30 protein-coding genes are annotated in these 44,359 nt (G+C 40.1%); 16 read left to right on the top strand and 14 right to left on the bottom strand.

The window, feature by feature from the left end:
• Positions 1 to 93: 93 nt before the first annotated feature.
• The 4 genes from FY557_RS18280 to FY557_RS18265 all read right to left on the bottom strand — a co-directional run bounded on the left by FY557_RS18280 (position 94) and on the right by FY557_RS18265 (position 8,197).
• On the bottom strand, positions 94 to 3,543 hold the full coding sequence (locus FY557_RS18280) for a hypothetical protein (protein WP_149248677.1): 3,450 nt from the start codon (positions 3,541 to 3,543) through the stop codon (positions 94 to 96).
• Positions 3,544 to 3,547: 4 nt separating this feature from the next.
• Complete coding sequence (locus FY557_RS18275) at positions 3,548 to 5,734, bottom strand: hypothetical protein (protein ID WP_149248676.1); 2,187 nt, start codon at positions 5,732 to 5,734, stop codon at positions 3,548 to 3,550.
• Between the two features lie 555 nt (positions 5,735 to 6,289).
• A complete protein-coding gene (locus FY557_RS18270) occupies positions 6,290 to 7,744 on the bottom strand; it encodes a hypothetical protein (protein ID WP_149248675.1) in 1,455 nt (484 codons plus the stop codon).
• A 153-nt stretch (positions 7,745 to 7,897) separates the two neighbouring features.
• Positions 7,898 to 8,197 (bottom strand): helix-turn-helix domain-containing protein, encoded by a 300-nt coding sequence (locus tag FY557_RS18265; RefSeq protein ID WP_149248674.1) that lies wholly within the window; start codon positions 8,195 to 8,197, stop codon positions 7,898 to 7,900.
• 184 nt (positions 8,198 to 8,381) lie between these two features.
• Here FY557_RS18265 and ccoN point away from each other — a divergent pair, with 184 nt between their 5' ends.
• The 5 genes from ccoN (at position 8,382) to FY557_RS18240 (ending at position 20,157) form a co-directional block, all read left to right on the top strand.
• Positions 8,382 to 10,661, top strand: coding sequence for a cytochrome-c oxidase, cbb3-type subunit I (gene ccoN / locus FY557_RS18260; protein ID WP_149248673.1), 2,280 nt, complete (start codon positions 8,382 to 8,384; stop codon positions 10,659 to 10,661).
• A 16-nt stretch (positions 10,662 to 10,677) separates the two neighbouring features.
• Complete coding sequence (locus tag FY557_RS18255; RefSeq protein WP_149248672.1) at positions 10,678 to 11,565, top strand: cytochrome c; 888 nt, start codon at positions 10,678 to 10,680, stop codon at positions 11,563 to 11,565.
• 277 nt (positions 11,566 to 11,842) lie between these two features.
• Complete coding sequence (locus FY557_RS18250; RefSeq protein WP_149248671.1) at positions 11,843 to 16,879, top strand: translocation/assembly module TamB; 5,037 nt, start codon at positions 11,843 to 11,845, stop codon at positions 16,877 to 16,879.
• Entirely contained in the window at positions 16,879 to 19,206 is a 2,328-nt protein-coding gene (locus FY557_RS18245; RefSeq protein ID WP_149248670.1) for an autotransporter assembly complex protein TamA, read from the top strand. The genes FY557_RS18250 and FY557_RS18245 overlap by 1 nt, the downstream gene beginning before the upstream one ends.
• A 15-nt stretch (positions 19,207 to 19,221) precedes the next feature.
• On the top strand, positions 19,222 to 20,157 hold the full coding sequence (locus FY557_RS18240; RefSeq protein ID WP_149248669.1) for a YihY/virulence factor BrkB family protein: 936 nt from the start codon (positions 19,222 to 19,224) through the stop codon (positions 20,155 to 20,157).
• A gap of 168 nt (positions 20,158 to 20,325) precedes the next feature.
• Here FY557_RS18240 and argS read toward each other — a convergent pair whose 3' ends face one another.
• The 3 genes from argS to FY557_RS18225 all read right to left on the bottom strand — a co-directional run bounded on the left by argS (position 20,326) and on the right by FY557_RS18225 (position 26,687).
• Positions 20,326 to 22,086, bottom strand: a complete 1,761-nt coding sequence (gene argS, locus FY557_RS18235; RefSeq protein ID WP_149248668.1) for an arginine--tRNA ligase — start codon at positions 22,084 to 22,086, stop codon at positions 20,326 to 20,328.
• Between the two features lie 108 nt (positions 22,087 to 22,194).
• A complete protein-coding gene (locus FY557_RS18230; protein ID WP_149248667.1) occupies positions 22,195 to 23,625 on the bottom strand; it encodes a SusD/RagB family nutrient-binding outer membrane lipoprotein in 1,431 nt (476 codons plus the stop codon).
• Positions 23,626 to 23,642: 17 nt separating this feature from the next.
• Positions 23,643 to 26,687, bottom strand: a complete 3,045-nt coding sequence (locus FY557_RS18225) for a SusC/RagA family TonB-linked outer membrane protein (protein WP_149248666.1) — start codon at positions 26,685 to 26,687, stop codon at positions 23,643 to 23,645.
• Between the two features lie 461 nt (positions 26,688 to 27,148).
• Here FY557_RS18225 and FY557_RS18220 point away from each other — a divergent pair, with 461 nt between their 5' ends.
• Complete coding sequence (locus tag FY557_RS18220) at positions 27,149 to 27,733, top strand: ribonuclease HII (protein ID WP_149248665.1); 585 nt, start codon at positions 27,149 to 27,151, stop codon at positions 27,731 to 27,733.
• A gap of 145 nt (positions 27,734 to 27,878) precedes the next feature.
• Here the strand turns inward: FY557_RS18220 and yidC are convergent, their stop codons facing one another.
• Positions 27,879 to 29,702, bottom strand: coding sequence for a membrane protein insertase YidC (gene yidC / locus FY557_RS18215; RefSeq protein ID WP_149248664.1), 1,824 nt, complete (start codon positions 29,700 to 29,702; stop codon positions 27,879 to 27,881).
• Between the two features lie 176 nt (positions 29,703 to 29,878).
• Positions 29,879 to 31,486 carry a CTP synthase gene (locus FY557_RS18210; RefSeq protein WP_149248663.1) on the bottom strand — a complete coding sequence of 536 codons (1,608 nt, stop codon included), beginning with the start codon at positions 31,484 to 31,486 and terminating at the stop codon, positions 29,879 to 29,881.
• Between the two features lie 357 nt (positions 31,487 to 31,843).
• Between FY557_RS18210 and FY557_RS18205 the strand changes: the two genes are divergently transcribed.
• Complete coding sequence (locus FY557_RS18205; protein WP_149248662.1) at positions 31,844 to 32,746, top strand: phosphatase PAP2 family protein; 903 nt, start codon at positions 31,844 to 31,846, stop codon at positions 32,744 to 32,746.
• Between the two features lie 70 nt (positions 32,747 to 32,816).
• Here the strand turns inward: FY557_RS18205 and FY557_RS18200 are convergent, their stop codons facing one another.
• Entirely contained in the window at positions 32,817 to 33,386 is a 570-nt protein-coding gene (locus tag FY557_RS18200) for a YceI family protein (RefSeq protein WP_149248661.1), read from the bottom strand.
• Between the two features lie 67 nt (positions 33,387 to 33,453).
• Positions 33,454 to 33,861 (bottom strand): hypothetical protein, encoded by a 408-nt coding sequence (locus tag FY557_RS18195; protein ID WP_149248660.1) that lies wholly within the window; start codon positions 33,859 to 33,861, stop codon positions 33,454 to 33,456.
• Positions 33,862 to 33,920: 59 nt separating this feature from the next.
• On the opposite strand from FY557_RS18195, the gene radA reads away from it, so the two are divergent.
• Genes radA through FY557_RS18180 form a run of 3 tightly spaced genes read left to right on the top strand, consistent with a single transcriptional unit; the run spans position 33,921 to position 36,519 of the window.
• Positions 33,921 to 35,273 (top strand): DNA repair protein RadA, encoded by a 1,353-nt coding sequence (radA, locus tag FY557_RS18190; RefSeq protein ID WP_149248659.1) that lies wholly within the window; start codon positions 33,921 to 33,923, stop codon positions 35,271 to 35,273.
• 51 nt (positions 35,274 to 35,324) lie between these two features.
• Positions 35,325 to 35,864 carry a hypothetical protein gene (locus FY557_RS18185; RefSeq protein WP_228451834.1) on the top strand — a complete coding sequence of 180 codons (540 nt, stop codon included), beginning with the start codon at positions 35,325 to 35,327 and terminating at the stop codon, positions 35,862 to 35,864.
• 13 nt (positions 35,865 to 35,877) lie between these two features.
• On the top strand, positions 35,878 to 36,519 hold the full coding sequence (locus FY557_RS18180) for an ACP phosphodiesterase (protein ID WP_228451833.1): 642 nt from the start codon (positions 35,878 to 35,880) through the stop codon (positions 36,517 to 36,519).
• Here FY557_RS18180 and FY557_RS18175 read toward each other — a convergent pair whose 3' ends face one another.
• From FY557_RS18175 to FY557_RS18165, 3 genes are read right to left on the bottom strand one after another with little or no spacing between them, the layout of a single operon-like run.
• Positions 36,520 to 37,017, bottom strand: a complete 498-nt coding sequence (locus FY557_RS18175) for a DUF6702 family protein (RefSeq protein WP_149248658.1) — start codon at positions 37,015 to 37,017, stop codon at positions 36,520 to 36,522. It lies immediately after the preceding gene.
• Positions 37,014 to 37,247, bottom strand: coding sequence for a hypothetical protein (locus FY557_RS18170; RefSeq protein WP_149248657.1), 234 nt, complete (start codon positions 37,245 to 37,247; stop codon positions 37,014 to 37,016). Before FY557_RS18170 ends, FY557_RS18175 begins: the two co-directional genes overlap by 4 nt.
• A gap of 43 nt (positions 37,248 to 37,290) precedes the next feature.
• On the bottom strand, positions 37,291 to 37,542 hold the full coding sequence (locus tag FY557_RS18165) for a hypothetical protein (RefSeq protein ID WP_149248656.1): 252 nt from the start codon (positions 37,540 to 37,542) through the stop codon (positions 37,291 to 37,293).
• Between the two features lie 67 nt (positions 37,543 to 37,609).
• Here FY557_RS18165 and FY557_RS18160 point away from each other — a divergent pair, with 67 nt between their 5' ends.
• The 6 genes from FY557_RS18160 (at position 37,610) to groL (ending at position 44,141) form a co-directional block, all read left to right on the top strand.
• Positions 37,610 to 38,188, top strand: a complete 579-nt coding sequence (locus FY557_RS18160) for a HupE/UreJ family protein (protein WP_149248655.1) — start codon at positions 37,610 to 37,612, stop codon at positions 38,186 to 38,188.
• Between the two features lie 68 nt (positions 38,189 to 38,256).
• Positions 38,257 to 40,644 carry a M1 family metallopeptidase gene (locus FY557_RS18155; protein ID WP_149248654.1) on the top strand — a complete coding sequence of 796 codons (2,388 nt, stop codon included), beginning with the start codon at positions 38,257 to 38,259 and terminating at the stop codon, positions 40,642 to 40,644.
• Between the two features lie 81 nt (positions 40,645 to 40,725).
• Positions 40,726 to 41,613, top strand: coding sequence for a hypothetical protein (locus FY557_RS18150; RefSeq protein WP_149248653.1), 888 nt, complete (start codon positions 40,726 to 40,728; stop codon positions 41,611 to 41,613).
• 150 nt (positions 41,614 to 41,763) lie between these two features.
• Positions 41,764 to 42,042, top strand: a complete 279-nt coding sequence (gene groES / locus FY557_RS18145) for a co-chaperone GroES (protein WP_080776869.1) — start codon at positions 41,764 to 41,766, stop codon at positions 42,040 to 42,042.
• A 144-nt stretch (positions 42,043 to 42,186) separates the two neighbouring features.
• Positions 42,187 to 42,441: a four helix bundle protein gene (locus FY557_RS18140; protein ID WP_228451832.1), complete on the top strand. Its 255-nt coding sequence runs from the start codon at positions 42,187 to 42,189 to the stop codon at positions 42,439 to 42,441.
• 74 nt (positions 42,442 to 42,515) lie between these two features.
• A complete protein-coding gene (gene groL / locus FY557_RS18135) occupies positions 42,516 to 44,141 on the top strand; it encodes a chaperonin GroEL (RefSeq protein ID WP_149248652.1) in 1,626 nt (541 codons plus the stop codon).
• The last annotated feature ends 218 nt before the right edge of the window (positions 44,142 to 44,359 follow it).

Below are 44,359 nucleotides of genomic sequence, written 5' to 3'. Positions count from 1 at the left end.
ATAATACACTTGCTGTATTTACTTTATTATTTGTAATATATTTATTCTGTAAAAATTCTTGTAGTATTTTATTAAACTGATCTTGCATTATAATTATTTTAATTTGTTAATTTCTATTAATTGGTTCACTATAAAATCTAAATTTGATAAGTCAGCATTCGGTAAGGCAGCATTCGTTATTTTCCCTAAATCATAATATTCATACTTATAAGACGCATTCATATTAATGCTTTCAAAATGAGCTCCAGTATCATATGAGAGCCTATGATCAGTATTTATAAAACTTCTAAAATTCATCCCTTTTTCCATAAGTCTAGATTCTATATACTCATGAGCTATCAACCATTTAAATTTTATAATTTCTACATCTGAAATATCTTTTAATGGATCATTAACAAATTTAAGCCATTCTTCACAATCAGCCGTTGATCTTTCAAATCGCCCAAGTTGTAAGCCCTCCTGAGGATTAAGAATAAAATGCTCATCAATGAAAAAGTGTTTTTTTGCTCTCTGAATTATATGCTCAGAAATATTTAATTTATTTGCAATTGTACCTACATCATCAGTACGATTTGCTATTGGAATGGCCATGTCTATTCCGGCATCAATATATGGAAGCTCAATGGGATCTAATAGGTCTATGACATATCTATATCCATTTCTTACATATGCATTTGTTATTGGCTTATTAAACAATATAGATATCTCATTATAACTTTTGTTTTTCAATAACGTTCTCAGTTCAAAATACTTCATCCATATATCTGCATTTTCACCTAACAACTTTTGAGATATAGGAGTATATCTGAAAAAAACTTCAATAGATTCTGGATAAAATTTAACTCTATTAAAAGTTATAGAATTTACATTTTTAAAGTTATTCAAAAAATTCCATCTTCTATCATATCCCGATATTTCAAGAATCTTTTTTAATGGAATTTCTTTATAAAACCTTTCCATCAAATCAGTTTTTGAAGTATTAGTAATGACAGCTATAATATTACGGTCAGATGAACCTACTGCTAATAATTTTTTCCAGTTCGATACAGCAATAACTTCTCCATTCACAACCTTTCCCATTTTAAGTAGATCTTCTTTTCCCAAATGGATAAAATCAAAATAAAAAGCAATCTTTCGTTCTTTTGTTAAAGCTTGAACTGCGTTTAGTAGGGGGGTGCCATCAATTCCCGTCGTTGGACGGAAAGTATCTTCAATCTTATCTATAATACTTTCCAAGTATTTCTCTGTTTGTGCAAGAGATATCAAAAACTTTTTAGCGTCTTCATTTAGTATAACAGTAACTTCAGATGAGCCTAACATCCCTAAAATGATATCCGCTTCTTTTACAGCCTTCCCTTGTGCTATTAATGATCCGAAACCTGTTCCTATCATCACCAAAAATGCTAAATTTCTCATTCTATCGTAAAACTCTTGGTCTTTGGGATTATTGGAGGTTTCACTCAGATAGGTTGCAAAATTTGCAAATGTAGATGCAATGAAAGATATCTGTTCAGATGTATTTACAATGTTCCATAATCTGACTACATTGGTTGCGTTTTTATAAAGATTTGGGTTTAAAAGAATTTTTCCTGATTCTGATAAATATTTAAGATATCTCACTTCTAATAATTCAGAAGCTCCTCCTGTCAAATACATCAATAAGAGATCAGAAGTGACCTGTACTCCCAGATTAATCAAGGCATTCGTATTTTTCTTTTCTTCAAGTTCTTTAAAGTAGAAGAACATAAACGCAGGAACTCTTGGAAATTCAGGTATACAGAATTTTTCTTTTTTGTCTGATTCCACATTTTGGTAACCCATGATAAATATCGGCTGATAAAGATGATACCATAAATCAGTAACTTTTTCCTGAGTACTATAAATTCTTTCTTCATATTTCTTAATACGAATTTTTTCCTCATGAAATTCTTTATCAACTTTATAATAATTAAATATGACATCTTGCCCTACTTCAATAGCTTCAAATTCCAGACTCTTATCTGTTGCAGGCTCTCCATTTTGTTTTTCGAAATAATATTTTCCCGGAGTCGTTAAAAAGAAACTATTTGGATTAAGTCCTTCTGAATTCGGTAGTACTCCAGCAGGAATATAGCTGGGATTATACTTAGAATAATTCCATATTGTAAATAGGGTATAAACCAGTACTTTTTTGCTTCTTTCCTTAGTTCCTATCGGAATGCCCAATACCGGGATTTCTATTTCAATGATATATTCAATAATTTTATAATAAAGATTTTGAAAATTCAGTACATTCCCATTATTTTTCTTTAAAAGATAATTTAAAAAACGATCTGCATCATCTGGATTTGCAAACGTTGAAATAACTTTTAAAATATTATTTTGGGTAAGCTCGCTTCCACTTTCTTTTGGTAATGAAGGTTTATTAAGAACATCAGCAACAAAGCCTAACCTTGTGTCATAATCTAATAAACCAATTCCCGCAGTTGTAAGATGTTTTAATAAAATATTTATTCTCCTTTCGTTATCTGCCTTATTTTTTTCCTGTTGAGTAGCCTGTCCAATAGCTCCTCCCGGTTGTATAATTCCATCGTTAGTTATAGGTCTCCCATTAAAATCTAAGGGATTATTGTGGCTATCATATCCAAAATACGTATTTTTATCAGCCCCTTTCAGTGAACTATAAAAACTTGACATCGAATTATAATAAGCTTCTGCAAACTCACAAGATTTACCCTCAAAAATATAAGTAGGTTCCACCTGATCTATGTATCCCCAATCTTTTAATAGTTCTCCAATGATCTGATCAATTTTCAAAAGGCTATTATATTGTAAGCTGTCACCTTGTTTATATTTTTTGAAAACAGCTTGTTTAATAATAGAAATATCTTCTTTTGAGAGAACTCCAAAAATATCTCTACAAATAAGATCCGCACGAAAGGCAATAAGTGTGATCGTTTTGGTATAACGTTGTTTTTTAATTGGTTCGCTGTCAATAGCAGGAATATTCTTTTGATAAAATCTTCCTGATGGTGTTGGTAATAAATTTTCAGATCGGTCTAATACAAAATCCGTATATTTCTTCGGCGAAAAAAAGTCCATGTCCGGTTCTGTAATCGTTAAAAAATATTTTTTTTGTTTATAATATTTAGATGGTTCATCAAACTCTAGCCTATCTATTATTATACTATCCGAATTCTGTGCATACTCAAAGTTATTATCAAACCAATTATCGCTCTGTAAAAATTTTTCCAGTGATAACTTAAAGTTTTTATATTGTTCATATACTGTATTCAAACAAAATCCACCAAACTGTCCGAATTTATATTTTTTTTTATCTGCTAATAATAGTTTATCTGTATCCAGAATAAGTTCATAACCAATGTAAATATAGGTAAGAAAAGTAGTTGGACTTTTTTGAATTTTAAATTCGAGTACTTGCCCCTCTGGAGTTAATACAAATGTATTGTTAATTCCGGTAGGCAAAAGATCATATGATACTCCATTTGGCGTTTTACCTTCTTTTCTTACAGCAATTCTGGTTGCTAAAAATAATGCTTCCATAATGTTATAAGATTTTTAAATTAATGGGTTCTGTATTAATATTGTTTATAATTGGTAGGCATATGGCATATTCCTCTGAACAGACCGCAAGGCCATCTATAGTCGTTACATATACAGGAGTATCAGGAAAAGCAATAGTGAGTTTTCCTTCTTGATTTTCTCCTAATACTGCCAGAAAATATTTTTTGTACTCTATTCCTTCGGAGGATTGATAAAAAGCACTTTCATCTTCAAGCTCATTCTTAAAATAAAATTTTGAATTATTCAGAAGTTTATCTGAAATTAAAGTTTTAATTCTATTATTTTCATCTTCAGTGATTCCCAAAATTTTTTTGCTTGGTAATGTGTCATTATCCATACGTAATAATACTCCGGTAAATTGTGCCCCATTCGCTCCTGAATATTTTTCTGTCTGCAAATAATATGGAAAAGCAAGTTGATAAAAATTATTTCTCTTATCACTGTATATGATTGTTCCGCCATTGGAATTATCCAGATATGCAGATCTACTTTCAAAAAAGCTTCCCGTACTCTGCCGGATGTTATGCAGTAATGTTTCATAAGTTACTCTTTCCAGACTTTCCGTATCATTTTTCATGATCAGATCTTCTACTTTCTTCGTAGTAATTGTTGCAATATCTTTCCTACCTGCTTTATTCTCGAAATCAATCAATAACAAGTTCTGGTCAATCACATAAGCCAGCTCTTCGGGCTTTCTGCTTTCAATTTGCGGACTTACATTGATCAATCCAAAAACATCATCAATATCCTTCAGATCGTAACTGGTGGTTACAACAGGATCCCCCGGATTGGCACCCGGTGTTTCAGAAGTAATCTGTAAGGTTTTCCCTTCATAAATCAGCTGTATAAACGAAGCAACCGCTTTATTTCCGCTGGTTCTGCTCAGGCTGAAAGTGATCGGTTTTGTGAAGTTGGTATCGATTCCGGTACCTGCCTCCTGCAGGAGGTTTTTCCCCCGGATAAAATAATCCTCATTATCGGTATCGGTATGCAAAACGCCCTGTTTTACATACATCGCTGCGGCATCGTTGTTGTCGGTTGTCAGCTGAATCACCAGCGACGGCTGCGCATTGAGCTCTTTTACCGGCCATCCCTGTTCAAACTGTTGCAGGGAAAGGTTATTGGCTGCCGTTCCGATCTTCATATTGTTCGTGCTTCCCTCGAAGCTGTGATTGCCGTAGAAATTATAGGACCTCTGTCTACTGCCCTGGATATACAGGTAGGTAGTCTGAGCGGTTGCAAAAGAGGCAATCTGACCGGCGATCTGATCCACTGTCTGCAAGACTGAATGATCACTCATGTGGATTTTCCCTTTTCCCTGGGTATGTAAGCCATAGAAAGCGGCAATATCAAGGAACTGGGTAGCCGTTTCGCGGATCAGTTTCTTTTGGAAATCATTCGCTCCCGAAGCCTGGTTTAAAACATGATCCGGATTACGGGCAAAATTAAGATTCAACTTAAATGGGTTGGGATCATTGGCAATGGTATAATCTCCTTCATTTAAAACGATATCGATACCCATACTTCCATTCACGGTTCCCAGGTGGGTTCCTCTCGGAATCATAGGCAGTTCGAATGCTTTTGCAGGTTCCGTTTCAGTTGTTGTGTTTCCGGTGGTCTGCGTTTTGGAGATTTTCAGGAAGTAATCATCAATAAGATCATCTGCTGACTGAGAAGTTCCTGTCGGAAATCCGATAAACTGCGCGGTAAATGTCGGTTCTGAAATTCCCAGCATATTGTAAAGGGCTGTAAATTCTTTCCTGATGACATCTACAAAGCCTGTTACTCCTAGTCCATTAATAACGTTATTGCTTCCACTAAAGAAATCTGATCTTTTCAGGCCTCTGTAAATGATATATTTAATAGCAAGACCCTTGATCGGCTGACTGAAAGGCTTCAGGATTACATTTACTTTAGTGGTGTCGGTTCCGCAAGGCTGTAAAAAAACCTGTCCCTGGCAAATCGTATAGATCTTGCCGTTATAGCTGTTTATTCTGGAAGTAGTCCTGAATACACTACCGCTGGATCCAAACTTATCTGCTGTACCCTGCAAGAATGAATTTCCCTTTTCCAGAAAGAAAAAAGACTCCGGCAGAAGGTCCGGCCGTACATTCAGACCTTTGCTGTCTGAAGAGGTGGGCATTGATGCCTGTGTCGTATTTTGTGGCATTTGGTGTTAATTTTTGGTGTTAAATAATTTTTGAATAGCTTTCCGGGAAAGCTTGCTTGTTGTAGAAATTCCGTGGTCGGAATTTGATGTCGATATCATCTATTTCATGGTTTATTAGTTTTGGTTAAACAATATCAATCGGCCAATTGACTATAAAAATTTTATCTGACAGGCATTTTAATTTTCGTTACTTAATGCTCTGTCATTTCTGAGACAAAAGTATTTGGGCCCAACGTCAAAACTCGTCGCATTAAAATTTATTTTTAAAAAATTTTATACCCTTCATTTTGCTACCTCTGTGTCATCTCCGAAACAAAAGTATTTGGATGCAGCGTCAAAACTCGACGCATTAAAATCTATTTTTAAAAAATTTCATACCCCTTCATTTTTTCCCATCCCTTTTTTCATTTCTGAAACAAAAGTATTTGGGCGCAGCGTCAAAACTCGTCGTATTAAAATTTATTTTTAAAAAATTTCTGTCATGGGCATAAAAAAAGGCGGGGCAATCAAATTCAAATTTGATTGCCCCGCCTTATGGTAAGCCTTTAATCCGCTTTATTTCTTACACTTGCTGTATTCGGTGATGATTCCGATCAGGTTTTCCTGGTTTTTGAGATCCAGGTTGTCGTTCTTTAAACTTTCAGAAACCGTTTTGCAGTCTTTCAGGTAATCGGCCAGTTTCAAGGATAGCTTTTCACTGGAACGGTTATCGATCATCTGCCCTTTCGGCTGAATGTCGGTTTTGATCACATATTTCTGAAGTTCCACCGGATCCTGAAGGAGCATGATTTTATTTTCTTTTGCCACCAAACGGTAGAAATAATAGTTGTTGCCGTGAAGCGCTCCGTAGTTCTGAAGCTTTTTCATCAGTTCGCCTTTTACATCCAGTCCGTAATAACAGTCTTCACCGCCGTTATACGGTACACAGAAACGGATCCCCGAATCCGCGTTGTACGTCTTTGTTCCCACTCCTCTTGGCAGGCTGGTTTTCAGCGTCATCCTTTGGCCAAACAGATCCGCGCCTTCCGCCGGCAGCTTTTGTCCGGTTCTTTCGGTATCCAGCTGCTCAAACCAAATGGTAATCAGGCCTTCGGTCTTTTTGCCGGACCGGTCCACCACATATCCCGGAACATCATACAGGTTGATGCTGCGGTCTACGGCATCTTTTATTTTGGCCTGCTGCAGTTCCTGGTTTTTCTGGTAAGCCTGATGTCCCAGCGTATAGCCTTCCGCGAAAAGATAAGTAACGAATTCGTTCATAAAAGCATAATCCGAAGGCGCATACGTCCTTGGGGAAGGATAAGTAAATTCATTGTTGTCGAACGTCTTTACGATGTAGGTTTTAATACCCCGGTTGCTCTGGTACAAAGTAGCTACGCGGATCCCGTCCAGGTCACGCACTTCCAGGCAGGGGTTTGCAGAACTGAAGCCACAGTTGAACATTGACGAATAGCCGATGATCTTCGCCGGATAGGATCCGTTATTTACCAGGATCTCCCCTTTCGAGCCGATTCTCGGATTATAGATCGAGCGGATGTTACTCAGCGTACTCTGGCGGTCGTTCTCCGCGGCAATGCTTCCGGCTTTGGCCTGAAGGTATTTATCGCCCAGGTTTTCACGCTTCACATCGAAGAAGCGGTTGATCTCTTCCGTATTTAATCCTTTATCGGTAAAGAAATTATATTTTACCCCCAGCTGATGGGCAATAATACGGTCTACCTTGAAAGAAGTAACCAATACTTCATAAGGAATCTGGGTAGTCCGTCCATCCGCGGATTTCATATCCAGGTAATATAAAATTTCCTGTCCGCTCAGTGCCACTCCTTTCAGGTCCAGATCAAAAGCTTTTTTATCATCGAGGGTATATACTTCGTAATGGTTCCGGTAAGGCGATTTTATCACGGCCACTTCCTTCTCGTTGTAAAGAACCCGGTCTTTTTTTATTCCGATTTTCTGGCATACAGCCAATATAGGAAGTGTAAAGCAAAATAGTAAAAGCAATCTTATCATATCGTATAAATTAATCGTCGGTGAAAATATGAATTTATATTTAATAAATTAATTCATTGAAAAATGAAAAATCAATGATACTGTTATGATAGGAAAGACCGGTAAAAGTTAAAGGATGTTAATGAAAATATCTGCGATATAAATTCTAACTGGTTACAAAAGCTCTTTCGGAACCTCAATTCCGCTTTTTTTCATATACGCAACAAGGTCATGGTATTTGTCTTCAAAATCGTTGCCGCATTTGTGGGAAATGCTACAGATATCGGAAGGTTTGATTTCTAAAATATCAGAAATTTTAGTCAGTATTTCCAGGTTGATCTTCACCTTGGAATTCTCAATATCCGAATAGGCCTTCTGGGAAATGCCCATCTCAAAAGCCATGTATTCCTGCGTGAGATCCCTGCTCCGCCGGATTTTCCTGATGTTCTGCCCGCATATATTCAGCTCTTTCATTTTAGTAGTTTTCGGTATATTTTAGAAGGATATCTATTAGACTTCCACAAAGTTAGTGAATACCTTTGTCAAAACATTACGACACTGCATGATATTTCTGTTTTCTGACGATTTGGGCTAAAAATTTATCATAAAATTTCTGCTTTCAGGGAAAAATATCACCTCAGTACAATACATAGGAATTATGGAGACGCAACAATTTAAGTATGACAATAATATTGTCAGAGCATTCCTCTATGCAACCATTGCATTCGGCCTGGTAGGCTTTTTACTCGGACTTACCGCCGCCCTGATGCTTTTTTATCCCGAACTTCCGGAGTTTCTGTTCGGAACCGATGACATCACCATTAAAAGTTTAACCTCAGGAAATATCCAGGGACTGATCAATACACAGGGCGCCATGGGCTTCGGAAGAATCAGGATGCTGCACACCAGCGCCGTGATCTTTGCTTTTGTCTGCAACTCCTTTTTCTGCGGTGCTTATTACAGCATGCAGCGGCTGCTGAAAACCAGAATGTACAGCGATACTCTATCCTGGATCCACTTCTGGACCTGGCAGATCATGATTGTTTCAGTAGTGATCACTTTTTTAATGGGAATCAATACCTCCAAAGAATATGCAGAACACGAATGGCCGATCGATATTTTAATTACCGTTTCATGGGTGATCTTCGGGATCAATATGTTCGGAACCATTGCGAAAAGAAGGGTGCGCCATTTATACGTAGCTATCTGGTTTTACATGGGAACCTGGCTGGCCGTAGCGATGCTTCATATCTTCAACAACCTGGAAGTCCCATTGTCTTTCACTACCTGGAAATCCTATTCCATTTATGCAGGAGCAAAAGATGCTTTGGTGCAGTGGTGGTACGGCCATAATGCCGTAGCTTTTGTACTGACGACTCCGGTTTTGGGTCTGATGTATTATTTCTTACCGAAAGCTGCCGACCGGCCTGTATTTTCCTATAAGCTGTCCATCATTCACTTCTGGTCGCTGATCTTCGTTTACCTTTGGGCAGGACCGCACCATTTACAATATACTGCGCTTCCGGCCTGGGCCCAGGCGGTGGGAACCGGATTTTCCATTATGCTGATCGCACCGTCATGGGGCGGGATGCTGAACGGGCTTCTTACCTTAAGGGGAGCCTGGGATAAAGTAAGGGAAAACCCGATCCTGAAATTCTTCGTCGTAGCCGTTACCTGTTACGGGATGGCGACTTTTGAAGGTCCTCTTTTAGCCACCAAATCTTTAAATAAAATCGGACATTACACCGACTGGGTCATCGGCCACGTGCATATCGGCGCTTTGGGATGGAACGGGTTTATGGCCTTCGGGATCGTTTATTACCTGATTCCGGTGATGTGGAGAACGGAAATCTGGTCTAAAAAATTAGCCAACTGGCATTTCTGGCTGGGAACCCTGGGAATCATTTTCTACGCCGTACCGATGTACATTTCAGGATTCACCCAGGGCCTGATGTGGAAGCAGTTCAACCCGGACGGAACCCTGGTCTGGAAAAACTGGCTGGATACCGTAACTGCGATTATTCCCTATTACAAACTGCGGTTTTTAGGAGGACTTTTCTATCTTTCAGGGGCGATCTTGATGACAGTGAATGTCTTTAAAACCGTTAAAGCAGGTTCGTTCCAGAAAGACGTACCGGCGGAAGCTCCGGCACTGGCCAAAATCGGTTCGGGAAGAAAAGAAGGCGAAGGACTTCACTTATGGATCGAAAGAACCCCGAGAATCATGGCCATCCTTGCATTCATTACCGTAGCCATCGGAGGGATGGTGGAAATTATCCCGACCCTGACCTTAAAACAGAGTGTTCCGATGATTACCGCCGTAAAACCGTATTCGCCGCTGGAACTGGAAGGAAGAGACCTGTATATCCGTGAAGGCTGCAATGCCTGCCACTCGCAGATGATCCGCCCGTTCCGTGATGAAATCGTACGGTTTGAAGGGAAAAACGGACAGTATTCCAAAGCAGGAGAGTTTGTTTACGACCGGCCTTTCCTTTGGGGTTCCAAAAGAACAGGTCCGGATCTGCAGCGGGAAGGCGGAAGAAACCCGGATTCCTGGCACTTCAAACACATGTACAACCCGAGAATTACCTCAGCAGGTTCCATCATGCCGCGTTTCCCCTGGCTGATCAGCAATACGCTGGACCGGACCCAGACGGTAAATAAAATGAAGCTGATGAAAAATTACTTCGACGTTCCTTACACCAAAGCTGAAATCGATTCCGCCAACCAATGGGCAGACAGCCAGGCCAGCGGTATCGTGAAAAGAATTTATTCCGAAGCAAAAGACGTCAAAGACCAGATCGAAAAAGATAAAACCGCAAAAGGAACCGCGTTTGTTCCGCTGGAGAAAAGAGAAATCGTAGCGATGATCGCTTATCTCCAAAGACTGGGGACCGACATCAAAACCACCCAGATCAAAACCGCCAGTGCTGAATAATTTTAAATGATTTAACATGAAAACAAGAACACCCATTTCCATCTATATCCTCGTTACGGTAGGTCTGGCGATCATGGCTTTTGAAATGTTCGCCCCCGATTCAGGATATTTTTCTTCACCTTTTTTCTGGGGACTGATGCTCGTAGCGATTATCCTTCTTCTTATTATGAATTCTATCGGGGATCTGATCGAAAATGAGAACTTTAAGAAACTTTCGGATAAAGAAAAAGCAGAATTTATAAAAAATAAAAACACGCCCTATTTTCAGAAACTGTGGAACTCGGCCTTTAGGAAACAGTCGGCGACGGAGGAAAAAGACATCCTTATCGATCATGGTTTCGACGGGATTACAGAGCTCGACAATTCGCTTCCCAAATGGTGGATCGGCTTATTTTACTTTGGCTGTATTTTCTGTGTGGTGTACCTGACGGCTTTTGCCTTCACCGATTATGCGCATCCGGACGCCGAGCTCAACAGCGATACCAAAATGATGCTGGCTTCCATCGCGGAATTTGAAAAGACTGCTCCCCAGGTAACTTTGGAAAATGCCAGATACAGTGCAGATAATATCGCAGAAGGCCAGGAATTATTCAAAACCAACTGTGTTACCTGCCATGGCGAAAACGGGAAAGGCGGGATCGGCCCGAACTTAACCGACACCCACTGGATCAACGTAAGACAGAAAAGCCTTTTTAAAAACGTGATCTGGATGCTGGAAAACGGTTCGCCAAACAATCCGGCCATGCGCCCCATGGTTAAAGAAGGGACCATTACCGGAAGGGATGCCGAAAAAATTGCCGCTTACATTTACCACATCAACCAGGAAAATCCGCCGATTACCCTAGCACAGGGCGGTGCCGCACCGCAGGGAGACGACGTGAAGTGGCAAAACGGAAACGATTAAAACATTTTTATCTCAACATATAAACCATGCCATGCCCTCTTTCTTAAATTAAACTTCATTTTATGCAACCTTTTCAACAGAAAAAATGATTAAAAAAGAGGGCTTTTAAGACCAAATCCATGCTTTGACTGCCTCCATCAACAGATTCACTTGACAATTAACTAAACTAAATTCCATTAGCAGGCAGTCAAGGCAGGATTTTTGTATTCCCAATGGGTACCATAACATTTAAACAGTACAGAAAGTATCATTATATTTGTTTAAACCCAATCACATTTTGAAACTGAAAATCAACACCCGAAAACTCTTAAAGCGTTTTTTAATTGCCATTATATCCATTCTGGTATTTTTAACGCTCCTTATCCTTAGTTTAAGACTTCCGGCCGTTCAGAATTTTGTAAAAGACAAGCTGGTCGTCTATCTCGAAAAGAAAATTAAAACCAAAGTCAGCCTGGAAAGGGTCTATATCGGATTTCCGAACAGCCTTATCATGGAAAACCTGTATTTAAAGGGCCAGAATATTGATACCCTTTTAGCGGTAAAAAAGCTGGACGTCGGCCTGAATATGATGAAGCTCATCAATTCTACGGCAGATATTACTTCGGTAGACCTTGAGGGTGCAAGGGCCAATGTGGTGAGAAAACCTGACGGCACCTTTAATTTCGATTATATTCTTGATGCATTTGCCACTACAGACAAACAGGAAAGCCCGTCAAAGCCTTTTATTATTTCTTTAGATAAAATTAAATTAAAAGATATCGGGATTACATTCAACGATCAGCAGTCGAGGAACGACATTCAGGTTTATTTCAAATCTTTCGATACCCGGGTACAGACTTTCGACCTTCAGAATAATAAATATGCCGTCAACGATATCAATCTGGACGGATTAAAGCTGAAGCTGAAACAGGACCTCATCGAGGAGGTTTCCGATAAGGTTGAAAAGAAAGTGGATTCCCTGAACAATAAAAAGCCGATGCAGCTTGGTCTCAGAGGGATTAAACTGACGAACTTTAATATCGATTACGGTGACGATAATACCAAAACATTTGCAAAGGTTTTGTTTAAAGAGCTCAGTACGAAAGTCAATAAACTCGATCTTCAGAATAATGCTTATGATGTCGGTAACGTATTCCTTTCCGGAGCAGACATCAATGCAAACTTATATCTTCCTGCTCAAGATGCTAACCCAAAAGATACCCAAGAGCCTGAAACTTCAAAAACTGCAGACCAGCAGAAAGCTTTGGCCGTACTGCTTGGAAAGCTGGTGCTGAACGATGTAAAAGTGGCCTACAACAATACCGCCATTGCCCCGACACGACAGGGAATGGATTTTAACCACCTGAATTTTTCAAAGCTGAATATCGAAGTGGAAGATTTCAAAATGCAGGACAATACCTTCGCCGGAAGTGTCAATTCAGCAGAAATCCAGGAAGCCAGAGGGTTAAATATTCAGAAATTCAATACGGACTTTGTTTACAATCAGAAAGAAGCTTACTTAAAAGACCTTTATCTGCAGACCCCGAAAACCGTTTTGCGTGATGAGGTTGTCTTAAATTACAATTCCATCGGACAACTGAGTTCCAACTTAGGTGCCGTACAGATTTCTGCCAATATCGAAGATTCCAGAATCGGATTCTCCGACATTCTTAACCTTGTGCCGACCTTGAGAAATACGGCTCCATTCAATAAATATCCGAATGCCATCGTGAATGTGGATGCCAATGTAAAAGGAAGTGTGAATGATCTGCTGATCAATAATCTTAAAGTCTCCGGACTGGATCAGCTAAGGGTTGCCGCTTCAGGAAGGGTAAAAAACGCAATGAATCCCAACAATCTGTACTATGATTTGAGAATTGCCGAATTGTCTTCCTCCGCCAGGACCATCTTTAACATTGTTCCTAAAAACACCATTCCATCCAATATTTCCCTGCCTTCCCAGATGAGCATTAAAGGAACTGCAAAAGGAAGCACCCAAGTAGTAAATGCCAATCTGAACCTTTATTCTACCCTTGGAAATGCCTCTGTAGATGCCAACCTGGATATGCGGAGAAAAAACAGGGAGCTGTATACCGTAAAGGCCAATCTTCAGGGATTGCAGATCGGAAAAATTATCCGGAATAAAGATATCGGGCCTATTTCTGCACAGATTTATGCCAAAGGAGAAAGTTTCGATTTCAAAAATGCCAACGCCGATCTGAAAGGAAACGTTGCCTCTGCCGTATATAAAGGATACCGTTACCGGAATATGAACCTGACCGGGAAAATAAGAAGAGGTGTATACAATGTCATTTTAAATTCCAAAGATCCGAACGCCAATTTATTTTTAACGGCTTCCGGGGTTTATAATGAAAAAAATCCCACCGTAAAAATCAACGGAAATATCAATAAGTTAGATTTAAACAGATTAGGGTTTTACAAAGACCCGATGATCCTTGCCGGGAAAATCGATGGGGACTTCAAAAATCTTGATCCGGATAATCTGAACGGCTATCTGAATTTAAAAGATTTTGCTTTTTCAGATACGAAAGAGATCTACCCGATCCAGGAAGTCAATCTGAAAGCTTCTTCCACCAAGGATTCTACCAATATTGTTCTTAATTCTCAGATTGCCGATGTAGAATTGAGAGGGAAATATAAGCTGACCCAGATTTTCGGAGCCTTATCAAATACCGTCAACCAGTATTATCAGTTCCAGAAACCGGGGAAAATGCAGAAAATCCAGGGCGGACAGTTCTTCACTTTTAATGCAAAAATCAAAAATGATGATCTGATCCGGAAGTTTGTACCGGAACTGAAAAGTTTTGAAACCATCAGCCTTAACGGAAACTACGATGCCGATTCACAGAAGATAGAGATCGACGGGCAGATCCCGCAGGTGCTCTACGGTGAAAATTCCATTGAAAATGCAACCATTAAAGTGACCAATCAGAATCAGGCTTTGCAGTACAGCCTGTATGTCGGCGGACTGAAAAGCTCAAGTTTTGCTTTGAACAGAATCGGTATTGTCGGAGATGTCGCCAACAACACCATCAATTACAATATTACGACGAAAGATGATAAAGATGTGACCCAGTTCCTGATTGCAGGAAATGCGAAATCGCTAAATGACATTACCGAAATCTCATTAAATCCTAATGGTTTAAAATTAAATTATACCGACTGGACCGTTGCCGAAAACAACAGGATACAGATCGGCAAAAACGGAATCCTGGCAGATAATTTCAGGCTCTCCAATGCAGGAAGTGAAATCTCGCTACAGTCGGAAAGCCAAACTGCGAATGCACCGCTGAATGTTTCATTAAAAGATTTTAAGATCGAAACCATTACGGAACTGATCAAAAAAGATACGGTATTGGCCAGAGGAACGATCAACGGAACCGCACAGCTGAGAAATTTAACCAGGAAAATGACATTTACTTCGGATTTAAATATTTCGGATCTTATCGTTTACGGAAATGCTGTCGGAAATCTTGCCGTAAAAGTGAATAATACTTCACCCAATCTCCTGAATGCCAATATAGCCCTTTCCGGAAACAACAACGATGTAAAAATTCTCGGCGATTATAATACGTCTACCAGCAGTTTTGATATGAATATGGCGATTAACCAGCTTCAGATGAAATCCGTACAGGGATTCTCGATGAATGCGATCACCAATACCGAAGGCTATATTTCCGGAAATTTAAAAATCACGGGAACAACTGCCCAACCGAATATTTTAGGTAAGGTTAAATTTAATGATGCGGGTCTTGAAATTGCCAAAACGGGAAGTGATTTCAGGAAACTGAACGATGAAATTGATTTTACCAGCCGCGGAATTGAATTCAACGATTTTAAAATCAATGACAAAGACGGAAATTCGCTGAATATCGACGGTCAGGTTTTAACGCAAACCTACAGGGATTTTGCTTTCAATCTGGACCTGAATGCGAAAGATTTCAAGGTGGTAAATTCCGAGAAATCGAATGAAGCCCTTATGTATGGTGTTCTGTCTATCGACGCCGGTTTAAGGATCAGAGGAAATCTGGATCTGCCAAAAGTGGACGGAAGACTGGCGGTGACAGACGATACGGATTTTACGTTTGTCCTTCCGCAATCTTCCCCTACCCTGCAGGAAAGAGAAGGAATCGTGGAATTCATTGATCAGGATCAGGTAGCTTTGAACAAAACCATCAAGGCAGACTCCCTCAGTTCACAAACCCGTATGAAAGGGATGGATGTGAGTGTGAATATTGAACTCAGCAAAGAAGCAAAATTATCTTTGCTGATCGATAAAGCCAACGGGGATTTTGTGAAACTTCAGGGAGAAGCGGAATTGACAGGCGGCGTGGATCCTTCAGGAAAGACCACTCTGGTCGGGGTGTATGAAGTAGAATCCGGAAGCTATGAAATGACGGTAAGTGTCCTTAAACGTAAATTCGATATCCAGAAAGGAAGTACAATTACCTGGACCGGAGAACCGACCACTGCAAATCTTGATATTACTGCCGTCTATAAAACAGAGACTGCGCCGATCGACCTGGTGGAACAGCAGATCAGCGGTGAATCTGCTTCTACTTTAAACCAGTTCAAACAAAGGATTCCTTTCAATACACTGCTGATCATGAAAGGGGAACTGCTGAAGCCTGTGATTACTTTCGATATTACCACTGATGAGAAAAACAATGCGGTTTCTTCCAATGTAACGGATATTGTCGACCAGAAACTGTCTCAGCTGAGAACCCAGGAATCTGAAATGAACAAACAGGTTTTTGCCTTATTGCTTCTGAACCGGTTTATCGGGGAAAACCCGTTCCAGTCCGGAGCAGGAACGTCCGGGGAAATGCTGGCCCGCCAGAGTGTGAGCAAGATCCTTTCACAGCAGCTGAATAATCTGGCCTCCGATCTGATCAAAGGCGTAGATCTTAATTTCGACCTTGAATCTTCCGAGGATTATTCCACAGGAAACAAAAATACAAGAACGGATCTGAATGTCGGGCTCAGCAAAAAACTGCTGAACGACCGTCTGAAAGTTTCGGTAGGAAGTAATTTTGCCCTTGAAGGGGAAGCCCGTCAGAACGAAAACATGACGAATATTGCGGGTGATGTAACAGTAGATTACAGCCTTTCCCGCGACGAAAGATATATGCTCCGTGCCTATCGTAAGAACGAATACCAGGTAGCTCTACAGGGACAGATCGTAGAAACCGGGTTAGGATTCATCATCACACTGGATTACGACAAATTCCGGGAAATCTTTCAAAGATCGAAAAACAACAGGCAGAAAGAACAGAAAAAAAATAAGCAAAACCAGGTTGTAGAATTTAAATAATGGAAAAAAATTATCAGACCTATTTCAGACATTTACTTACTTTCGGAATGGCTTCGGCTGCACTTTCCTGCAGCAATACGAGGTTTCTGAAAGAAGGACAGATGCTGTATACCGGTGCGGAAGTAAAAATTGAAAACGATACCCTTCCCAAAAGAGAAAAGAAGGATCTTCAGAGTGCCCTTGAGGCCAATCTTACGCCCAAACCCAATTCATCGTTTTTAGGATTACGGCCTAAACTTTATTTTTACAATATTGCCAAAGAACCGAAAAAGGAAAAAGGCTTCAACTACTGGCTCAAATATAAAGTGGGTGAAAAACCTGTCTTGCTGGGCGATGTAGACCGTGAGTTCAATAAGGATATTATTGAAAATTATTCTGAAAACAAAGGCTATTTCAATGCGCGGGCAACCTACGATACCATTTCTAAAAACAGGAAAGCAAAAGTTATTTACACCGTAAAACCGGGAGCCAGATACCTGATCAGCGAGGTAAAGTTTCAGAAAGATTCTTCTCTGGTCAATCAGGAAATCCGCAATACTTCAGACAGAACATTGTTGAAAACAGGAAATCCTTTTGATCTGGATGTGATTAAATCGGAACGGGAAAGAATTGACAACCGTCTAAAGGAAAGAGGATTCTATTACTTCCATCCGGACAATATTATCGTGCAGGCCGACAGTACGGTAAGCAAGAACCATAAAGTTGAACTGAATGTCAAACTGAAAGACAACACGCCTGATCTTTCAACGGAACAATTCAGTATTGATAAAGTGATTGTTTTCCCTAATTATAACCTTCAGGATGTAAAAAAGGGAAAATATCATGTGCCGATGAATGCAGATTCACTTCAGCAGTATCAGCACAACGATATTTACGTCATTGATCCCGAACATAAATTCAAACCGAAAATTTTCGACCGGGCCCTTTACTTTAAAACAGGAGATCTTTACAACAGGACGAATCATAACCTGACGCTGAACCGCTTGATCAGTCTGGGTGTTTTTAAATTTGTGAAAAATGAATTTATCGTTTCGGATTCTTTACAGCATAAGTTTGATGCTTATTATTTACTGACTCCCAGACAGCTGCAGTCGCTCCGTCTGGAAACATTGGGAAGAACGAATTCGGCTAACTATGCCGGAAGCGAAGTGAACCTCAACTGGACCCACCGGAACTTTTTCCGCGGTGCCGAGCAGTTTAAAGCCTCGGTATACGGTGCTTTTGATTTCCAGATCGGCGGACCGGAGAACGCAAAAAATATTTTCAGGACCGGAGCCACTGCGCAGCTTTCCATTCCGAGGATCGTAGCACCGTTCAGGTTCAATTCCTCCAGTGCTTTTGTACCGAGAACCAATATTTCTTTGGGCTACGAATTCCAAAACCGAACGGAATATTACTCTTTGAATACCTTTACCGGCTCGTTCGGATACGTATGGAAAGAGAATGCAAGAAAGGAACACGATCTTAAGATCCTGGATATTACCTATGTTTCCCCGGCTAATATCACGCCTTTATACGAAGAAAAAGCAGCTAAGAATGATGCTATGAGAAGAGTTGTTGAAAGACAATTAATTTTCGGCCCCATCTATTCTTATACATATACCAATACGATGCTTCCAAAGGCTAATACTTTTTATTATAAAGGGACTTTGGACCTTGCAGGTAATTTAACCGGTCTTTTAACCGGCGCTAATGTAAAAAAAGATAAGGAGAAAAGCATTTTCGGCGTCCCGTTCAGCCAGTTTGCGAAAATTGAAAACGACTTCCGCTTTTACCATAAATTCAGTGAAAAGACCTCTCTGGCTACAAGAGCTATTGCCGGCATTGCCTATCCTTATGGAAATTCGGAACACATTCCTTTCTCCAGACAGTTTTTCTCCGGAGGAAGCAACAGTGTACGGGCTTTCCGTGCTAGGACCTTGGGTCCCGGAAGCTTTGATCCGAGGACTATTGAAGAAGGATACTATTTTGATCAGTCGGGTGACGTAAAGCTCGAACTGAATGCCGAATACCGTGCTAATCTATATAAGTTCCTGAATGTTGCTGTCTTTGCAGATGCAGGAAATGTCTGGCTGATCAATGAAGACACAGCCAGGCCGGGAGCAAAATTTTCCAAAGACTTTTTAAGTGAAATCGCTGTAGGAGCCGGCGTTGGTCTAAGGCTTGATTTTTCGATTTTAATCTTACGCCTGGATCTGGCGATGCCTTTGAGGGTTCCTTATTATGAAAAAGGCGACCGGTGGGCTTTTGACAGAATTAATTTCGGAGATTCAAACTGGCGGAAAGATAATCTTATCTTAAATATTGCCATTGGATATCCTTTCTAAATAAATGATTACAAAATGATGAAGCGTATCAAATTTTTCTGGGAAACCCTGAAGGAAACTTTTACCCAGTGGAATAATTCCTCCGCATCCAATGATTCGGCAAGCCTTGCATATTATGCCATTTTTTCCATTCCTGGACTGCTGATCATCATTATCTGGATTGCCGGACATTTTTTCGGTGAAGAGGCCATCCGTGGGGAAATCAGCAGTCAGATCAGTGGGATTATGGGGCAGGATGTTGCCAAAAGCATACAGGATATGATTGCCGGAGCTTTAATCGATAAGGAAAATATCATTATGAAAATTATTGGGGTCGGTTCACTGGTCTTCGGTTCTACAACCCTGTTTTTCCAGCTTCAGCATTCCCTCAATAATCTTTGGGAGGTTAAAGCCTCTCCTAAAAAAGCTTTTGTCAAGTTCCTGGTCGATCGGGCAAATTCCCTGGGATTAATCCTGATTATCGGATTTTTACTGATGGTTACCATGTTGCTTTCCTCGCTTATCAGTATTCTGAATAACTGGATTACGGCCTATTTCGGTTTGGAAACTTATATTCTGGCACAGTTTATTAATTTCAGTGTCGGCTTTCTGATTACCATGCTGCTGTTTGCTTTGATGTTTAAATTTTTTCCGGATGTCAGGATCCGATGGAAACCAGTCTGGAACGGTGCGTTTTTAACGGCTGTCCTGTTTACCCTGGGAAAATTCCTTTTAAGTCTCTATTTCAGCAAAGCACAGCCGACTTCAGCTTTCGGAACGGCCGGAACGATAATTCTGGTCATGTTGTGGATTAATTATTCCTGCATGCTGGTCTTCTTCGGCGCCGAATATACCAAAGTCTATGCACAGCGTAAGGGATTCAGGATCATTCCCTCACAGCATGCCCAATGGAGTGAGGCAAAATTATATGAGGACAGCTTAAAAGAGAAAATGGAAAAGGAAAAAATGTAATCCAGATAATTAGGTAGGAAGAAGGGTAGCTATAGGCTGCAGGTCAGTCAGTCAGTCAGTCAGTCAGTATCAAAACCCAATTCTGAAATAATTAAAATGAATTGAAAATTATTACATCCATATTAAAAAATAAAAAAACCTCCAGGAATACTGAAGGTTTTTTTATTTTTACATCCGGTTTACGGTTTTAATTCCCAGTAGACCTAAAGATTTCTGTATGGTTTTTGCCGTGAGGTCTGATAAATTCAACCGGATCTGCTTTATCTTTTCATCTTCCACTTTCAAAACCGGGTTGCTCTGATAAAAAGAGTTATAGGCTTTTACCAGGTCATACAGATAATTCGCAATCAGGGCCGGACTTAACAGTTCTGCAGCTTTTGAAACTGTAGGCTTGTAATTGGCCAGCAGCATTACCAGTTCCTTTTCCTGAGTATTCAACTGAACATCAGCAATATCTTTGTGCCGGTAATCCGCTTTACCCAACAAAGACTGGATTCTGGCATAAGTATAAAGAATGAAAGGTCCTGTATTTCCGTTGAAGTCGATACTCTCTTCCGGATTGAATAACATTTTTTTCTTCGGGTCTACCTTCAGCATGAAATATTTCAGGGCGGCCTGGCCGATGATCTCATAGGAAACTCCTTTTTCATCTTCCGTAAGCCCTTCCAGTTTTCCTAATTCTATGGTCTTTGTTTTTGCAGCTTCATACATTTCCTGCATCAGCTCGTCAGCATCTACGACTGTTCCTTCACGGGACTTCATTTTTCCGTTCGGTAATTCTACCATTCCATAGGACAGATGGTACAACTGATCTGCCCAGGAATACCCTAACTTTCCTAAGATCTTAAACAATACCTGGAAATGGTAATCCTGTTCGTTTCCGACGGTATAAATCAGTTTCTGAATATCATTCTGCTTGAAACGTTCGACGGCAGTTCCCAGATCCTGGGTCATGTATACGGAAGTCCCATCCGAACGCAGCAATAATTTCTGGTCCAGTCCTTCATCCGTAAGGTCACACCAAACCGAACCGTCTTCTTTTTGGTACAGCACCCCTTTGTCCAAACCTTCCTGAATAAGGTCTTTTCCTAAAATATAAGTATTGCTTTCATATTGTACCTGATCAAAATCAACGCCGAGTCTGGTGTAGGTTTCATTGAATCCTTTATATACCCAGGAGTTCATTTCGCTCCAGAGATTTCTTACGTGTTCGTCACCGTTCTCCCAATCCAGAAGCATTTTTTGGGCTTCTTTCATTAGCGGAGCTTCTTTCTTCGCCTGCTCTTCAGTCATTCCCTGAACTACCAGTTCTGAAATTTCTTTTTTATATTCCTGATCGAACTTCACGTAATAATTCCCAACGAATTTATCCCCTTTTGTGTCCGTTGCATCAGGTGTTTCCCCTTTGCCAAACTTTTCCCAGGCCAGCATCGACTTGCAGATATGAATTCCCCTGTCATTGATGATCTGGGTTTTGATCACCTCATAACCTGCTTCTTTTAAGATCGCAGCTACCGAAAAACCTAATAAATTATTCCGGACATGGCCTAAATGCAGCGGTTTATTGGTGTTCGGGGAAGAATATTCAATCATCACCGTAGAATTTTGTCTCTCTACCGTATCGAAGTTTTCAGCAATCCCCTGAAAATTATCGACAAAAAACCGGTTTTTGATTTTAACGTTAAGGAAACCCTTTACTACATTAAAACTTTCCAGCAGATTGGTTTGCTGCGTTAACGCATCACCCAATTCAAACCCAATACTTTCAGGATTTTTCTTCAGCTGTTTCACCAGCGGGAAAGTCACAATCGTAAAATCTCCCTCAAATTCCGTTTTATTTTCCTGAACTTCCAGCTGAATGTCTTTCAGCTGAAAAACATTTAAAATAACCTCCGAAAGTTTTTCTTCTATTATCTTTTTAATATTCATTATCTGTTATTTTTTAAAGAACATTCCCATTCTTCCATTTAAACTGCAAATATACGGAAATAAAAAAACCGCCCGAAGGCGGTATAATATGAATGTTGAAATATTGATTTAATTAATATCCCAGAATAATTTAGTAGTTGCTTTATCTCCACCGATAGCATTAGCTGCAGCAGAGACGTTTGCATTATTTGTCACATATTCTTGATCAGAATATGGCATTCTGTATGGAATTCCTCCAATGTATGATGACGGTGGAGCTTCAAGAACCGGATAGTCCAATCTTCTTGTAAAGTTCCAAGCTGCAAAAGGGTTATTCCACATAGCTATCCAACCCTCATAACCTATTGATTGCTTCCAGTTTGTTGCATTATATGGATTTGCTGCAACATAAGTTGCAGCATCTGCTGCAGATATTCCGTTTTCTAACATTGATGCTGTCACTGCATTTGCATATAATGTAGCAGCTGTTCCTCCTACATTATAGCCTCTTTGAGCTGCTTCGGCTCTTAAAAATAAAACTTCAGTATAACTGAATAAATTAGCAGGCGCATTTCCTGTTAAAAAATTAGGATTCACATGAGAATTACCTGCAAAAGAATTCTGAGTACCATATGTTCCGCCTTTATAGATGCCTCCAACTTGTGTAAAGTAAGCCGCTCTTCTTGGATCCGCCTTTGCATTCATTGGATCAACGATCACTTTGGAAGGAACAAAATCATTCCTTCCTGCAGCAACTAAATCATCAAACAATGGATTAGTAAAAGTATTCCCATCAAATCCTAACGAATACGAATCTGATGCGGATGTAAATACTCCTCCACTAATGGCACTTTCGGCTGCAGTTTTAGATGTTGTAGGATCAACATCTGCAAGATTAATTGCTAGTCTCAATTTTATAGAATTAGCCAATTTAATCCATTTAGTCATATCCCCTTTATAAACTAAATCCTCAGGATAGCCTGCTTTAGTAGAATGGATTCTTGCTATTGCCGCATTTAGCCTGGAAATAAGATCTAAGTAAATAGTTTTAGCATCATCGTATTTAGGAGACTTAATTGTTTCAGCCTGTAATGCTTCTTTATAAGGAACATTACCATATGTATCAACAATATTTTCCCAAACAAAAACAGAAGCAATCTCTAACGTCGCCCATTTATTATCAGTAACTTGAGGATCGGCATTAATCTCCTGTGGAAGATCTCTTTTTGCTTGTTCCAGTGGGGCTAAAGTATATACATACATTCTTCTGAAATGATTTCGAGGTTGAGCCCTTGTTATCAAATTATAATTTGTTTCTTGGGTATAAGTAGTTTCAGTCCATTGCTGAACAAAAAAACGATAGTTATTAAAGTTCACACTTCCGGTATACATGTAATAAAAGCCTTGATACATACTGGTAGCCAGCAAATTTCCTGATGGTACTTCTGATGGATGTTTTGGATCTTCATTCAAAGATGTAATATCGCTCTGACAAGAGTTAAACATAAATAACGAAGCAACAATACCCCCCGCGTATAATATTTTTTTTAAGTTTTTCATTTTAATAATCTTAAATTTTAGAATTTAAACGTGAAATTTACTCCAAGTTCTCTGGTTGTAGGTAAAGATCCTACTGATGATCCGTATGAATATAAGCCTCCCATCTGTGATGATTCCGGATCTGCGTAAGGAAGATTTTTATGGATTATCCAAAGATTTCTTCCAACTATTGAAATTTTAGCTTCGTTCATAAATGTATTGGCCAATAAACTTTTTGGAAGAGAATAAGTAATACTTGCCTCTCTTAGTTTTATAAAAGATCCATCATACACAAATCTTCTATCAGGAGCAATAGCGTAACCATCATTTGGATTATTTCCATATTCATTAGGGTCAATTGCATCTGTATTTACAGGCGTGGTATTCAATTGTCCATTTGGGTTAACGCCTGCTAAAGTTGGTATATTGGTCCTGTATCCATCTACAGCTGTCTCCGGAAATAATCCACTGGCAAGGCCATAATACATATCAGAAGAGAATACATCTCCACCTTGACGAAAATCAATTAAAAAGCTTAAAGAAAAATCCTTATATCTAAATGAATTCCTTAACCCTCCAGTCCATTTTGCTTGTACATTTCCTATTACTTTATTACTCTCAGTCTGATATAGTCCAGTTTCAGGATCAACAACTTTTTGTCCGTTTAAGTATACATAATCACTTCCATAAATATCTCCCCATTGGTTGCCTACGGAAGCAACAATAGAAGCACCTCCTACGAGACCTACCAATTGATACACTTGCAAACCTTCAGCTAATTCGACTACTTTGCTTCTATTTCTTGCCCAGTTTGCGTCAATTTCCCATGTAAAATTCTGTGTTTTTATAGGATTAATTCCTAAATGTAATTCCACCCCTTTATTGTTAATCTGACCTGCATTAATAGCTGCTCCCAAACTGCCTGAACCAGCTGAGATATCAGGAGTAATTAATTGATCAAATGTTTTTGTATCATAATAAGCTGCGTCAAAAATTATTCGGTCTCTAAAAAAATGAACTTCAGTACCCACTTCAAATTCTTTTGAACGCTGTGGTTTTAAATTTTCATTTTTTAAAATTGTTTGTGGCCTGTAAATGTTAATGTTACCGTTTCCTGTATTAAAATAACCTGATGTATAATAGGTATATTTTAATTGATATGGTTCAGCAGTTCCTCCTACTTCTGCAAAATTACCTCTAATTTTCCAAAAGTTCATTACAGATTTTTGAGACTTGAGAATTTCCGATAAAATTACAGATCCTGATACTGATCCATAGGTATATTTATTGTTTCCTGTTGGTAATGTAGAACTTACGTCTCTTCTTATTGTTCCATCTAAATAGAAAATCTTATTAAAATCGAAAGAAGCTGTTGCGTATAAACTATTCGTTTGTATAGTAGCCTCAAATTCAACAGGATTTAAAAGTGGTGCTTTTGAATTATCAAGAGAATAATATCCTGCTTTAATTAGCCCACCCTCTGTTGAAGATTCAATAGAACTTTCGTGATTTCTTCTTACATTTCCTCCAACAATACCACTTAAATTCAGCCATGAAGTAAGATCATATTTATAATTTGCAAATAAATCATAATTGGTCTCACTTCTTCTTAAATCATATCTGTGATATCCGGAACCAACTGCTTTACCTGATATTCCAAAATTTTGAGGATAAGATCCAATAGCCAATCTTCTTTCAAAAAGAAGATTCGTATTATCATAGCTCAACTTACCTGTTACATTTATATGACTATCAACATCATAAGTTAATTGCGCATATGAAAAAGTTCGTGTTCTATCATCTGTAGAATAATTTTGATAACGCTGGAAATATGGATTGTTCCAAAATGCAGGTTTACCATTAGTACCACTTACCCTATTCCATGTTACATTTCCATAATTATTAGCAACAGTAGGATTTCCAACATTATTAAAGTAAGCATTTTTTAAAGCCTCCAAATCTACATTTGTCTGCCACCATTGTCTAAAACCTGTAACAATATTATCATTGTATCCTGTTTCTGTTCTCCCTGTTGTTCCCTGAAGAGTTAAAGTTGAATAGACCGTTGCATGCAATTTAGAATTTAAATCATAATTAATTTTTGTTGAAATGGTATTTTTTCTGAGTTCCGAATTAGGGAGAAGACCATTTGAAAGATTATTATCATAAGTTAAATTAAAATTAAATCCTTTTCTTCCTTTCGATAAGGAAATGGAATTGACAAATGACATTGGTGTCTCAAAAAACTTAAGAGGTCCATTTTTCGCAGCTACCCAAGGGGTTGCTTTATTATAATTCGGAGATGTAGGATCAAATGAGTCCCATTGATATACGGATAGATTAGGATTATATTCTGGGCCCCAAGAAGCATCATCACCAAAATTCACATAATCGGTACCATCAGCAGCGGACCCATATTCAAAAGAAGGCTGATAGCCCGCCCCATATCTTGTCTGATACTTAGCAAAAGTAGACTTGTCTATAAATCCTGCCTGAACAGATGATGATAAGGTTATTCCCCAAGATTCATCATCTTTTCCTCTACCATTTTTTGTTGTAATTACAATTACTCCATTAAGACCTCTTTCTCCATATAGTGCTGATGCAGCAGCACCTTTTAGAACATTTACAGACTCAATATCCTCTTGATTAATATCAGACAATGCATTACCCAAGTCGAAACCTCCATTTTGGTTACCAATGGAAGTAGATGAGTTATTAACAGGCGATCCATCAATAACAATTAAAGGATTACTGCCGCCCAAAGATTTTACTCCACGAATAACAAGATTGGCAGAACCGCCAAAATTAGAAGTAGTATTTACATTTAAACCTGCAACTTTACCAGAGAGCTGTGAAGCTATATTTCCTGTATTTGTAGTTCCTTCGAATAACTTATCTGCTTTTACTTCTTGTGAGGCATAACCAAGAGATTTTTTCTCTCTTTTAATCCCCAATGCAGTTACCACTACACCCTCAATATCCTGCGTCCTTACAGTATCACTCTTCTTTTGCTGAGCGTTTGCTACTGCCAGCGATGAAGAGATCACCAAAACAAGCACACTAGCTGTTAGTTTCTTCATATTATTATTAAATTATTTTTGTGTTTACAAATTTGTAAAACTTTCTTAAAAAGACAAAAGAAAATCATAAAAAATCTACCTACAGTGAATAAATAGCAATGATAGATAAAAAAAAATAACAAAATTTAGTTAACAAGATTATTTTTAACCAAAAGTTAACAATATAGTCTGAATAAAATAGCCATATATATAATTTTATCTCATTAGGTAATAAATCAAATTGCCTGACTACTATTTATACATAAACTATTAACTAATAGTTTTTTACGATAAAAAAAATGATTTATCCAACAAATAAATATAATGCATAGCATATAATTTTATTTTAGAAAATTAAGACTTTAACATTTTAGCACCTAAGAAACTCTAATAATCATAACATTAGATACCATTTTTTCAAAAGAGATATTTATCATTTTTTCATTAGCCTAGAATCTTTAATTTTACAAATATTTTTAGCAATGGATTTAATAAAAAAATGGTCGGTTTTTTATGTGGAAGCAGGATGTGATGAAGTGGGACGAGGCTGTTTATGTGGTCCTGTGGTAGCGGCGGCTGTGGTTTTGGATGAAAGTTTTAACCAGAATTTAGTTAATGATTCAAAAAAACTTAACTTTAAGACAAGGATGGATCTTGACGGTTATATAAAAGACCATGTAAAAGAGTATGCGATTGCAGAACTTCCTCCGGCTTTTATAGATGAGCATAACATTTTGAATGCCAGCATTCATGCGATGCACCGGGCACTCGATCAATTAACCATAAGGCCGGAACTGATTCTGGTTGATGGTAACCGGTTTCATCCATATAATTTTATTCCCCATGAATGTATTATCAAAGGCGACTCAAAAGTACTCTCCATTGCTGCCGCTTCTATTCTGGCAAAGAATTACCGGGATCAATTAATGATTGAACTTCACGACGAGCATCCGGAATATGGATGGGATACCAATTTTGGCTATGCCACCAAAAAGCATCAGGAAGCCTTAATTAAATTTGGGCCGACAAAACATCACCGGCAATCTTTCAGGCTGAAATACGATTAGACTTATTGTAGATTACACCTTATTATATATACCGAAAAATCTCCCTTACAATTAAAGGCAGATTTGTTTGAATAACGACTTTATTTTCAGAAAAGCAAAATCCGCCTCAAAAATGAGACGGATTTTTTATGAATGAAAATAGAAACTATTTCTTTTTATTTTTCTGCTGTTCCTGATAGGCTTGCTGCTGTTGAGCTTTTTCCATCATCTCCCGCATTTTTTTCTGGAATTTCCCTTCGGATTTCGGCTTTTCCTTGTTTGCCTGGATCTGGGCATGGATTTTCTTTTCGTCCAGAATTATATATTTAATAACAAGGATGATCAGGATATTGATGGCATTCGATACGAAATAATACCATGAAAGACCGGACGCAGACGTATTCAGGAAGAACAGGAATGTAATCGGGAAGATATACATCAGTACTTTCATGTTCGGCATACCTTCCTGTTGCGGCTGCTGCATATTCCCTGAAGTCATTACCGTATAAATTAAGATCACCACCGTACAAGCCAAAGCAAAAATACTCAAATGGTCTCCTAAAAAAGGAATTTTGAAAGGCAATTTAATCAGATCATCATAAGCCGTTAAATCTTTGGCAAACCAAAACCCCTTCCCTCTCAGGTCAATAAAATTCGGGAAGAAACGGAACAAGGCATAAAAAATCGGGATCTGAACCAATGCCGGAAGACATCCCGCCATTTGATTTACACCAGCTTTCCGGTATACTTCCATCGTAGTCTGCTGCTTTTTCATAGGATCTGCATCCTTGAATTTGGCATTTACCTCATCGATTTCCGGACGAATCACCCTCATCATCGCACTTAACTTATGCTGCTTATACATAATCGGCGACAGGATCAGTTTAACCAAAATTGTTAATAGGAAAATGGCCCAACCTGCGGTTAATCCCCAAGAGGCAATAAAATTATAAATAGGAATAAAGAATCCTCTGTTCATCCATCCGATAAAAGCCCATCCCAGCGGAAGGATCTCATCAAAGTTTTTGTCATAGGATTTTAATAACGGCAAATCCAACGGCATAAAGTACCAGGTGAAATCCTGATTCAGCTCACTGCCGGTCATCTGCACAAAACCTTCGTAATTTAATTTTTTCAGGTACTCCCCTTCCTCTACATTTTCCTGGTTTCCTTTACTTTGGGTAAATCCTGTTTTCGATTCAATTACGGATGCAAAGAACTGCTGCTTAACACCAATCCAGTTAAGGGTCTCCTTTTCTTCGTCCATCGTTGTTCTTCCGTCATAGTCATAATCTTTATAATTATTAAATGCGTAAGAAAATTCTGAGTGGGATTGTTCCTGGGCTCTACCCTTTTCAAGATTTCTTACATTGTAATCCCAGATGAAATCCGCTTTACTGTCGGCCGTAATTTTTGAAAGCCCCTGTGTTCTTACTTTAAAGTCCACGGCATACTGGTCTTTCAGTTCGGCTTTCGGATTATTATTTAAGGTATAAACGAACTGAATCGTTGCCCCATTGTAGTTGGCCGTTAAAGTAGCAACATTTCCGCTAACCGCCGGAGCAAAAACCAAATCTTTCGTGTTGATGGTTTTCCCGGTTTTATCTTTAAACTGGAATCCGTAATTCGAATTGTTTTTCGTGATCAGGTACAGCGGAAGGTCTGCCTGATCTGTTTTGTGATCATAGGCTTTGTATTTTACCAGTTCCACTTTAGAAACCTGTCCTCCCAAGCTATTGAACTCAAGTTTCAGTGCATTGTTTGCCAAAGTGGCGGTCTGAATGGAATTCGGCGTTACATTAGGATTGATATTGTTTGCCTGAGTGGGTTTTACGGCATTTTTTACCTGCTCGGTCTTCTGTTGCTCAGCTTTCATCTGATCCTCTTTCGACTGCTTGTTCTGGAAATAAAACATGAATCCGAAAAGAACCACACATAAAACCGCAAAACTGATAATCTGACTTTTATCGAGTCCGTTGTTCTGTTGCATTTTATCTTTAATTAAATTTTATCTTTTTCCGTACACGATCTCATGTACCTGATTTAAGTCGACAAAAATACTGTTTTTTTATCAAAACTCTATCCTTTAATCTATTACTATATAATAAACTCAGGCTGATTATTCTCAGCCTGAGTTTTATATGACGTCTTTAATTTTTAATTACTTTACTTCTGGGCACATGCTTTCACAAAAGCAATAAATAAAGGGTGCGGTGTATAAACCGTACTCTTATATTCCGGGTGATACTGAACCCCTACGTAGAACGGGTGATCCGGCATTTCCAATGCTTCTACCAATCCCGTTTCAGGATTTGTTCCGGTAGCCTGAAAACCGTTTTTCTCAAATTCCCCGATATAATCGCTGTTGAATTCATACCGGTGACGGTGTCTCTCTGTAATATTTTTAGCACCGTAAATATCGTTAAGCTTAGAGCCATTTTTTAAAGAACATTTCCATGCTCCCAAACGCATGGTTCCGCCTTTATCCACTACATTTTTCTGCTCTTCCATGAGTGAAATGACAGGATGTTCCGTGGAAGTATCGAATTCCATGGAGTTGGCTTTAGAATATCCTAAAACATTTCTCGCAAACTCGATGGTCATGATCTGCATTCCCAGACAGATTCCCAGCATCGGAACTTTATTTTCCCGGGCATACTGAGCCGTCAGTACTTTTCCTTCAATTCCCCGGTCGCCGAATCCGGGAGCCACAAGGATACCGTTTACCCCGGCTAAGGTTTCTTCTATATTTTCTTTTGTAAGATCTCCGCTGTATACCCATCTGATCTTCACTTCGGTTTCCTGGTCCGCACCGGCGTGTTTGAAAGCCTCGGCAATTGAAATGTATGAATCCTGCAGGGAAACATATTTTCCAACCAAAGCGATCTCCACCGATTTCTTAGGATTCTGGAATTTTTTTAAAAAGGTTTTCCATTCTTTAAGATCTGCGTCCTTATCGCTTTTCAGATCCAGTTCTTTTAAAACCACATCATCGAAGTTCTGCTTCTGAAGGTACATCGGAACTTCATAGATGGTCTCGAGATCTTTACATTCAATTACATTGTCCAACGGAACATTACAGAACTGGGCTAATTTTGCTCTCTGATCCTTCGGGATTTTATGCTCCGTACGGCAAACCAGGACGTCCGCCATGATTCCGCTTTCCATCAGCTGGCGAACCGAATGCTGGGAAGGTTTTGTTTTTAATTCTCCGCTGGAAGCAAGATATGGCAATAAAGTAAGGTGAATCACCATTGAATTCTTTTCTCCCAGTTCCCATTTCAGCTGACGAACCGTTTCGATATAGGGAAGGGATTCAATATCGCCTACCGTCCCACCGATCTCTGTAATGATGATGTCATAATCCTGTTTGGATAAAATTTTAATTCTCCGTTTGATTTCGTTCGTGATGTGAGGAATTACCTGAACCGTTTTCCCCAGGAAATCTCCTTTTCTTTCCTTTTCAATTACCGTCTGGTAGATTTTCCCTGTCGTAACGTTGTTGTTTTGGGAAGTCGGCGCATCCAGGTAGCGCTCATAGTGACCTAAATCCAGATCCGTCTCCGCACCGTCTTCGGTTACATAGCATTCTCCATGTTCATACGGATTCAAAGTTCCCGGATCAATGTTGATGTAAGGATCAAGCTTTTGGATGGTTACGTTGAAGCCACGTGATTTTAGTAGAAGGCCCAGAGAAGCAGAAACGATTCCCTTTCCCAAAGATGAAGTCACACCTCCTGTCACAAAGATGTACTTAGTATTCTTTTTACTCATTAGATTAGGTTTGTGCAAAGTTATGGGAAAAAGAAATACAAAGCAATTTTTTAGATTTATCAATTGGAAAATAGCAGGGTGTTTTCTGAAATTTAACAATTTTTTTTATTTATATTTGATAATCCAAAACGCAAAAAAGTCAATATTAACAATGATTTCCGCACATACCACAAGTCAAAGGTGCAGCAGCTGCCGAGCCTTTTACCGTTTCTTTATACTAAAAATAAAATTTCGGTTCATTCAATTATACCCTGCGTTATCCTGCGAATGGCAGAATGCCGAAGTTTTTTCCTTAAATACCATCGCTTCAGGTTACCAATAAAACTCATTTTTAACTGACATAAAATCATTTCCAAGGTGATTGAAGAACAAAAAACAGCCATTTCGCCTTCAAAGGTAAAACGCATGATGAAATCACGATCGGGCATTTCCTATTCGTTGCTGAATATCGTGATGTTAAAAAAGAGAATGACGGAAAAACAATTGAAAATCCGGCAGCAGGCATTTGCATTAACCCTCTGTACGGTTGTATTCATGATGGTTTACAATCTTTGCACCTGGTATGCTTCTTCTTTGGATCACGTCCCCTCATTCACCTTTGATTTCGAAAAATCGATTCCCTTTCTGCCTTTATCCATTATTCCGTATATGGCAGGCGGGCTTTTTTTCTGCACCGTATTTTTTTCCTGCAAGGATAAATACCAGTTAAAAATATTAACCTGGCGTATGCTTTTTGTAACCATTATAGCCGGCATCTTTTTCATTACCATTCCCTTACGGTTTTCATTTGCCAAACCTGAAGTTTCCCACAGTATTCTGGGGCTGCCTTTTTCATTTCTGAAAACATTCGACTCGCCTTTCAATCAATCTCCGTCGCTGCATATTGCTTTCGCTTTTGTATTCTGGTCCGTATTTAAAGATCTTTCAAAATGGCGGATTTTCCTAATGATCTGGCTGATTCTTTTAGGCATTTCGACACTGACGACTTATCAGCACCATCTGATTGATGTTATGAACGGAGCCATTCTGGCGCACCTTAGCTTTATCATTATCCCTTATCGCAGAAACAATCGCGGATACCGGAATCTACGGGTTGCCAATTATTATTTCCTGGCGGGATTGATCTTCATTTTAGCCGCTTTATTGCTTAGTAAATACCTAGGAGCTGTAGGATTTTTCCTTTTCTTACCTGCACTGGTCATGTTTATTGCAGGCTATCGTTATCAGAAAAATAAAGGATCAGACCGCTCAATAGCATAACATCTTAAAAGCAAAAAAGGTTTTCAATATCCTGAAAACCTTTTTCTAAAACCAAATTGATGTAATTAGATTATTGTTTGATTAACTCAAAATATAAGTTAACATCAACGTCTTTGGCTACACCGGCTCCTGTAGGATCATACTTGATGTTATAATCCAGACGGTTTACTTTGAAGGTGGCCTGGAATCCCATTACTTCTTTTCCCTGTTGGTTTTTACTTACCCCTCCGAAAGTTACCGGAACGGTAATCTCCCTGGTTACGTCCTTAATCGTCAGTTTTCCTTTCAGCAGATAGGTATTGTTTTTATCTTTCGTAACGGATCCTGATTCAAAAGTCATTCTCGGAAATTTTTCAGTATCGAAGAAGTCCGCACTCTTAAGATGCTTGTCTCTCATTTCAACACCGGTGTTGATAGAATTCACCTCAACAAAAAAAGAAAATTCCGCATTGTTCAGATGATCAGCAGCGGCTATTACTTTTCCGTCAAATTTATCAAACCGTCCCTGCACAAAACTGATTCCCATGTGCTTGATGTTGAAATTTACTGAAGAATGCATCGGATCTACTTTCCATGCTGTCTGTGCAAAACTCACCATACTGAATAATGCCAGTACAAAGGTTAAAAATACTTTTTTCATATTATTATTTTATATTAATTTCTTCAGCAAATATAAATCAGTTGCCGTAATATACTGTTGATCTATGTTATTTTTTATCAGCCGATGAATTTATTTTAGAATACAACAAGTGGACTAAATACATAATAATGAATACAACTACTGCATTCCCATAAACCATTATCATTAAAAGGTTTTCATTAGTCGCTTCATAAAAATATAAAAAGGGATTATTCCCTGAAATAATCAGGAACAAAAGATAAATAATTTCGAATAAAACAGCCATTCTCAGAATGGAATAATACGTTTTTCTGAAAATAACAGCCGTCAGCAGGCCTATTCCGGTAATGACAGAGCAAAAAATAAGCATAAATACCGAGAACATTCCATAACTTCCGCCCGGTAATTTCAGAAAACCCACTTCCCAATCTGTAAATTGCGTATGTAACAATGACATGGCCACAAAAACTGCCAGGCTTAAAAAAATATTTTTCATGGACGAAAATTAATTAAAATCCGGAGGAAAAATCCAAAAAAATTTTTGAACTTCGCAGTATGGCAAAATTAAAAACAGCATATTTCTGTCAGAATTGCGGCGCCCAGTATTCCCAATGGATGGGGCAATGCAAAAGCTGCGGACAGTGGAATACCCTGGTAGAAGAAATCGTGGAAAAACCTTCTTCCCACAAAACCCCGCCTTTTTCAAAATCGAAACAGAATGTCATCAATATCATTGAGGTAGAGACCAGTGAGGAACCGAGGATCAAGACGCCTTCCGAAGAGCTCAACCGGGTGCTTGGTGGCGGTATTGTATTGGGTTCCGTTACTTTGATCGGTGGCGAGCCCGGAATCGGAAAATCCACGCTGCTCCTTCAGCTGGCTTTGAAGATGAAAAAGAAAATTTTCTATGTTTCAGGCGAAGAAAGCGCTTCCCAGATTAAAATGAGGGCCGACCGGCTTACGGACATCCAGAATCCCAACTGCTTCCTTTTCACGGAAACCAATCTTGAGAAAATCCTTCACGAAGCCAAGAAGCTGGATCCTGATTTCGTCATCATCGATTCCATCCAGACCTTGCAGTCACAACTGATTGAAAGCTCGCCGGGAACCGTTTCCCAGATCAGGGAATGCTCCAACGAAATTATTAAATACGCTAAAGAAAACAATGTCCCAGTGTTTTTAGTGGGACATATTACCAAAGACGGGCAGATCGCCGGCCCGAAAGTATTGGAGCATATGGTGGATGTCGTATTGAATTTTGACGGCGACCGAAACCACCTCTTCCGATTGCTCAGAGCCAACAAGAACCGTTTCGGATCCACTTCGGAGATCGGGATTTACGAAATGGTTTCCCAGGGTCTAAAGGAAATTAAGAACCCTTCTGAAATTCTCATCACCAAAAAATTTGAGGAGCTTTCCGGAAATTCGGTAGCAGTGACCCTGGAGGGAAACCGGCCGATGCTGCTGGAAATCCAGGCCCTGGTAAGCACCGCCGTATATGGAACGCCACAGAGGAGTTCTACCGGTTTTGATGCCAAAAGACTGAATATGCTGCTCGCCGTCCTCGAAAAAAGAGCAGGCTTCCAGCTCGGTGCCAAAGATGTCTTCCTGAACATTACCGGAGGAATAAAGACTGATGATCCCGCACTGGATCTCGCCGTCGTAGCATCCATCCTATCCTCCAATGATGACGTTGCCATCTCCGAACATTACTGTTTTGCCGGAGAAATTGGCCTCAGCGGGGAAATCCGCCCGATTGCCCAGGCCGAACAAAGGATTACCGAAGCCGAAAAATTAGGCTACGAGAAGATTTTTATTTCCAATCTGAATAAACTCCCGAAGAAAAAATTCGGAATCAAGATCGAAGAAGTAAGCAAGATCGAAGATTTTCACGAACGCCTCTTCTAGGTTGTTAGAGCTCTAAGCTCTAACAACCTTTAACCGTTAAAAAACACGCTTATGAAAAAAAATGTTTATCCTTTGGAAGCACAATGCTTCTATCACATTTTCAACAGAGGAATTAACGGACAAAAGTTATTCTTCAATGAACAGAATTATCATTATTTCCTTTCTCTGATGCGGAATAAAATATTCTCCGTTGCTACGGTATATGCCTATTGCCTTTTACGGAATCATTTTCACTTTCTTGTCCGTATAAAATCGGAACAGGAAATCAGAGAAGCTTTTCCTCATAAAGATCAGACCGAAGTTTCCAAAATCATCAGCCAGCAGTTTTCCAACACGTTCAACAGCTATACCCAGGCCATCAATAAACATTTCGGAAGAACAGGAAAACTTTTTGAATTACCGTTTAGAAGGATATTGATTACTTCCAATCAGCAGCTAGTTAACACGATTCACTACATCCATAACAATCCGCTGAAATATGGCATTACCCAAAACGTTGAAGAGTACCGCCATTCGTCTTTGTTTAAAATCAGCAACGGGATTCATGATCCGATGCTGGCGCTGGAGGAGATCCTAGCGCTGCTAGGATAACGTTGTTAGAGCTTTGAGCCCTAACAACGCTTCGCTTGCAAAAATTTCCTATCTTCACGTAATGAATTACCTCGCCCATTCCTTTTTATCTTTCACCGACGGGCAGATCGTCGGCCAGTTCCTGGAGGATTTCATCCGGAACAGGGACCGCTTTTCTTTCCCGAAAGACATTCAGGACGGGATTACGATGCACCGGGCGATTGATACATTTACCGATGCCCATCCGGCTATCCATGAAGCGAAGAAGGCGTTTGCGCCTTTGGTAAGATTATATGCGGGAGCATTTGTGGATGTGGCCATGGATTATTTTGTAGCCAATGACCTGAATTTACATTCCTTAAAAGGTTGGAAAAACCATTCGGTAAAAGTGTATCGTGTTCTGAATGAACATGAGGAATACCTGCCCGAAAATTTCAGGAGAATGCTGGAAAAAATGGAAGAAGGCGACTGGCTGTACAATTACCGGTACGAAAAAAACATCGGCTACAGCATGCGGAATGTGCTCAACAAAGCTAAATATTTAAATACGGATATTCCCGTTCATGAAGCTTTTCTGAAAAATAAAAATTTCCTTCAGGAATGTTATGATGATTTTTTTCCGGATCTGTTGGAGCACGCCAAAGGCATCCATGCCCTGCTGCAGCTGGAAAACTGATTAAAACTGCTGGAACAGATACCGGTTCGGGTAGGTCAGCTTTTCGCTTTTGCGTTCTCCGTTCACGACGATATGGACGATATTGATCTGGTCATCAAATAAATTATACAGGAAACTCACGGCAGCTTCTACTTTTTTAGGAGCCTCGATCTTTTCAGACTCAAGATAGATGTTGACGGACTCATGATCTTCCTCGTAACCTACATAATTTACATTCAGGAATTTGTTGTTGGCTTTCAGCTTAAAATATTCGGAAGCGTAATTTTTCAGGAATTCGTTGAGCTGGGCTTTAAATTTCGGATCGTTGAAATGCAGGGATTTCCCATATTTGGTGTTTAACCCGTTCTCCAGGTCATCCAGAAAAAAACGTCCGGTAATTTCAAAAGTCTTTGATTTCTGATTGTAGTTGATTTCCACCGAACCAACGTGATAGGGATGCTTGCTTTCGGTAAAGGAAAAAAATATCAATACCGAAAAAAAGAAAAGGAGTTTTTTCATTGTAATAAGTCAATAATTTTTTGCGGATCCTGCCGCATATCAAAGAAAGGAAGAACTTTTATCAAATCGTCATTTTCCTTACGGAAAAACATCCGGACGTGTTTTTTACCGATCAGTGCAGAACGTACATCATGAGAATATTTCTGATATAAATTAAATTTACCTTCTTTTAATTTACCGGCCACCTTTTCTGCTTCATCGATAAACAGGCCGACTTCTTTCTCAGTCAAGTTTCGGAAAGAAGTTCAATAATGTTTTCATAACTTCGGCTGGCTATTTCCGAGAATATAATTCGCATACTTTTTTTCTGGCGTTTGCAAAAAACTCTTCCTCGGAAATCATATCTTTTTCTTCAAGACTATCAGCATATTCAGAAAGCTTATCAATGAACCATTTCGGGGTACCGTCTTCATACAATTCATCATCCTGCGCTACGGAAACCGACTTGATGCCTTTTATATTTTCCAGAAACTGTTTGATAAACGCGAAATCTGCCGTATTTTCCAATTCTATATTGACCATCATACCGTTTAATTTTACACAAAGTTAAAATAAATTTTGTATCATCGCAGTTCGAAAAAATCATTTAACAATGCAGGATTTTTTATTTTACCTCAACCTGGGCTGGGAACACATCATTTCACTCGATGCCCTTGACCATCAGCTTTTTGTTTTGGCGCTGATTGCCGTCTATTCATTTAATGATCTGAAGCAGATCCTAATTCTGATCACGGCTTTTACCGTCGGCCACTCGATCACCTTAGCCTTAAGCACCTTTGATATTGTAAGAATCAATTCGGCCTGGGTGGAATTTCTTATTCCGCTGACGATTGTGATTACTTCACTGGATAATATCCTGATGAAGAATAAAAAGCAGACGCTGATGAAAGCCAATTATTATTTAGCCCTGATTTTCGGACTGATCCACGGAATGGGGTTTGCCAACACCGCACGGGTAATGATTGCCAAAAGCCAGAGCCTCGCCTTACCGCTTTTAGGCTTCAATATAGGGTTGGAACTCGGGCAGATTGCCATTGTTTTCGGAATCCTGATCGTGCTGTTTATCCTGCTTAAAGTCTTTAAAGTCAATCAGAGAGACTGGGTGCTGTTTGTCTCTTCCGGCGTTTTTGCGCTGTCCCTGAAAATGACATTGGAAAGAATTCCGTTCTAACGCTGAAACATTTCCGGTTTTTCAGCTACTTATCGTTATATTTGAAAATCCTTAAAACAATTTCGGTTATGAAACTAAAAGTTGCCATACTTTCCCTTTCTGTATTTGCGTATACAGGTTTCACCGCACAAAATATCCAGAACAATCCGGGGAGCAACCACGGAAACCGGTTTGAACAGCTGGGAACCATCCTTCCCACACCCAACATCTACAGAACGGCCTCCGGAGCACCGGGCCACGGATACTGGCAGAACCGGGCAGATTATACCATCAATGCCTATCTTGATGAAGACAAAAGGAATCTGAAGGGTTCGGAAACCATTACCTATTACAACAATTCTCCGGACGACCTGGATTACATCTGGCTTCAGCTGGATGAAAACCAGCAGTCGACGGTAAAGAAGGCGGATTTCCCTTCCTCCTCTACCCTTCCGAAAGCGTCCAACGACCAGCAGCTCCGTCCGACGGAAGTTCCTGCTGCCGACAACGGCTACGGGGTGAACCTTGAAAAAGTAACTGACGCTTCCGGGACCCCGCTGAAATATACGGTCAACAAAACCATGATGCGGATCGACCTGCCGAAAGTCCTGAAAAAAGGAGAAAAGCTGGTCTTTAAAATCGACTGGAACTACAACATCCCGAACCGGATCAAAATGGGCGGCCGCGGCGGTTATGAAAATTTTGCCGAAGACGGAAACGACCTGTATACCATGACGCAGTGGTACCCGAGAATGTGCGTTTACAGCGACTTCCACGGATGGCAGAACCACCAGTTCACCGGAAGAGGCGAATTTGCCCTGGTTTTCGGAAATTTTAAAGTAAATATGAACGTTCCGGCAGACCACGTCGTTGGCGGAACGGGAGAATGTAAAAACTACGACCAGGTTTTAACGTCTGAACAATTAGCACGGTATAACAAGTCTAAAACTTCAGGAGAACCGGTGGAGATCGTGACCCTGGACGAAGCGAAAAAAGCTGAGAAAAACCATTCTAAGCAGAGAAAGACCTGGAGCTTTGAAGCCAATGACGTGAGGGATTTTGCCTGGACGTCTTCCAGGAAATTTGTTTGGGACGGGATGGGAGTTACCATTCCTGAAAACAACAACAAGGTAATGGCCATGAGCTTTTACCCGAAAGAAGCTTACAATTTATACCGTAAATATTCAACCAAAGCGGTAGCGCATACCATCAAGACCTATTCGGAGTTTACGATTCCTTATCCTTACCCGGTTGCACAATCCGTGGAAGCGGCCAACGGGATGGAATACCCGATGATCTGCTTCAACTACGGAAGAACGGAAAAAGACGGAACCTATTCCGAAGGGATCAAGAACGGAATGCTCGGGGTAGTCATTCATGAGGTAGGGCACAACTTCTTCCCGATGATCATCAACTCCGACGAAAGACAATGGAGCTGGATGGACGAAGGACTGAATACCTTTGTGGAATACCTTACCGAAGAAAGATGGGACAATAAATTCCCGTCCAAAAGAGGTCCGGCCTGGACGATCACCGACTATATGAAGCTGCCGAAAGATCAGCTGGAACCGATCATGTCTAATTCTGAAAACATCATCCAGTTCGGTCCGAACGCTTACTCAAAACCGGCAACCGGTCTGAATATCCTCCGGGAAACGATCATGGGAAGAGAGCTTTTCGACAAAGCCTTTAAAACCTATGCGAAAAGATGGGCCTTCAGGCATCCTGAGCCGGCGGATTTCTTCAGGACGATGGAAGACGCGAGCGGCGAAGACCTCGACTGGTTCTGGAGAGGATGGTTCTACGGAACGGATCCCGTGGATATCGCCATCGACAAAGTAACCATTGCCACACCGGATCTTGACACGGCACCAAGGGAAGCCAAGGAAACCAAATATAAAGTAGACAAACCTGCCCAGAATGATTTTGAAGACATTTCAAAAATCAGGAACCGCGAAGACAAGAACATTACGTTCTATGTGGATAAAGACAAGGAAGCTCAGGATTTCTACTACCGCTACGACAGAGGCCAGGAAAAAGTGGACAATACCAAAGAATACGTTTTCAAATCCGAAGGAACGGAACCTTTGACCCAAAAAGAAAAAGACAAGTTTAAAAATATGACCGCTTACCAGATCGACTTTACCAACAAAGGCGGACTGGTTATGCCGATCATCCTGGAATTCACCTTTGAAGACGGAACAAAATTAAAGGACAAATCGTCTGCCCAGATCTGGAGGCTGAACGAGCAGAAAGTTTCCAAGACCTATTATTTCGACAAGAAATTAAAGTCCATCCAGCTGGACCCGATGCGGGAAACGGCTGACATCGATACCTCAAACAATTTCTGGAGCAACGACGGCGGAAACACCCAGGTTTCCAAATTCGATCTGTTCAAGCAGAAAGAAGCCGGCGCTACGAGAGGTGCTTCCAACGGAAGAGTAAACCCGATGCAGGCAGCCGGAAAGAAAAACTAATTTTTTTTATCAAATATTATTAAAAAGTACTCCTCATCCGGGTACTTTTTTTAGTTTTGTCAGATTATAAAAATTAAAACCATGAAAAAATTCAGCTTCCTGATTTTATTGCTGCTTTCGGTACAGCAGTTCTTTGCCCAGTCTTTACAGTTCTACACCGGAAAGCGGGATTTTATCCCCATCGAAATCCTCATGGAAGACGGCAGCACCAAAAAAGGATTTGCCCAGGATTTCATGCTCCCGGATGTGGCTACCTTCAGCGTGATGGGAAGAGGCCCGAAGTACGCGAACCTGGACCGGAAGGAAGTAAAATTCAAATCTGCAAAAAGCGATACGCAGGTTCAGCTGATCCCCGTTTCTGATATCAAGAGCCTGATCTACACCAACGAAGAGACCCAGGAAACGTTCCAGCTGGATAAACGTCTGGTGAAGGAAATCAACAGCAACCTGGAAGTGGAATCCGAAGGAAAAGTACTGATGCTTCCGCTGATGGAAAAAGGGAAAATCAATATGTACGGTTACCGCAGCATGCTGTGCAAAGCCGATTTCGGGGACAGCAATTCCGCGGGATTCAACGGGAATGAAGACCAGTGCCAGCTTACCTATGTAATGATTTACCTGAGCAAGCCCAACGAAACCTTTGCCGTAGCGCCGGTAGATTACAGCTCGCTGACCCCGCTTGATTTATTCAACATGAAAAAGCTGTACAAAAAGTTTTACCGGGCTTACGAAGAAGTGGGTGCCGACTGCCCGGAATTCCTGGCCAAAGTGGATGAAGCCCGGAAGAACGATTACTTCTCCAACAAGACCTTCAAAGAAAATAAAAAAGCCGCCGATGCCGAGCGTAAAGCCCTGCTGAAAGGAAAAAGAGGCGCTGAGGCTTCAAGGATCAACATGAAATACCGGACGGAACTGTTCACCAACATGTACAAAAAGCTGCTCGATGATTACGATGCTTCCTGCAGATAAACAACAATACTGAAAGTCCACCTTTGTGGGCTTTTTTTCTGCCAAAATTTCAGTCCTTGCAGAAAAAATTCTGCCATTTCAGTCACAGACGGCTGATGGCATACTATTAGGGAATTACAAGACAGAAATAATTAAAACATTAAACATATTATGTCAGTAAACTTTAAACCATTAGCAGACAGAGTTTTGATCGAGCCGATCGCTGCAGAAACGAAAACCGCTTCAGGGATTATTATTCCGGACACCGCTAAAGAAAAGCCGCAGGAAGGTACCGTCGTGGCAGTAGGTCCTGGTAAAAAAGACGAGCCGACAACCGTACAGGTGGGCGACAAAGTGCTTTACGGAAAATACTCCGGTTCTGAGTTGAAACTGGAAGGTAAAGATTATTTAATTGTAAAAGAAGGAGATCTTCTGGGAGTGATTGGCTAATGGCCGATGGCTTCTGGCTGATGCCGTAATGCATATAGATTAGCATGAGGGATTTTAAAAAGTTTGAGGTTTGGCAATTGAGTCACCAATTAACTTTAAGATGTATACCTCGACCAAAAATTTTCCTAAAAAGAGATTTTTGGATTGACTTCCCAGATCAGGAGATCGTTTGCTTCCACCGGATATAATATTTCGGAAGGCAGCGGAAGAAATTCTGATAAAGAGTTTGCTAATTTCATCAATATTGCGCTGGGATCATCCAACGAAGCCGAAAACCAATGGATTCTCGCTAAAGATTTAAAATACATCAACGAAAATGATTATCAGGATCTTTTGCAAGAATTAACCACATTAAAAAAGAAGCTTGTCACCCTTTGGAACAGGCTGAACAAAAATTAAAATCAAATTATAAAATCAAAACCGCGGATGGGTGAGGCCAAAAGCCAACAGCTATTCGCCAAAAGCTTAAAACAATGGCAAAAGAAATAAAATTCGATATCGAGTCTAGAGACGCTTTAAAAAGAGGGGTTGATGCATTGGCAAATGCAGTAAAGGTAACCTTAGGTCCTAAAGGAAGAAACGTAGTGATTGAAAAATCTTTCGGTGCGCCTCACGTAACCAAGGACGGGGTTTCCGTAGCAAAAGAAATCGAACTGGAAGACAGAGTGGAAAACATGGGTGCCCAGATGGTGAAGGAAGTCGCTTCCAAAACCAACGACATCGCCGGTGACGGTACGACGACCGCTACGGTTCTTGCTCAGGCGATCGTAAGAGAAGGTCTGAAGAACGTAGCAGCAGGGGCTAACCCGATGGATCTTAAAAGAGGAATCGACAAAGCGGTAACGGCTGTTGTGGAAAACCTGAAATCCCAGTCCAAAACGGTAGGTGATTCTACGGAAATGGTGAAGCAGGTAGCTTCCGTTTCTGCCAACAACGACGAAACCATCGGTGCACTGATCGCTGAGGCTTTCGGAAAAGTAGGTAAAGAAGGGGTAATCACGGTAGAAGAAGCGAAAGGAATCGATACGACGGTAGACGTTGTAGAAGGGATGCAGTTCGACAGAGGATACCAGTCTCCGTACTTCGTAACCAACCCTGAGAAAATGGTGGCTGAGGTAGAAAACCCATACATCCTTCTGGTAGAGAAGAAAATTTCTTCCATGAAAGAATTGCTTCCGGTTCTTGAGCCGATTGCCCAGGGAGGTAAATCCCTATTGATCATTTCTGAAGAAGTGGAAGGTGAAGCTTTGGCTACTTTGGTGGTCAACAAATTGAGAGGTTCCCTTAAAATTGCTGCGGTAAAAGCGCCAGGATTCGGAGACAGAAGAAAAGCCATGTTAGAAGATATCGCGATCCTTACAGGCGGAACCGTAATCTCTGAAGAGCAAGGGTTCACCATGGAAAACATTTCTTTGGATATGCTGGGAACTGCTGAGAAAGTAACCATCGATAAAGACAACACAACCATTGTAAACGGTGGCGGTGAAGAAAGCAAGATCAAAGGAAGAGTAAGCCAGATCAAAGCGCAGATGGAAACGACCACTTCCGACTACGACAGAGAGAAGCTTCAGGAAAGACTGGCTAAGTTAGCCGGTGGGGTTGCCGTACTTTACGTGGGCGCTGCTTCCGAAGTGGAAATGAAAGAGAAAAAAGACAGAGTGGATGATGCCCTTCACGCAACAAGAGCTGCCGTAGAAGAAGGAATCGTTGCCGGAGGTGGTGTTGCTTTGGTAAGAGCCATCGCTTCACTGGAAAACCTTACCGGAATTAACTCTGATGAAACCACCGGTATCAAAATCGTAAAAAGAGCGATCGAAGAGCCGTTGAGACAAATCGTTGCCAACGCCGGAGGTGAAGGTTCCGTAATCGTAGCCAAAGTAGCGGAAGGAACTGCCGACTTCGGATACAATGCGAAAACCGACGAATACGTCAACATGCTTGAAGCAGGGATCATCGACCCTACGAAAGTAACGAGAGTAGCCCTTGAAAACGCAGCTTCCGTATCAGGAATGCTGTTAACCACCGAATGTGTGATCACTGAAGTGAAAAAAGACGAACCTGCCATGCCAATGGGTGGCGGAATGCCGGGAATGATGTAATAGCGTGTCGCTGAGACCATTTATATACTAACCGTTCTGATTTTCAGAGCGGTTTTTATTTTGTATTAATTTTTTTAATTATATTTGAGAAAACTAATTAAACCATGGAAAAATATCGATTACTTCTTACCTTACATCCCACTTTTAAACATAAATTCAAGTTTTAAAAACAAATAGTAATTAGTTTGCAGAGAAAAAGAAAATCTGTCACTAATAAG

Source organism: Chryseobacterium sp. SN22 (assembly GCF_008329705.1).
Taxonomy (GTDB): domain Bacteria; phylum Bacteroidota; class Bacteroidia; order Flavobacteriales; family Weeksellaceae; genus Chryseobacterium.
Note: the sequence above shows the minus strand (reverse complement) of the source record. Positions and strands in the feature narration are given on the sequence as shown.

What these genes read in the sequence shown, in the direction of transcription:
- FY557_RS18280 (WP_149248677.1), bottom strand. Translation starts at nt 3,543, where the DNA reads ATGGAAGCATTATTTTTAGCAACCAGAATTGCTGTAAGAAAAGAAGGT.
- FY557_RS18275 (WP_149248676.1), bottom strand. Translation starts at nt 5,734, where the DNA reads ATGCCACAAAATACGACACAGGCATCAATGCCCACCTCTTCAGACAGC.
- FY557_RS18270 (WP_149248675.1), bottom strand. Translation starts at nt 7,744, where the DNA reads ATGATAAGATTGCTTTTACTATTTTGCTTTACACTTCCTATATTGGCT.
- FY557_RS18265 (WP_149248674.1), bottom strand. Translation starts at nt 8,197, where the DNA reads ATGAAAGAGCTGAATATATGCGGGCAGAACATCAGGAAAATCCGGCGG.
- ccoN (WP_149248673.1), top strand. Translation starts at nt 8,382, where the DNA reads ATGGAGACGCAACAATTTAAGTATGACAATAATATTGTCAGAGCATTC.
- FY557_RS18255 (WP_149248672.1), top strand. Translation starts at nt 10,678, where the DNA reads ATGAAAACAAGAACACCCATTTCCATCTATATCCTCGTTACGGTAGGT.
- FY557_RS18245 (WP_149248670.1), top strand. Translation starts at nt 16,879, where the DNA reads ATGGAAAAAAATTATCAGACCTATTTCAGACATTTACTTACTTTCGGA.
- FY557_RS18240 (WP_149248669.1), top strand. Translation starts at nt 19,222, where the DNA reads ATGATGAAGCGTATCAAATTTTTCTGGGAAACCCTGAAGGAAACTTTT.
- argS (WP_149248668.1), bottom strand. Translation starts at nt 22,086, where the DNA reads ATGAATATTAAAAAGATAATAGAAGAAAAACTTTCGGAGGTTATTTTA.
- FY557_RS18230 (WP_149248667.1), bottom strand. Translation starts at nt 23,625, where the DNA reads ATGAAAAACTTAAAAAAAATATTATACGCGGGGGGTATTGTTGCTTCG.
- FY557_RS18225 (WP_149248666.1), bottom strand. Translation starts at nt 26,687, where the DNA reads ATGAAGAAACTAACAGCTAGTGTGCTTGTTTTGGTGATCTCTTCATCG.
- FY557_RS18220 (WP_149248665.1), top strand. Translation starts at nt 27,149, where the DNA reads ATGGATTTAATAAAAAAATGGTCGGTTTTTTATGTGGAAGCAGGATGT.
- yidC (WP_149248664.1), bottom strand. Translation starts at nt 29,702, where the DNA reads ATGCAACAGAACAACGGACTCGATAAAAGTCAGATTATCAGTTTTGCG.
- FY557_RS18210 (WP_149248663.1), bottom strand. Translation starts at nt 31,486, where the DNA reads ATGAGTAAAAAGAATACTAAGTACATCTTTGTGACAGGAGGTGTGACT.
- FY557_RS18200 (WP_149248661.1), bottom strand. Translation starts at nt 33,386, where the DNA reads ATGAAAAAAGTATTTTTAACCTTTGTACTGGCATTATTCAGTATGGTG.
- FY557_RS18195 (WP_149248660.1), bottom strand. Translation starts at nt 33,861, where the DNA reads ATGAAAAATATTTTTTTAAGCCTGGCAGTTTTTGTGGCCATGTCATTG.
- radA (WP_149248659.1), top strand. Translation starts at nt 33,921, where the DNA reads ATGGCAAAATTAAAAACAGCATATTTCTGTCAGAATTGCGGCGCCCAG.
- FY557_RS18185 (WP_228451834.1), top strand. Translation starts at nt 35,325, where the DNA reads ATGAAAAAAAATGTTTATCCTTTGGAAGCACAATGCTTCTATCACATT.
- FY557_RS18175 (WP_149248658.1), bottom strand. Translation starts at nt 37,017, where the DNA reads ATGAAAAAACTCCTTTTCTTTTTTTCGGTATTGATATTTTTTTCCTTT.
- FY557_RS18165 (WP_149248656.1), bottom strand. Translation starts at nt 37,542, where the DNA reads ATGATGGTCAATATAGAATTGGAAAATACGGCAGATTTCGCGTTTATC.
- FY557_RS18160 (WP_149248655.1), top strand. Translation starts at nt 37,610, where the DNA reads ATGCAGGATTTTTTATTTTACCTCAACCTGGGCTGGGAACACATCATT.
- FY557_RS18155 (WP_149248654.1), top strand. Translation starts at nt 38,257, where the DNA reads ATGAAACTAAAAGTTGCCATACTTTCCCTTTCTGTATTTGCGTATACA.
- FY557_RS18150 (WP_149248653.1), top strand. Translation starts at nt 40,726, where the DNA reads ATGAAAAAATTCAGCTTCCTGATTTTATTGCTGCTTTCGGTACAGCAG.
- groES (WP_080776869.1), top strand. Translation starts at nt 41,764, where the DNA reads ATGTCAGTAAACTTTAAACCATTAGCAGACAGAGTTTTGATCGAGCCG.
- groL (WP_149248652.1), top strand. Translation starts at nt 42,516, where the DNA reads ATGGCAAAAGAAATAAAATTCGATATCGAGTCTAGAGACGCTTTAAAA.